At 67.6% G+C, this 57,671-nt stretch carries 47 protein-coding genes (2 of these 47 only partly in view); 35 read left to right on the forward strand and 12 right to left on the reverse strand.

Annotation, left to right across the window (positions count from 1 at the left end):
• On the forward strand, positions 1–2,150 hold the 3' portion of the coding sequence (smeE, locus tag C9412_RS12820; protein WP_107231969.1) for a multidrug efflux RND transporter permease subunit SmeE. It extends 973 nt beyond the left edge of the window; only the last 2,150 of its 3,123 coding nucleotides appear in the window; its start codon lies beyond the left edge, outside the window; its stop codon occupies positions 2,148–2,150.
• 91 nt (positions 2,151–2,241) lie between these two features.
• Entirely contained in the window at positions 2,242–3,642 is a 1,401-nt protein-coding gene (gene smeF, locus C9412_RS12825) for a multidrug efflux RND transporter outer membrane subunit SmeF (protein WP_146160161.1), read from the forward strand.
• Between the two features lie 216 nt (positions 3,643–3,858).
• Here the strand turns inward: smeF and C9412_RS12830 are convergent, their stop codons facing one another.
• The 4 genes from C9412_RS12830 to C9412_RS12845 all read right to left on the reverse strand — a co-directional run bounded on the left by C9412_RS12830 (position 3,859) and on the right by C9412_RS12845 (position 5,666).
• The gene (locus C9412_RS12830; RefSeq protein ID WP_107231971.1) at positions 3,859–4,281 is read right to left on the reverse strand and encodes a low affinity iron permease family protein; all 423 of its coding nucleotides are present in this window, start codon (positions 4,279–4,281) and stop codon (positions 3,859–3,861) included.
• 74 nt (positions 4,282–4,355) lie between these two features.
• The gene (locus tag C9412_RS12835) at positions 4,356–4,682 is read right to left on the reverse strand and encodes a hypothetical protein (protein WP_107231972.1); all 327 of its coding nucleotides are present in this window, start codon (positions 4,680–4,682) and stop codon (positions 4,356–4,358) included.
• Positions 4,683–4,756: 74 nt separating this feature from the next.
• On the reverse strand, positions 4,757–5,014 hold the full coding sequence (locus tag C9412_RS12840; protein ID WP_107231973.1) for a hypothetical protein: 258 nt from the start codon (positions 5,012–5,014) through the stop codon (positions 4,757–4,759).
• Positions 5,015–5,213: 199 nt separating this feature from the next.
• Positions 5,214–5,666: a nucleoside deaminase gene (locus tag C9412_RS12845; RefSeq protein ID WP_107231974.1), complete on the reverse strand. Its 453-nt coding sequence runs from the start codon at positions 5,664–5,666 to the stop codon at positions 5,214–5,216.
• 79 nt (positions 5,667–5,745) lie between these two features.
• Between C9412_RS12845 and ubiE the strand changes: the two genes are divergently transcribed.
• The 4 genes from ubiE to C9412_RS12865 all read left to right on the forward strand — a co-directional run bounded on the left by ubiE (position 5,746) and on the right by C9412_RS12865 (position 10,098).
• Entirely contained in the window at positions 5,746–6,507 is a 762-nt protein-coding gene (gene ubiE, locus C9412_RS12850; protein ID WP_107231975.1) for a bifunctional demethylmenaquinone methyltransferase/2-methoxy-6-polyprenyl-1,4-benzoquinol methylase UbiE, read from the forward strand.
• A 183-nt stretch (positions 6,508–6,690) separates the two neighbouring features.
• Positions 6,691–8,619, forward strand: coding sequence for a M1 family metallopeptidase (locus tag C9412_RS12855; protein WP_107231976.1), 1,929 nt, complete (start codon positions 6,691–6,693; stop codon positions 8,617–8,619).
• A 127-nt stretch (positions 8,620–8,746) separates the two neighbouring features.
• Complete coding sequence (locus tag C9412_RS12860) at positions 8,747–9,478, forward strand: hypothetical protein (RefSeq protein ID WP_107231977.1); 732 nt, start codon at positions 8,747–8,749, stop codon at positions 9,476–9,478.
• Positions 9,478–10,098: an HAD family hydrolase gene (locus C9412_RS12865; RefSeq protein WP_107231978.1), complete on the forward strand. Its 621-nt coding sequence runs from the start codon at positions 9,478–9,480 to the stop codon at positions 10,096–10,098. Before C9412_RS12860 ends, C9412_RS12865 begins: the two co-directional genes overlap by 1 nt.
• Positions 10,099–10,320: 222 nt before the next feature.
• Here C9412_RS12865 and C9412_RS12870 read toward each other — a convergent pair whose 3' ends face one another.
• Positions 10,321–11,259: a carbohydrate kinase family protein gene (locus C9412_RS12870; RefSeq protein ID WP_107231979.1), complete on the reverse strand. Its 939-nt coding sequence runs from the start codon at positions 11,257–11,259 to the stop codon at positions 10,321–10,323.
• 283 nt (positions 11,260–11,542) lie between these two features.
• On the opposite strand from C9412_RS12870, the gene C9412_RS12875 reads away from it, so the two are divergent.
• The 9 genes from C9412_RS12875 to C9412_RS12915 all read left to right on the forward strand — a co-directional run bounded on the left by C9412_RS12875 (position 11,543) and on the right by C9412_RS12915 (position 23,523).
• Complete coding sequence (locus C9412_RS12875; RefSeq protein WP_005411077.1) at positions 11,543–12,589, forward strand: rod shape-determining protein; 1,047 nt, start codon at positions 11,543–11,545, stop codon at positions 12,587–12,589.
• A 121-nt stretch (positions 12,590–12,710) separates the two neighbouring features.
• A complete protein-coding gene (gene mreC, locus C9412_RS12880; protein ID WP_107231980.1) occupies positions 12,711–13,832 on the forward strand; it encodes a rod shape-determining protein MreC in 1,122 nt (373 codons plus the stop codon).
• Positions 13,829–14,314 carry a rod shape-determining protein MreD gene (mreD, locus tag C9412_RS12885; protein WP_107231981.1) on the forward strand — a complete coding sequence of 162 codons (486 nt, stop codon included), beginning with the start codon at positions 13,829–13,831 and terminating at the stop codon, positions 14,312–14,314. Before mreC ends, mreD begins: the two co-directional genes overlap by 4 nt.
• 3 nt (positions 14,315–14,317) lie before the next feature.
• Positions 14,318–16,393: a penicillin-binding protein 2 gene (mrdA, locus tag C9412_RS12890; protein ID WP_107231982.1), complete on the forward strand. Its 2,076-nt coding sequence runs from the start codon at positions 14,318–14,320 to the stop codon at positions 16,391–16,393.
• Positions 16,390–17,502, forward strand: a complete 1,113-nt coding sequence (gene rodA, locus C9412_RS12895) for a rod shape-determining protein RodA (protein ID WP_107231983.1) — start codon at positions 16,390–16,392, stop codon at positions 17,500–17,502. The genes mrdA and rodA (C9412_RS12895) overlap by 4 nt, the downstream gene beginning before the upstream one ends.
• A 195-nt stretch (positions 17,503–17,697) precedes the next feature.
• Positions 17,698–18,792, forward strand: coding sequence for a rod shape-determining protein RodA (rodA, locus tag C9412_RS12900; RefSeq protein ID WP_107231984.1), 1,095 nt, complete (start codon positions 17,698–17,700; stop codon positions 18,790–18,792).
• Positions 18,793–19,791: 999 nt separating this feature from the next.
• Positions 19,792–20,937: a lytic murein transglycosylase B gene (gene mltB / locus C9412_RS12905; RefSeq protein ID WP_107231985.1), complete on the forward strand. Its 1,146-nt coding sequence runs from the start codon at positions 19,792–19,794 to the stop codon at positions 20,935–20,937.
• Positions 20,934–22,202 carry a septal ring lytic transglycosylase RlpA family protein gene (locus tag C9412_RS12910; protein ID WP_107231986.1) on the forward strand — a complete coding sequence of 423 codons (1,269 nt, stop codon included), beginning with the start codon at positions 20,934–20,936 and terminating at the stop codon, positions 22,200–22,202. Before mltB ends, C9412_RS12910 begins: the two co-directional genes overlap by 4 nt.
• Positions 22,203–22,302: 100 nt before the next feature.
• The gene (locus C9412_RS12915) at positions 22,303–23,523 is read left to right on the forward strand and encodes a D-alanyl-D-alanine carboxypeptidase family protein (protein ID WP_107231987.1); all 1,221 of its coding nucleotides are present in this window, start codon (positions 22,303–22,305) and stop codon (positions 23,521–23,523) included.
• Between the two features lie 332 nt (positions 23,524–23,855).
• Here the strand turns inward: C9412_RS12915 and C9412_RS12920 are convergent, their stop codons facing one another.
• A complete protein-coding gene (locus C9412_RS12920; RefSeq protein ID WP_181358706.1) occupies positions 23,856–24,914 on the reverse strand; it encodes a lipid A deacylase LpxR family protein in 1,059 nt (352 codons plus the stop codon).
• Positions 24,915–25,232: 318 nt separating this feature from the next.
• Between C9412_RS12920 and C9412_RS12925 the strand changes: the two genes are divergently transcribed.
• The 7 genes from C9412_RS12925 to gnd all read left to right on the forward strand — a co-directional run bounded on the left by C9412_RS12925 (position 25,233) and on the right by gnd (position 32,632).
• The gene (locus C9412_RS12925) at positions 25,233–25,511 is read left to right on the forward strand and encodes a YbeD family protein (RefSeq protein WP_005411067.1); all 279 of its coding nucleotides are present in this window, start codon (positions 25,233–25,235) and stop codon (positions 25,509–25,511) included.
• Positions 25,499–26,209, forward strand: a complete 711-nt coding sequence (lipB, locus tag C9412_RS12930) for a lipoyl(octanoyl) transferase LipB (protein ID WP_107231989.1) — start codon at positions 25,499–25,501, stop codon at positions 26,207–26,209. The genes C9412_RS12925 and lipB overlap by 13 nt, the downstream gene beginning before the upstream one ends.
• Positions 26,210–26,227: 18 nt before the next feature.
• Positions 26,228–27,238 carry a lipoyl synthase gene (lipA, locus tag C9412_RS12935; RefSeq protein WP_107231990.1) on the forward strand — a complete coding sequence of 337 codons (1,011 nt, stop codon included), beginning with the start codon at positions 26,228–26,230 and terminating at the stop codon, positions 27,236–27,238.
• Positions 27,239–27,501: 263 nt separating this feature from the next.
• Positions 27,502–29,679 carry a carboxy terminal-processing peptidase gene (locus tag C9412_RS12940; RefSeq protein WP_107231991.1) on the forward strand — a complete coding sequence of 726 codons (2,178 nt, stop codon included), beginning with the start codon at positions 27,502–27,504 and terminating at the stop codon, positions 29,677–29,679.
• Between the two features lie 184 nt (positions 29,680–29,863).
• The gene (locus C9412_RS12945) at positions 29,864–30,460 is read left to right on the forward strand and encodes a DUF2242 domain-containing protein (protein WP_107231992.1); all 597 of its coding nucleotides are present in this window, start codon (positions 29,864–29,866) and stop codon (positions 30,458–30,460) included.
• Between the two features lie 17 nt (positions 30,461–30,477).
• On the forward strand, positions 30,478–31,716 hold the full coding sequence (locus tag C9412_RS12950) for a hypothetical protein (RefSeq protein WP_107232083.1): 1,239 nt from the start codon (positions 30,478–30,480) through the stop codon (positions 31,714–31,716).
• 10 nt (positions 31,717–31,726) lie between these two features.
• Complete coding sequence (gene gnd, locus C9412_RS12955) at positions 31,727–32,632, forward strand: phosphogluconate dehydrogenase (NAD(+)-dependent, decarboxylating) (RefSeq protein ID WP_107231993.1); 906 nt, start codon at positions 31,727–31,729, stop codon at positions 32,630–32,632.
• A gap of 183 nt (positions 32,633–32,815) precedes the next feature.
• Here gnd and C9412_RS12960 read toward each other — a convergent pair whose 3' ends face one another.
• A complete protein-coding gene (locus C9412_RS12960) occupies positions 32,816–33,859 on the reverse strand; it encodes an oxidoreductase (RefSeq protein ID WP_107231994.1) in 1,044 nt (347 codons plus the stop codon).
• A 170-nt stretch (positions 33,860–34,029) separates the two neighbouring features.
• On the opposite strand from C9412_RS12960, the gene C9412_RS12965 reads away from it, so the two are divergent.
• The 4 genes from C9412_RS12965 to C9412_RS12980 all read left to right on the forward strand — a co-directional run bounded on the left by C9412_RS12965 (position 34,030) and on the right by C9412_RS12980 (position 38,414).
• Complete coding sequence (locus C9412_RS12965) at positions 34,030–34,413, forward strand: BON domain-containing protein (protein WP_005411059.1); 384 nt, start codon at positions 34,030–34,032, stop codon at positions 34,411–34,413.
• 230 nt (positions 34,414–34,643) lie between these two features.
• Positions 34,644–36,461, forward strand: a complete 1,818-nt coding sequence (locus tag C9412_RS12970) for an ATP-binding protein (protein WP_107231995.1) — start codon at positions 34,644–34,646, stop codon at positions 36,459–36,461.
• Positions 36,458–36,898, forward strand: coding sequence for a response regulator (locus C9412_RS12975; protein WP_107231996.1), 441 nt, complete (start codon positions 36,458–36,460; stop codon positions 36,896–36,898). Before C9412_RS12970 ends, C9412_RS12975 begins: the two co-directional genes overlap by 4 nt.
• Before the next feature lie 4 nt (positions 36,899–36,902).
• Positions 36,903–38,414, forward strand: a complete 1,512-nt coding sequence (locus C9412_RS12980) for an ATP-binding protein (protein WP_107231997.1) — start codon at positions 36,903–36,905, stop codon at positions 38,412–38,414.
• Between the two features lie 75 nt (positions 38,415–38,489).
• Here C9412_RS12980 and C9412_RS12985 read toward each other — a convergent pair whose 3' ends face one another.
• Positions 38,490–39,233 (reverse strand): 20S proteasome subunit A/B, encoded by a 744-nt coding sequence (locus tag C9412_RS12985; protein ID WP_107231998.1) that lies wholly within the window; start codon positions 39,231–39,233, stop codon positions 38,490–38,492.
• Between the two features lie 93 nt (positions 39,234–39,326).
• Between C9412_RS12985 and folK the strand changes: the two genes are divergently transcribed.
• Complete coding sequence (folK, locus tag C9412_RS12990) at positions 39,327–39,812, forward strand: 2-amino-4-hydroxy-6-hydroxymethyldihydropteridine diphosphokinase (RefSeq protein WP_107231999.1); 486 nt, start codon at positions 39,327–39,329, stop codon at positions 39,810–39,812.
• A gap of 60 nt (positions 39,813–39,872) precedes the next feature.
• Here folK and C9412_RS12995 read toward each other — a convergent pair whose 3' ends face one another.
• Positions 39,873–40,610 carry a pteridine reductase gene (locus C9412_RS12995; RefSeq protein ID WP_107232000.1) on the reverse strand — a complete coding sequence of 246 codons (738 nt, stop codon included), beginning with the start codon at positions 40,608–40,610 and terminating at the stop codon, positions 39,873–39,875.
• A gap of 59 nt (positions 40,611–40,669) precedes the next feature.
• Here C9412_RS12995 and C9412_RS13000 point away from each other — a divergent pair, with 59 nt between their 5' ends.
• Positions 40,670–41,854: an SAM-dependent methyltransferase gene (locus C9412_RS13000; RefSeq protein WP_107232001.1), complete on the forward strand. Its 1,185-nt coding sequence runs from the start codon at positions 40,670–40,672 to the stop codon at positions 41,852–41,854.
• The gene (locus C9412_RS13005; protein ID WP_181358708.1) at positions 41,842–42,243 is read left to right on the forward strand and encodes a VanZ family protein; all 402 of its coding nucleotides are present in this window, start codon (positions 41,842–41,844) and stop codon (positions 42,241–42,243) included. The genes C9412_RS13000 and C9412_RS13005 overlap by 13 nt, the downstream gene beginning before the upstream one ends.
• A 105-nt stretch (positions 42,244–42,348) precedes the next feature.
• Here the strand turns inward: C9412_RS13005 and C9412_RS13010 are convergent, their stop codons facing one another.
• The 3 genes from C9412_RS13010 to C9412_RS13020 form a co-directional block, all read right to left on the reverse strand.
• On the reverse strand, positions 42,349–44,706 hold the full coding sequence (locus tag C9412_RS13010; RefSeq protein ID WP_107232003.1) for a family 20 glycosylhydrolase: 2,358 nt from the start codon (positions 44,704–44,706) through the stop codon (positions 42,349–42,351).
• A 111-nt stretch (positions 44,707–44,817) separates the two neighbouring features.
• Positions 44,818–47,481, reverse strand: a complete 2,664-nt coding sequence (locus C9412_RS13015; RefSeq protein ID WP_107232004.1) for a TonB-dependent receptor — start codon at positions 47,479–47,481, stop codon at positions 44,818–44,820.
• A gap of 143 nt (positions 47,482–47,624) precedes the next feature.
• Positions 47,625–48,641 (reverse strand): glucokinase family protein, encoded by a 1,017-nt coding sequence (locus C9412_RS13020; RefSeq protein ID WP_107232005.1) that lies wholly within the window; start codon positions 48,639–48,641, stop codon positions 47,625–47,627.
• A 376-nt stretch (positions 48,642–49,017) separates the two neighbouring features.
• Between C9412_RS13020 and C9412_RS13025 the strand changes: the two genes are divergently transcribed.
• The 6 genes from C9412_RS13025 to C9412_RS13050 all read left to right on the forward strand — a co-directional run.
• Positions 49,018–50,307, forward strand: coding sequence for a sugar MFS transporter (locus tag C9412_RS13025; RefSeq protein WP_107232006.1), 1,290 nt, complete (start codon positions 49,018–49,020; stop codon positions 50,305–50,307).
• 39 nt (positions 50,308–50,346) lie between these two features.
• The gene (locus tag C9412_RS13030; protein WP_006391719.1) at positions 50,347–51,414 is read left to right on the forward strand and encodes a LacI family DNA-binding transcriptional regulator; all 1,068 of its coding nucleotides are present in this window, start codon (positions 50,347–50,349) and stop codon (positions 51,412–51,414) included.
• Between the two features lie 7 nt (positions 51,415–51,421).
• On the forward strand, positions 51,422–52,450 hold the full coding sequence (locus C9412_RS13035) for an SIS domain-containing protein (protein WP_107232007.1): 1,029 nt from the start codon (positions 51,422–51,424) through the stop codon (positions 52,448–52,450).
• Positions 52,450–53,598 carry an N-acetylglucosamine-6-phosphate deacetylase gene (gene nagA / locus C9412_RS13040; protein WP_107232008.1) on the forward strand — a complete coding sequence of 383 codons (1,149 nt, stop codon included), beginning with the start codon at positions 52,450–52,452 and terminating at the stop codon, positions 53,596–53,598. Before C9412_RS13035 ends, nagA begins: the two co-directional genes overlap by 1 nt.
• A complete protein-coding gene (locus C9412_RS13045) occupies positions 53,598–54,665 on the forward strand; it encodes a heparan-alpha-glucosaminide N-acetyltransferase domain-containing protein (RefSeq protein ID WP_107232009.1) in 1,068 nt (355 codons plus the stop codon). The genes nagA and C9412_RS13045 overlap by 1 nt, the downstream gene beginning before the upstream one ends.
• Before the next feature lie 307 nt (positions 54,666–54,972).
• Positions 54,973–57,671, forward strand: partial view of an autotransporter outer membrane beta-barrel domain-containing protein gene (locus C9412_RS13050; RefSeq protein WP_107232010.1) — the 5' portion only. Its footprint extends 325 nt past the window's final position; the window shows 2,699 of its 3,024 coding nt (coding positions 1–2,699); its start codon is at positions 54,973–54,975; its stop codon lies off the right edge, out of view.

Genomic DNA, 57,671 nt, shown 5'->3' on the forward strand with positions numbered 1-57,671 from the left:
TTCCGTACGACACCACGCCGTTCGTGCGCGTGTCGATCAAGGGCGTGGTGCAGACCTTGATCGAAGCGATCGTGCTGGTGTTCGTGGTGATGTACCTGTTCCTGCAGAACTTCCGCGCCACGCTGATCCCGACCATCGCCGTACCGGTGGTGCTGCTGGGTACCTTCGGCGTGCTGGCCATGCTCGGCTTCTCGGTGAACATGCTGACCATGTTCGCGATGGTGCTGGCCATCGGCCTGCTGGTGGACGATGCCATCGTGGTGGTGGAGAACGTCGAACGCATCATGTCCGAGGAAGGACTGTCGCCGCTGGAGGCCACCCGCAAGTCGATGGGCCAGATCACCGGCGCGCTGGTGGGCATCGGCCTGGTGCTGTCGGCGGTGTTCGTGCCGATGGCCTTCATGAGTGGCTCCACCGGCGTGATCTATCGCCAGTTCTCGGCCACGATCGTCTCGGCGATGGCGTTGTCGGTACTGGTGGCGATCGTGTTGACCCCGGCGCTGTGCGCGACCATGCTCAAGCCGCTGAAGAAGGGCGAGCACCATGTCGCCCACCGTGGCCTGGCCGGCCGCTTCTTCAATGGCTTCAACCGCGGCTTCGACCGCACCAGCGAAAGCTACCAGCGCGGCGTGCGCGGCATCATCCATCGCCCGTGGCGGTTCATGGGCATCGTGGCGGCACTGTTCGTGCTGATGGGTGTGTTGTTCGTGCGCCTGCCCAGCTCGTTCCTGCCCAACGAAGACCAGGGCGTGCTGATGGCGCTGGTGCAGGCGCCGGTCGGTGCCACCCAGGAACGTACGCTGGAGTCGATCCAGGCACTGGAAAACCACTTCCTGCAGAACGAAAAGGATGCGGTGGATTCGGTGTTCTCGGTGCAGGGCTTCAGCTTCGCCGGCATGGGCCAGAACGCGGGCATGGCCTTCGTCAAGCTGAAGGACTGGAGCGAGCGTGACGCCGACAACGGCGTGATGCCGATCACCGGTCGCGCGATGGCGGCACTTGGCCAGATCAAGGATGCCTTCATCTTCGCCTTCCCGCCGCCGGCCATTCCGGAGCTGGGTACCGCTTCGGGTTACACCTTCTTCCTGAAGGACAACAGCGGCCAGGGCCACGAGGCGCTGGTGGCTGCGCGCAACCAACTGCTCGGCCTCGCCGCCGGCAGCAAGAAGCTGGCCAACGTGCGCCCGAACGGCCAGGAAGACACGCCGCAGTTCCGTATCGATATCGATGCGGCCAAGGCGACCTCGCTGGGGCTGTCGATCGACCAGATCAACGGCACCCTGGCCGCCGCGTGGGGCAGCTCGTACATCGATGACTTCGTCGATCGCGGCCGCGTCAAGCGCGTGTTCGTGCAGGCCGACCAGCCGTTCCGCATGGTGCCGGAGGACTTCGATCTCTGGTCGGTGAAGAACGACAAGGGCGAGATGGTGCCTTTCAGTGCGTTCGCCAGCAAGCGCTGGGACTACGGTTCGCCGCGCCTGGAACGCTACAACGGTGTGTCGGCAATGGAAATCCAGGGCGAACCGGCCCCGGGTGTCGCCTCCGGTGATGCCATGGCCGAGATCGAACAGCTGGCCAAGCAGCTGCCGGCAGGCTTCGGCATCGAGTGGACGGCGATGTCCTACCAGGAACGCCAGGCCGGCTCGCAGACGCCGCTGCTGTACACGCTGTCGCTGATGATCGTGTTCCTGTGCCTGGCCGCGATGTATGAGAGCTGGAGCGTGCCGACCGCGGTGCTGCTGGCGGCCCCGCTGGGTATTCTCGGCGCGGTGCTGGCCAACACCTTCAAGGGCCTGGAACGCGACATCTACTTCCAGGTGGCGATGTTGACCACGGTGGGCCTGACCAGCAAGAACGCGATCCTGATCGTCGAGTTCGCCAAGGAAAACCTGGAGAAGGGCGCCGGCCTGATCGAGTCGATCATGCACGCCGTGCGCGACCGTTTGCGCCCGATCGTGATGACCTCGCTGGCGTTCGGCATGGGCGTGGTTCCGCTGGCGATCTCCACCGGTGCCGGCTCCGGCGCCAAGCAGGCGATCGGTACCGGCGTGCTTGGCGGCATGATCGTCGGCACCGTGCTCGGCGTGTTCTTTGTGCCGCTGTTCTTCGTGGTGGTGCAACGCGTGTTCAAGCGCAAATCCACGACGTAATCGAAACGGTTGCGCCGGCCCCAGGCTGGCGTTATCGAAACGGTAGTGCCGGCCGCTGGCCGGCATCACCTCCTGCCTTCCGGCAGTACCGATGGAAGTCATTCCCATGAAAAGTGCATCCCTGTTCCTTTCCATCACCGCCGCGCTTGCGCTGGCCGGCTGCTCCACACTGGTCCCGAAAGACACCGCCGTCGCCCCGGCGATTCCGGCGCAGTGGCCGGCTGAAGCGGCGCAGGGCCAGGTGGCCGATGTCGCCACCGTCGGCTGGCGCGACTTCTTCACCGATGCGCGACTGCAGCAGGTGATCGACCAGTCGCTGCAGAACAATCGCGATCTGCGCGTGGCCGTGCTCAATGTCGAGCGCGCGCGTGGCCAGTACCGCGTGCAGCGCGCCGACCGCGTGCCCGGCGTGGCCGTTACCGGCCAGATGGACCGCCGCGGCACCGACGCCGGTGTCACCGAGCAGTTCAGCGCCGGTGTCGGCGTGGCCGACTTCGAGCTGGACCTGTTCGGTCGCGTGCGCAATCTCAGTGAGGCCGCACTGCAGCAGTATTTCGCCGTGGCCGCCAACCGCCGCAACGCGCAGCTGAGCCTGGTGGCCGAGACCGCCACCGCGTGGCTGACCTACGGGGCCGACGCGCAGCAGCTGAAGATCGCCGAGGCCACGCTGAAGACCTACGAGGACTCGCTGCGCCTGGCCGAAGCCCGCCACGAACGCGGTGGTAGTTCAGCGCTGGAGCTGACCCAGACCCGCACGCTGGTGGAAACCGCGCGCACCGATGCCGCACGCCTGCGCGGCCAGCTGGCCCAGGACCGCAACGCGCTGGCCCTGCTGGCCGGTGGCCAGCTCGATCCGGCGCTGTTGCCGGACAGCATCGAGCCGCAGCTGCTGGCGTTGGCACCGCCGCCAGCCGGACTGCCCAGCGACGTGCTGCTGCAGCGCCCGGACATCATGGCCGCCGAACACCAGCTGCTGGCCGCCAACGCCAACATCGGTGCAGCACGCGCGGCGTTCTTCCCGAGCATCTCGCTGACCGGCAGCATCGGCAGCGGCTCGAACGAACTGTCCAACCTGTTCGACAGTGGCACGCGCGTGTGGAGTTTCCTGCCGAAGATCACGTTGCCGATCTTCCAGGGTGGCAAGCTGCGCGCCAACCTGGCTATCGCCAACGCCGATCGTGATATCGCGCTGGCACAGTATGAGAAGGCGATCCAGATCGGTTTCCGCGAGACCGCCGATGCACTCGCGTTGAACGTCAGCCTGGACGAGCAGGTGGGGGCACAGGCACGTCTGGTCGACGCGGCCGAGCAGGCCAACCGTCTGTCGCAGGCGCGTTACGACGCCGGCCTGGACAGCTTCGTGACCCTGCTCGACGCACGGCGTACCGCCTACAGCGCGCAGCAGACGCAGCTGCAGGCGAAGCTGGCGCAGCAGGCCAACCGCATCACCCTGTACAAGGTGCTGGGCGGCGGCTGGCACGAACGCGGGTAGTGCCGGCCGCTGGCCGGCAACGCGTTGGATCATCGGAGATCGTGCATCTGCCGGCCAGCGGCCGGCACTACCGGTGGGTAGGGTTACACCGCTGTAAAAGGTGCTGGGCGGCGGCTGGCACGAACGCGGGTAGTGCCGGCCGCCGGCCGGCAACGCATTGGATCATCGGAGATCGTGCATCTGCCGGCCAGCGGCCGGCACTACCGGCGGGTAGGTTTACACCGCTTCATCATCGCGCGGTGCGGCGCGGCAGGCGCGCACACGAACCAGTGCGTCGCCGGCTTCGCGCGCCATGCGCTCGTACTCGGCGCGGATCTCCTCCAGCCGCTCCTCGTCCATCTCTTCCAGGTCCAGCAGTTCGTTGTTGGCCTCGGCAGTGGCCCGGATCAACTCGTCCAGCTTGATCTGCATCGCCGCGGTATCGGCGTTCTGCGTGTGCTGGATCAGGAACACCATCAGGAAGGTGATGATGGTGGTGCCGGTATTGATCACCAGCTGCCAGGTGTCGTTGAAGTGGAACAGCGGGCCGGTCACGCCCCACACCACCACGATCGCCACCGCCGCCAGGAAGGTCCATGGCGAACCGGTGGCGCTTGCCGCCTTCTTGGCGATCGTGTTGAACAGGTTCCTTGCTTTCATCGTCGTCGTCCCACCCAAGTGACGAGGATGATCGGCAGTGCCTCGTGCAGAAGCCGTGCAGTCCCGGACGAGACTCAGGCGCGCAGGCGCGGGGCGTCCTGCAGGCGCACGCGGCTGGTCTGATACACATGCTGCCAGCAGCGGTCGACGAACTCGCGTGCCTGGGCTTCGCTCAGCCGCGGCATGATCTGCAGCGCGTACTGGGTCTGGAACATCTCATCGCGCTGGGCATTGCTGGCGCGTGGCTGGGTGATCAGCGAATCGCAGGCGAACTTGATCCACGGCACGTAGGAACCGAACGAGTTGTGCGGCAGCGCGCCGTCGGCATGCTGGCGGCGCCAGTGGTCAAGTTCGGCGTCGACATTGATGACCGGGGGGATGGCGGGGACTTCAGCGTGCATGACGATCCAATCGGTTGAGGTGGATGGGAGTGGGGGGTGATCGCAGTGTGGCGTAGGCACCGGTGCATGCCGCGTCAGCGCGGCGTGCAGCCGGTGTTGCCATCGATCAGCTGGGCCTGCGGCACCGCGCCGAGCTCCTGGGCGATGTCGGCCATCGCGTTGCACAGCCGCACGTGATCGCGCGGGTGATCGCGGGTGACTTCCTCCTGCATGCCCTGGAACGCGCTCCAGAAGGCGGCGCTGCTGCGATACAGGACGAACTGCTGCATCAATCGTTCGCGGATGCCGGCCAGGGCCGGCTCGGGCAGGGGACAGACGGCGTGCGCGCACATGGGCTGGCTCCGCCGGGACAGGGGGCCCCGGTCACCCCACCGTAGGCGTCCCTGGTAGGCGGCATGTTAGCGGTGCGTGTGCAACGCCTGCAGATGACTGTGCGCTGGCGCACATCACCGGGCGAAGACGCTGCCGGCACAAGGCTGTGCCGGCGCTGAAGGGTTCATTAAGCGGATTCAACGGCACACTGCGCGGTGCTCATTCGCCAATGTCTTCGTTCCAGATCTCCGGATGCTGCGCAATGAAACCACCGAGCAGATCGACGCATTCCTGGCTGTCCAGGTCGATCACGTTGACACCATTGCCGCGCAGCCAGTCGATGCCGCCCTGGAAGGTGCGCGATTCGCCCACCACCACGGTGCCGATGTTGAACTGGCGCACCAGGCCCGAGCAGTACCAGCACGGCGCCAGCGTGGTGACCATGATGGTGTCCTGGTAGCGGCGCTGGCGGCCAGCCTTGCGGAAGGCATCGGTCTCGCCGTGCACCGACGGGTCGCCTTCCTGCACGCGGCGGTTGTGGCCGCAGCCGAGCAGGCGGCCGTCGTTGTGGTACAGGGCCGCGCCGATCGGCACGCCGCCTTCGGCCAGGCCCTGGCGGGCTTCGGCGATGGCGGTCTGCAGCAGGGCCTGGTAGTCGGGCGTGGTGATCATGCGGGGCTCCGGTAAGTCGTGGCTGGCCATGATACGGGCAGGGGGTGCCGCTGGCTCCCGGCGGTGCGATAATCGGTCCATGAGCGAATCCCCCTACAAAGCCGGTACCACCCATTTCGGGTTCCGCGACGTCGCCGCCAAGGACAAGCAGAAGCTGGTCGGGCAGGTGTTCACCTCGGTCGCGCGCAACTACGACCTGATGAACGACCTGATGAGCCTGGGCGTGCACCGGGCGTGGAAGCGCTACTACGTGGCCACCGCGCAGGTGAAGCCGGGCGACCGCGTGCTTGATCTGGCCGGCGGCACCGGCGACATCGCCGCGCTGCTGAAGGAACGTGTCGGCGCCGAGGGCTCGGTGGTGCTGGGCGACATCAACGCCGGCATGCTGTCGGTCGGCCGCGACCGCCTGACCAACCGCGGCCTGGTGCTGGGCCTGGACTACGTGCAGTGCAATGCCGAAGCCCTGCCGTTCCCGGACAACAGCTTCGATCTGGTCACCATCGCCTTCGGCCTGCGCAACGTGACCGACAAGGACGCCGGCCTGCGCGAGATGTACCGCGTGCTGAAGGTGGGCGGCCAGGCCCGCGTGCTGGAGTTCTCCGAAGTCACCGCCGACTGGTTCAAGCCGATCTACGACTTCCACTCGTTCAGGATCCTGCCGAAGCTGGGCAAGCTGTTTGCCAACGATGCGGACAGCTACCAGTACCTGGCCGAGAGCATCCGCAAGCACCCGCCGCAGGACGAACTGAAGGCGATGATGGGGCAGGCCGGGTTCGAGCGCTGCCACTACAAGAACCTGACCGGCGGCATCGTCTCGATCCATTCCGGCTACAAGCTGTAATCCCGGTGTTCCGGTAGTGCCGGCCGCTGGCCGGCATCTGCGCGGCCAATTACCGGGTGACGGGGTTGCCGGCCAGCGGCCGGCACTACCGGCGCTGTGCCCGCCATTACCCCGCACCGCGCAACGCCTGCGGGGCCGGACGGAGGTACCATTGGGGTTTGATCCCCGTAACGGTCCCGATTCATGCGTAATCCGCTGATCCTCCTTCCGCTGGCCGTGGCCCTGGCCGCCGGCTGCTCCCAGGAGGCGGCCGCGCCCGCCGCCGCTCCGACTGCCGAAAAGGCCCCTGCCGCCCCCGTGAACGCCGAGAACCGCAGCCACGACGAAAGCTCGTACGCCGAGCCGGACAAGGTCGTCATCAAGGACATCGCGCTGGATCTGAAGCTGGACTTCGACCAGAAGCAGATTGGCGGCACCGCCACCTACACCCTGGAATGGAAGCAGAAGGACGCCCAGCAGCTGGTGCTCGACACCCGCGAGCTGACCGTGTCCAAGGTCGAGGCCGTCGCCGCCGATGGCGCGCGCAGCCCGCTGAAGTTCGAGCTGGCCCCGGTCGACAAGGTGTTCGGCAGCAAGCTGACCATCGAGGCCCCGGAACAGCCGGCCAAGGTGGAAGTGAGCTACCACACCGCACCGACCGCCTCGGGCCTGCAGTGGCTGGCGCCGTCGATGACCGAGGGCAAGAAGCTGCCCTTCATGTTCAGCCAGTCGCAGGCCATCCACGCCCGTTCGTGGGTGCCGCTGCAGGACACCCCGAGCGTGCGCTTCACCTACAGCGCGCACGTGGTCTCGCGCCCGGACGTGATGGTGCTGATGAGCGCCGACAACGATCCCAAGGCCGCGCGTGACGGTGACTACACCTTCAAGATGCCGCAGCCGATTCCGTCCTACCTGCTGGCCATCGCCGCCGGCGACCTGGTGTTCGAGCCGATCTCCGGCCGCTCCGGCGTCTGGGCCGAGCCGACCATGGTCAACAAGGCCGCCAAGGAATTCGAAGACACCGAGAAGATGATCGGTGCCGCCGAAAAGCTGTACGGCGAATACCGCTGGGGCCGCTACGACATGCTGGTGCTGCCGCCGTCGTTCCCGTTCGGCGGCATGGAAAACCCGCGCCTGACCTTCGCCACGCCCACCGTGATCGTCGGCGACAAGTCGCTGGTCTCGCTGGTCGCCCACGAACTGGCGCACAGCTGGTCGGGCAACCTGGTGACCAACGCCAGCTGGAAGGACATCTGGTTGAACGAAGGCTTCACCACCTACGTCCAGGGCCGCATCACCGAAGCCCTGTACGGCAAGGAAATGGCCGAGATGGAGAAGCAGATCGATCAGACCGATCTGCTGGCCGAAGTGAAGGACATGAGCCCGGCCGACCAGGCGCTGGCGCTGCCGCCGCTGAACGAGCGTGACCCCGACGAAGCCCTCAGCCAGGTGGCCTACGTCAAGGGTTCGTGGTTCCTGGAGTTCCTGGAACAGCGCTTCGGCCGCGAGACCTTCGATCCGTTCCTGCGTGGCTGGTTCGATGACCACGCCTTCCAGAGCGCGAACACCGACCAGTTCGTCGACTACATGAAGAAGAACCTGCTGCCGAAGAACCCGTCGGCAGTGACCGAGGCCGAACTGAAGGCGTGGCTGGACGAGCCGGGCATCCCGGCGTTTGCGGCCAAGGCGCAGTCGCGCAACTTCAGCAGCGTCGATACCGCGCGCATCGCCTTTGCCAGCGCCGGCACGGTGCCCAGCAGCCAGGTCATCGCCGACTGGAGCACCCAGGAATGGGTGCGCTTCATCGACGGCCTGGGCGCGACCCAGCCGCTGGACAAGCTGGCCACGCTGGACAAGGCCTTCCACTTCACCGGCACCCCGAATGGCGAGATCGCCATGCGCTGGTACCCGCTGGCGATCCGCAGCGGCTACGAGCAGGCCAATGAAGGCGCGGCTGCATTCATCGAGCGCGTCGGCCGTCGCAAGCTGATCATGCCGATCTACGCCGAACTGGTGAAGACCCCGAAGGGGCTGGAGCTGGCCAAGCAGGCCTTCGAGAAGGCCAAGCCGGGCTACCACCCGATCACGACTGCCTCGGTGCAGGACATGCTGGCCAAGGCTGAAGCCAAGTAAGCGGTAGTGCCGGCCGCTGGCCGGCAACCGGTCACTGCTTCACCACCAACGGCGGGGAAACCCGCCGTTGGTGTATCCGCTTTTCGCTGCCGATAGAATCGGGATGCACTCGCATAGGACCTCCGCCATGAAACGACTGATCCTGCTTACCGCCTGTACCCTGGCCCTGGCCGCCTGCAGCAACCCCGAGGAAGAGCGCAAGGCGCAGGAAGCCGCCGCGGCGGCCGTGCAGGCGCAGAAGGAGGCCAAGGCCGATGACGTGGCCAAGCAGTACGACATGGCCGTGGCCGCGCAGGACTGGGAGCGCGCGCGGCTGCATGGCGCCTCGTTGCTGGACCAGTACAAGGACACCGCCGCCGCCGAGCGCATCGCCGCCGGATTCGATGAAGTGAAGGCCAAGGGCGATGCTGCGCGGGATCTGCGCCGCATGCAGGGGCTGTGGCAGTACAACCAGATTCCGGTGGGCAACAAGGGCCACCAGATCTCGGCGCAGATTTTCAGCAAGGAGCGCGTGGACGTGGATGGCAGCGGTGCCAAACCGGTGCAGCTGGTGTTCCGCGACCATCCGGAGTGGAAGCGGCACGCCTACCTGGTGCTGCAGGCCGGCGATTTCCGCTGCCCGCAGTGCACGGTGAAAGTGACCGTGGACGATGGCAAGCCGGTGTCGATGGCGGCCTGGCGCCCGAAGACCGATGAAGCCATCGCGCTGTTCATCACCGACCAGAAGGCGCTGTGGAAGCTGGCGCGCAAGGGCAAGTCGATCAGCATCGAATTCCCGGTCAAGGCCGGTGGTACCCGCACGGCGGTGTTCGAGACCGGTGGCGTCGACGCCAGTCGCATGCCGCAGTGGTGGCAGTAATGGCGGCGGCGGGCAGTGCCGTGCAGGCGTTGTCCGCGATCCGCCACTGGGTGTTTGACATGGACGGCACGCTGACCGTGGCCGTGCATGATTTCGCCGCGATCCGCCGTGCGCTGCAGATCGCCGCCGAGGAAGACATCCTCGACCATATCGCGGCACTGCCGGACGCGCCGGCACAGGCCAAGCGCGCATGGCTGCTGGATCACGAACGCGCGCTGGCCGAGGGCGCGCTGCCGGCGCCGGGCGCGGTGAGGCTGCTGCGCGCGCTGGCTGGCGTAGGTTGCCGGCTGGGCATCCTGACCCGCAACGACCACGCGCTGGCGAAACTGACGCTGGAGGCGATCGGAGTCGGCGCGCTGTTCGACGATGCCGACATCATCGGCCGCGACGAAGCGATACCCAAGCCCTCGCCGGATGGACTACAGCAGCACCGGCGGCGCTGGGGCGTGGCGGCCGCGGACATGGTGATGGTCGGTGATCACGGCTATGACCTGGAGTGCGGCCGTGCTGCAGGCACCCGTACGGTGCTGGTCAATCTGCCGGAAAACCCGTGGCCGGGCAGCGCCGATTGGCATTTCGCCGATTGCCGCGCGCTGCTGGCGGCGTGGCAGGCCGCATGACCGTGTAGAGCCGAGCCCACGCTCGGCTGCTCTGCGGTCAGACCGCGCTGGCACGTGCCAGCCGAGCGCGGGCTCGGCTCTACAGAGAGCAGGCACCGTGTCGGTCGAAAGTTCCGGTAGTGCCGGCCGCTGGCCGGCAGTGTCGACCAAGGTCGACACCTGCCAGGGCACAGCGTGTCGACCCAGGTCGACACCCGCCGGGCAGATGCGCGGGCAGTTCGGTTACGCGTTCAACGCGTAACCGAACTGCTGCTTGAACTGCTCGTTGAACTCATCGAAGGTGAAGCGCTGGTTCTGGGTACCCGGGTGCTCGACCTTCAGCGCGCCCATCAGGTTGCCCATGCGGCCGATGGTCAGCCAGTCGTAGCCCTTCTGGATGCCGTAGATCAGGCCGGCGCGGAAGGCGTCGCCACAGCCGGTCGGGTCGACCACGCGGCGCTCGTGCGCCGGCGGGATGTCGTAGCTCTTTTCCGGGGTGTGGATGACCGCGCCCTTCGGGCCGCGGGTGGTGATGTAGGCCTTCACCCGGCTGACGATTTCCTGTTCGTCCCAGCCGGTGCGCTCCTGCAGCAGGTTCGACTCGTAGTCGTTGACCACCACGTAGTCGGCCTGTTCGATGAAGGCGCGCAGCTCCGGGCCGTTGAACAGCGGCATGGCCTGGCCCGGGTCGAAGATGAACGGAATGCCGTCCTCGTGGAATTCCACCGCGTTCTGGATCATGCCCTCGCGGCCGTCCGGGCCGACCAGGCCCAGGGTCACGCCGGGCACGCCGCGCACGTGGTTCTCGTAGGAACGCATCATCGCGCCCGGGTGGAAGGCGGTGATCTGGTTGTTGTCGTGGTCGGTGGTGATGAACGCCTGCGGGGTGAACAGCTCATCGATCACGCGCACGCGCGACAGGTCGATGCCCAGGCCTTCGAAGTACTCGCGGTACGGGCCGAAGTCCGAACCCACGGTGCCCATCGGGATCGGCTGGCCGCCCAGCAGGTGCAGGTTGTAGGCGATGTTGCCGGCGCAGCCGCCGAACTCGCGGCGCATGCGCGGGACCAGGAAGGACACGTTCAGGATGTGCACCTTGTCCGGCAGGATGTGATTCTTGAACTGGTCCGGGAACACCATGATGGTGTCGAAGGCAAGAGAACCACAGATCAGAGCGGACATCGATGTAAGCCTATGCGGTGAATTTTGGGGTGGGCCGGCCCGGTTCAGCAGGCAAGCAAACGGCGCCCTTGGGCGCCCGACGGCGCAAAGGTTACCCGCTGGTGCCGCTCAGGGCCAGAACCGGGTGATGCCCGATCCGGCCGAAAGCCTGTCAAGACGCGGGTTCAGCTAGTTTTTTCCTTGCTCGGCGGCAGGCGGGTTGCTAGGCTTGTCGGCCTCGAATTCTGCCCATTTTTTCGCCATCCCGCGGCGGGCACGACACCCCTCAGGACTCCTTCCTCAGATGTTCAAGAAACTCCGTGGCATGTTCTCCAACGACCTGTCCATCGACCTGGGCACGGCCAACACCCTCATCTACGTGCGCGGGCAGGGGATCGTGCTGAACGAGCCGTCGGTCGTGGCCGTGCGCCAGGACCGTGCCATCGGTGGCACCCGCTCGGTGGCAGCCGTAGGCGCCGAAGCCAAGCAGATGCTGGGCCGTACCCCGGGTCACATCACCACCATCCGCCCGATGAAGGACGGCGTCATCGCCGACTTCACCTACACCGAGGCGATGCTCAAGCACTTCATCAAGAAGGTGCACAAGTCGCGCGTGCTGCGCCCGAGCCCGCGCGTGCTGGTCTGCGTGCCGGCCGGTTCGACCCAGGTCGAGCGCCGCGCGATCAAGGAATCGGCCGAGGAAGCCGGTGCCCGTGACGTGTACCTGATCGAAGAGCCGATGGCTGCCGCGATCGGCGCCGGCATGCCGGTCACCGAAGCCCGTGGTTCGATGGTCATCGACATCGGCGGCGGCACCACCGAAGTGGCGGTGATCTCGCTCAACGGCATCGTCTATTCGGCCTCGGTCCGCATCGGCGGCGATCGCTTCGACGAGTCGATCACCAACTACGTCCGCCGCAACCACGGCATGCTGATCGGTGAAGCCACCGCCGAGCGCATCAAGGTCGAACTGGGCTGTGCCTACCCGCAGGCCGAAGTGCAGGAACTGGAAATCTCCGGCCGCAACCTCGCCGAGGGCGTGCCGAAGATGATCAAGATCAGCTCCAACGAGGTGCTCGAAGCCCTGCACGAGCCGCTGTCGGGCATCGTCAGCGCGGTCAAGCTGGCGCTGGAGCAGACCCCGCCGGAACTGTGCGCCGACGTCGCCGAGCGCGGCATCGTGCTGACCGGTGGTGGTGCCCTGCTGCGCGACCTGGACCGCCTGATCTCCGAGGAAACCGGCCTGCACGTGCAGGTGGCCGACGATCCGCTGACCTGCGTGGCCCGCGGTGGCGGTCGTGCGCTGGAGCTGGTGGACATGCACGGCAACGAGTTCTTTGCGCCGGAATAAGCCGTCCCGGCCGTTCCTGCCCGCCGCGCCCTTCCGGGGTGCGGCCCGCCGCGATGGCGGGCCGGCACCGGCGGGGCGTCCGCGTGTTTCCCTTCCGCCTTCTGCCAGTTGAATCGTTGCCGTGCCGCCCTACGCCGGTCCTCCCGTTGCCTCCCGATCCGGTGATGCCGCCAGCCCCCTGCGGTTGCTGGCCTACCTCGCGCTGGCCATCACCCTGATCGTCCTTGACGACCAGGCCGGCTGGCTGGCGCGCCTGCGCGAGCAGGCTAACAGCCTGGTGCAGCCTGTGTGGGCGCTGGCCGGCCTGCCCGGCAAGCTCGGCAACCAGGTCAAGGATTCCGCGGCCAGCCACACTCAGCTGGTCACCGAGAACCGTGAACTGCGCAACCAGCTGCTGCTGGCCAACGCGCGCCTGACCCGCCTGCAGACCGCTGCGCTGGACAACGCCCAGCTGCGCGAACTGCTGAACGTGGCCGAGCGCAGTGGCCTGGACGTACAGCTGGCGCCGATCCTGGACATCGACCTGGACCCGGTGAAGCAGCGCCTGGTGCTCGACGCCGGCAGCCGCGAAGGCGTGCACGTCGGCCAGGCGGTGATCGACGCCGGCGGTCTGATGGGCCAGGTGATCGGCGTCACCGGCGGCACCTCCACCGTGCTGCTGCTGACCGATCCCGACCATGCGGTGCCGGTGACCGTGGCCCGCAACGGCGTGCGCCTGATCGTCTATGGTCGCGGCGATACGCTGGAGCTGCGCGACATCCCGCTCAGCGCGGGGGTGGAAGTGGGCGATGAGATCGTCACCTCCGGCCTCGGCGGCCGCTTCCCGGCCGGCTTCCCGGTCGGCACCATCACCGGCCTGCGTCCGGACGATACCCATGCCTTCCTGGTCGGCGAACTGAAGCCGGCGGCCCAGCTCGACCGCGGCCGCGACGTGCTGCTGCTGCGCCCGGGTGCGGCGATCCGGATTCCGCCGGAGCTGCGCCTGCAGCTGGAAGCGCCTGCTCCAGGTGGGCCCGCCGATGGCGCGACGCTGCCGGCGCAGACCGCCACCGCGCCGGCGGCCTCGGCCCCGGCTGCATCCATCGCTCCTGCAACGGCCCCTGCAACCCCGGCAGCGGCTCCGCTCCGCCGACCGGCGGCGACGGCACCGGCGGCAACGCCAGCGGCGCCGGATCCGTCGGCGGAGCCGCACGCACCCCAACCGGTCGAACCGACCCCGGTCATTCCGGAGGCCCAGCGATGAGCCGCCTGCGCGACAATCCGTGGGTGCTGCCGGCCAGCCTGGTGATCGCGCTGCTGCTGGGCCTGCTGCCGCTGCCTGCGCTGCTGCAACCGCTGCGCCCGTACTGGCTGGCGTTGGTGCTGGCCTACTGGGTCATCGAGACGCCCGAACGCGTCGGCCTCGGCATCGCCTTCGCCAGCGGCGTGGTGGCCGATCTGCTGTACGGCGGCGTGCTCGGTGAACAGGCGCTGCGGCTGGTGATGCTGGCCTTCATCCTGCAGCGTTTCCGTGCCCGCATCCGCTTCTTCCCGATGTCGCAGCAGATGCTGGCCATCGGCGGCCTGCTGTTCAACGACCGCATCGTCAGCGCGCTGGTCCACATCGTGGTGGATGAGCCGACCCTGCCGTGGTCGTACTGGTGGGCGCCGCTGCTGGGCATGGGCCTGTGGCCGCTGGTGTTCGTGCTGCTGGACGCGGTGCGCTTCGGCAAGCGCGGGCGCTGAGCCATGATCCCGCGCCGCCAGGTCAAGAACCCGCACGCTGAAGCCGAACAGTTCCGCCGCCGCGCGGCGCTGGGTTTCCTGGGCGTGCTGGTGTGCCTGCTGGGCCTGGGCGGCTGGTACTTCAAGCTGCAGGTGCTGGACCACGACGTCTACGCCACGCGCTCGGAAGCCAACCGCATCAAACCGCGGCCGGTGGTGCCCGGGCGCGGCATGATCTACGACCGCAACGGCCGCCTGCTGGCCGAGAACGTGCCGGCGTTCCGTCTGGACGTGACCCCGGACAAGGTCAAGGACATGGAGGCCACCCTGGAAGGGCTGGCGAAGATCATCAGCATCAGCCCGGAAGAGCTGGAAGCGTTCAACAAGTCGCGCAAGGCGCGCCGCAAGTTCCTGCCGGTCACGCTGAAGCTGCGCATGAGCGACGAGGAGATGGCACGCTTCGCCGTCGACCGTTGGCGCTTCCCCGGCGTCGAGCTTGAGCCTTACCTGACCCGGCGCTACCCGTACGGCGATCTGTTCGCGCACATCATCGGCTACGTTGGCCGTGTCGACGACAAGGATCTGGAGATCCTCGGCGAGGGCAATGCTGCACTGACCCACATCGGCAAGTCCGGCCTGGAGCGCTATTACGAGCAGCAGCTGCGCGGCAAGGTCGGCTACGAGCAGGTCGAGACCAACGTGCAGGGCCGTGCGATCCGCACCATTGGCCGTGTCGCTGCGCAGTCCGGCGCCGACCTGCGGCTGTCGATCGATGCCGATCTGCAGCGCGCCATGGTGGCCGCCTTCGGCGACCAGGAAGGCTCAGCGGTGGCGATGGACCCACGCACCGGCGAGGTGCTGGCGATGGTCAGCCTGCCGTCCTACGACCCCAATCTGTTCGTCAACGGCATTTCCCATGCCGACTTCAAGGCGCTGAACGAAAATCCGTCGCGGCCGCAGTTCAACCGCCTGGTACTCGGCGGTGTCGCGCCCGGTTCCACGCTGAAGCCGCTGATCGGCCTGGCCGGCCTGGATTCGGGCGTGCGCCGCCCGGAAGACAAGGTGCTGTCCACCGGCATGTTCTACCTGCCCGGCACCAGCCGCGGCTGGGGTGATGCGCATCGCGGCGGCCACGGCTGGACCGACCTGCGCAAGTCCATCGCCGAATCGGTCAACACCTATTACTACAAGCTGGCGCTGGACCTGGGCATCGAGCGCTTCGACCATTACATGGAGTACTACGGCTTCGGCCAGCCGACCGGTATCGACCTGACCGGCGAGATCGGCGGCATCCTGCCGTCGCCGACCTACAAGCGGAAGAGCCGCAAGGAAGCCTGGTACCCCGGTGATACGGTCAACATCAGCATCGGCCAGGGCGACTGGAAGGTCACCCCGCTGCAGCTGGCGCGCGGCGTCAGCGGCCTGGCCGACGGCCAGCTGCGCACCCCGCACCTGGTGATCCAGCAGCGCGACGGCTTCGACAGCGACTGGACCGCGACGCCGCCGGGCGAAAGCAAGCCGGTCAGCCCCAACCCCAACAACGTGCAGGCGGTGCGCGAAGGCATGATGGCGACCATGCGACCCGGCGGCAGCGGCTGGCGCGTGGCGGTCGGTGCGCCGTACGTGATGGCCGGCAAGACCGGTACCGCGCAGGTCATCAGCCGCAAGGGCACCGCAGCCGTGAACCCGAAGAGCCTGCCGATGCATCTGCGCCACCGCGCGCTGTTCGTTGGCTTCGCGCCGGTCGAAAACCCGGTGATCGCCATCGCGGTGGCGGTGGAAGGCGGCGGTTACGGTGGTTCGGCCGCGGCGCCGATCGCGCGCAAGGTGTTCGATGCCTACCTGCTGGGCAAGATGCCCGAGGGCATGCAGCCGCTGGACAGCGAGCGCGGCACCACCGCCATCGGTGCCACCGCGTTCGACAACGAAGACGCCGGCGCACGCCAGGCCGGGGATCTGGGCGCCGCGCAGCTGGGCGAACACCCGGTGCAGGTGGGGGTGCCGACGCCCGCACCGGCACCCGCGCCGCCGCCGGCCACACCGGCTGCCGCCGCACTGCCGGCCACGCCGCGCCCGACCGCCACGGAGCCCGCACGATGAAGGTGTTCCTGCGCTGGGCCGGCGACATGCTGCGCCGCTTCTTCAGCACGCTGGACTGGGTGCTGTGCCTGGCGTTGGGCGCGCTGATGGTGATCGGCTTGGCCACCTTGAAGAGCGCGGGTGGCGACAGCCTGGTGATGGCCCAGGGTGCACGTTTCGCGGTGGGCATGGCGGCGCTGTGGGGCATCTCGCGCGTGCCGATCCTGCGCATCCGCTCAGCCACGCCGATGATCTATGCGATCTCGATGATCCCGCTGCTGGCGGTGTTCGTGCTCGGCACCGGCAAGTACGGCCGGCAATGGCTGGACCTGAAGTTCTTCTACCTGCAGCCGGCCGAACTGCTGAAGGTCAGCCTGCCGATGATGGTGGCCTGGTACCTGCACAAGATGCCGCTGCCACCGCGCTTGAGCACCGTGTTGACCGCGCTGGTCATCATCGGCGTGCCGACCGGCCTGGTGATGCTGCAACCGGACTTCGGCACCGGCGTGCTGATTGCCGCCAGCGGCGTGTTCGTGCTGCTGCTGGCCGGCCTGCCGTGGTGGTGGGTGGGGCTGGGCGTGGGCGGCGTGGCCGCAGTCGCGCCGTTGGCCTGGTTCTGGCTGCTGCGGCCGTACCAGAAGGACCGCATCATGATGTTCCTGGACCCGGAGATGGACGCGCTGGGTGCTGGCTGGAACATCATCCAGTCGAAGATCGCGATCGGTTCCGGCGGCTTCGATGGCAAGGGCTGGGGCGAGGGCTCGCAGTCACACCTGAACTTCATTCCCGAGCAGACCACCGACTTCGCGTTCTCGGTGCTGAGCGAGGAATTCGGCTGGATCGGCGTGGCCACCGTGCTGGCGCTGTACCTGGTGGTGATCGGGCGCTGCCTGTGGATCGCCAGCCAGTCGCGCGACTCGTACTCGCGCCTGCTGGCCGGTGCCACCGGGCTGGCGTTCTTCGTCTACGTGCTGGTGAACGGCGGCATGATTTCCGGCCTGCTGCCGGTGGTGGGCGTGCCGATGCCGCTGATCAGCTACGGCGGCACCTCGGCGGTATCGCTGCTGGCCGGCTTCGGCCTGGTGATGGCGGTGCGCAGCCACAACCCGGTGCACGGCGGCTACGGCTAGCCGCCGCTGCCCTCCGCGGACGTCGCGTTTGCGTAGAGTCGAGCTTGCTCGACTGCTCCTGATTTTTGTAGAGCCGAGCCATGCTCGGCTGCCCTTCGTAAAGCGCACACACGCCCCAAGTCGAGCAAGCTCGACTCTACAAATGCGGCACCGCCCTGACAGCTTCACGCAAGCACGCATTGCTACCGTGCCCATGTGGAATGGAAACGACTGCTTGGCCTCTGCCGTGAGGCGGTGCGCACGATAGACCTGCCGTTGCTGGCCGCGCTGTTGATCCTGATGGGCGCCGGCCTGGCAGTGCTGCACAGCGTGTCCGGGCCGGTGGTCGGGCAGGCGGCGCGCTTCGCCGCTGGCCTGGGCGCGATGTGGCTGTTGTCGCGCGTCCCGCTGCTGCGCCTGCGCGCGTGGACGCCGACGATCTACGCACTGTCGATGCTGCCGCTGATGGCGGTGTATGTGATCGGCACCGGCAAGTACGGGCAGCGCTGGCTCAATCTGGGCGTGTTCTACCTGCAACCGTCGGAGCTGCTCAAGCTCAGCCTACCGCTGATGATGGCCTGGTACCTGCACCGCCAGCCGCTGCCCCCGTCGCCGCGCACGGTGCTGACCGCCGCCGTGCTGATCGGCGTACCGGCCGTGTTGATCCTGCTGCAGCCCAACCTCGGCACCGCCACGCTGGTCACCGCCAGCGGCGTGTTCGCGCTGTTGCTGGCCGGGTTGCACTGGGGCTGGGTGGCCACTGGCGCGGCGGGATTGGCGGTAGCCGCGCCGCTGGCCTGGTTCGGCCTGCTGCGGCAATACCAGAAGGATCGCGTGCTGACCTTCCTCGACCCGGCGGCCGATCCGCTCGGCACCGGCTGGAACATCCTGCAGTCGCGCATCGCGATCGGTTCCGGTGGCTGGGACGGGCGCGGCTGGGGGCAGGGCACCCAGGCCACCCTGGATTTCCTGCCCGAGTACACCACGGACTTTGCGTTCTCGGTGCTGGCAGAGGAGTTCGGCTGGATCGGCGTGGCCAGCGTGTTCGCGCTGTACCTGTTCGTGGTCGGGCGCTGCCTGTGGATCGCGGTGCATGCGCGCGACACGCACGCGCGGTTGCTGGCCGGCAGCCTGGGCTTGGCGTTCTTCGTCTATGTGCTGGTCAATGGCGGGATGATTTCCGGCCTGCTGCCGGTGGTGGGCATTCCGATGCCGTTGATCAGCTACGGCGGGACCTCGGCGGTGTCGCTGCTGGCCGGTATCGGGTTGGTGATGGCGGTGCGGGGGCACCGGCCCGTGCACGGCGGATAGGTTTCCAGCCAACGGCGCAGCCCCTCGTGGGTGGAGGTGGTCGCGGATAGCAGAAGCCGCGGGTGGGCCGGTCGGGTTGAGTACGCGGGGGACGCCGTGAATCCGTCCGTGGAGGCTTGGCAGCCGCATCCATGCGGCTGACACCCCCGCGTACCCAACCCGACCGCCCTCTGACAGATTTTGGCGGTCTGCCACCCACGGAGAAGAAAGAGAAGATCAAAAGCAAAAGCAAAAAAAAACAGCTTGGCCGGTTGCATCATTGCTTCCTGTAGAGCCGAGCCATGCTCGGCTGACGAGCAAGCGCAGCGCGCGACCCGCTTTTGACCTTCTTTTTCTTCTCCGTGGGTGGACGCGCCCGAAAATTGTCAGCGGCCGGGTGGGTGGGTAGTGCGGGGTGTCCGCGGCATGGATGCCGCGGCCAAGCCCCCATGGATGGGTTTACGGCGTCCCCGCGCTGCCCACCCACCCGGCCAGCCCTCAGCAATCCGGCTTTCAGCGACCACCTCCACCCACGAGGGCTGCGCCGTTGGCCGGAACCTTCCTGACTCTGCGCAACGCCTATTGTGGAAGCGTTCTCACAACAACGCGTGGACGCCCGCCCACTGACCAAAGTCCAGAAAAATTGTTAAGGGGTTCACACTTTTACGCCGCGTTGATCCTGATCAATGGACTTGTCGTAATCGGCCTGCACAATGGCGGCCCGTTCGGCACGGCGCGCCGTCAATCGTTGCAGCGCGAGGGGGCGTCGGGCGGGAGCAGTACTGATCCAACAGGTACAGGGAACGCGGAGCACTGCCACTGGGGAGCGGCAGCCGCGCAGGTACCGACCGGATCCGGTCGCCGGTTGCGTCTGCGGGGATGGGGACGCAACCGGCCACCTCTCACTGAATGGGGCAGGGTGATCACGACGCCTTCACATTTCCCGCTGAACGCGGGCAAATCGTTGTGATTCATGGTGTTAGGGGTTTTAATTCATCCATGACCTGCTAACCTGCGACGATGATTCGACGCACTCTGGCCTGCATGCTCACCCTCGGCCTGGTCGCCTGCGCGACCCAGCCGAAGTCCCCACCGTCTTCGCCCCAGGCCAGCAGTACGCCGCGCCAGCCCGCCGCCAAGGCCCACGGTCCGGCCGAGGCCGCACCCGAAGCCACCGCCGCCAGCGCGCCGCCGGTCGATCTCACCCCGGTGCCGTTCGAGGTTGCGCGGGCCCGTTTCATTGCCGATACCGCCAAGCGCTATGGCCTGAAGCCGGAGCAGATCAGCAGCGTGCTCGACCAGGCACAGGTGCGCCAGCCGATCATCGCCGCGATGTCGCGCCCGGCCGAGCGGGTCAAGCCGTGGAACGAATACCGGCCGATGTTCATCAGCAAGGCACGTATCGACGGTGGCCGCGCGTTCCTGGCCGAACACCGCGCCGAACTGGATCGCGTGCAGCAGCGCACCGGCGTGCCGGCCGAAGTGATCGTGGCGATCATCGGCGTGGAAACCAGCTACGGCAAGAACGCCGGCAGCCATCGCGTGCTCGATGCGCTGTACACGCTGGCCTTCTATTACCCGCGCAGCGGCGATCCGGCCAAGCTGGAACGCGAAGTGCGCCGCGAGCTGTTCTTCCGCGATGAGCTGGCCAAGCTGTTCGAGCTGGGCCGCGAAGAGAAGCTCGACATCACCACGCTCAAGGGCAGCTATGCCGGCGCGATGGGCATGGGCCAGTTCATGCCGTCCAGCTACCTCGATTACGCGGTGGACGGCAACGGCGATGGCCGTCGCGACCTGTTCAACAGCTACGACGACGTGTTCTCGTCCATCGCCAACTACTTCGTGAAGAAGGGCGGCTGGGTGCGCGGCGGCCAGGTGGCCGTGCCGGCCACGCTGGCGCCGGGCCGCGACGAGTTCAACCCGACCGAATGGATGCCCACCTGGTCGCTGGCCGACCTGGCACAGCGCGGCTACCAGCCCAGCGCGCCGGTGCAGCCGGGCGCCACCGCCACGCCAATCACGCTTGAAGGCAGCACCGGCAAGCAGTACTGGCTGGGCTTCCAGAACTACTACGCGATCACCCGCTACAACCTCTCGAAGATGTACGCGATGGCCGTGTTCCAGTTGTCCCAGGCCATCGCCGGACAGGAGCTGCCCCCGGCATGAACATCAGATGGCTGGTCCCGAGCTTGATCGTCCTCGCGCTGGCGGCCTGCAGCAGCGCGCCGAAGAAGCCGGCCACCGCCGGCCACGGTGGCAAGTCCAGCGGCACGCTGGTGCAGGGCCGCGGTTCGCGCCCGGCGCACTGTCCGGAAGGCTCGCCCTATGCGGCGGCCAAGGAAGACCTGAGTACCCGCGGCAACTACACCGCCGGTGGCCTGTACAAGCCCGGGGTGAAGGACAGCACGCCCACCTACATTCCCAACGTGGCCTGCATTCCCGAGCCGGAAGTGACCGCTGAGGAGCGCTCGACGATCGGCAACAAGTCGCCGTACGTGGTGCTGGGCAAGTCGTACAAGGTGCTCGACGACACCCATGATTACGTCGAGCGCGGCACCGCCTCCTACTACGGCGCCAAGTTCCATGGCCGCCTGACCTCCAACCGCGAGGTCTACGACATGTACCAGTTCACCGCCGCGCACAAGACGCTGCCGCTGCCCAGCTTCGCCCGCGTGACCAACCTGGACAACGGCGAATCGGTGATCGTGCGCGTCAACGATCGCGGCCCGTTCCATGATGGCCGCGTGGTCGATCTCAGTTACGCCGCCGCGGTGCGTCTGGGCATCACCCAGCGCGGCACCGGCAATGTGGAAGTGCGTGCGCTGCAGCCGGGCGAGAGCAACCTGCTGGCGCAGAAACCCTCGCGCCGTGAGCGTCGTGCCGCCGAAGCAGCCGCGGCCACCGCCATGGCCAGCACGCGGTCGGCACCGGCCGCACGTGCGCCCGCCGACAGCGACATCGATCGCCTGGTCAACCGCCTGCCGACCGACGGTGCACCGTCGCGCGGCCAGCCGGCCACCACCCAGGGCGTGGCCAGTACCGCGCCGGACGTGGCGGTCAGCAGCCTGCCGCCGAGTGCACCGCCGGTGCGCAGCACGGCCCCTGCGCCGGCCGTGGTGGCCAGTGTCGCGCCGCGTGCGGTGGCACCGGCACCGGTGCGCAGCGCCCCGGCCACGCCCAGCCTGTCGCAACAGGTGGTGGGCGCGGTGATGGTGCAGGTCGCCAGCTTCTCCAGCCGCGACAACGCCAACCGCGCGATGGGCCAGCTCAACGCTGCCGGCATCGTCGGGGCGACCATCAGCGACATCGCCGCCGGTGGCCGTACCCTGTTCCGCCTGCGTGTTCCCGCCAACGACCATGCCAGTGCCGCGGAACTTGTCGGCCGCATCGCCGGTCTGGGGCTGGGTTCGCCGCAGATCGTCAAGGATTGATCCGCCCGGGCCGGTGCTGCCGGCCCACGCTCCCCCGGCCTTACAATGGCCGTTACGTTCCACCCTCCATTCCCGGCCGTCCCCTGGAGCCTGCTGTCCAATGAATTTCCGTTCCGCCGCCACCGCCCTGGCCGCCACCCTGGTGGTGGGCCTGGCTTCCGCCCAGACTCCGCTGCCGACTCCGGCCACGCCGGCGCCCGCCGCTGCCGCTGCCGCCCCGGCCACCGTGGCCACTCCGCCGGCCCCGGCGCCGAGCGTGTCCAAGGCCTGGGTGCTGATGGATTACGCCACCGGCCAGGTACTGGCCGGCGAAAACGTCCACGAGCAGCTGGCCCCGGCCAGCATCACCAAGGTGATGACGTCCTACGTGATCGCCGCCGAGGTCAAGAACGGCAAGGTCCGTGCGGATGACCAGGTGATGATGAGCGAACGCGCCTGGCGCGAAGGCGGCGCCGGTACCGACGGCAGCTACAGCGGCTTCCCGGTCAACCAGACCGCGCGCCTGGAAGACATGGAAAAGGGCATGGCGATCCAGTCCGGCAATGACGCCGCGATCGCCCTGGCCGAACACGTGGCCGGCAGCGAAGAGGCCTTCGCCTCGCTGATGAACAGCTACGCGGCCAAGATCGGCATGAAGGACTCGCACTTCGTCAACGCCCACGGTCTGACCGCCGAAGGCCATCACAGCACCGCCTACGATCTGGCGCTGCTGGGCCGGGCGATGGTGCGCGACTACCCGGAAACCTACGCGTACAACAAGATCAAGGAATTCCAGGTCGGCAACATCAAGCAGCCCAACCGCAACCTGCTGCTGTGGCGCGATGGCAGCGTGGACGGCATCAAGACCGGCCACACCTCCGAGGCGGGCTACTGCCTGATGAGCTCGGCCCAGCGTGGCGATCAGCGCCTGATCGCGGTGGTGCTGGGCGGTGCGTCGGAGAAGCAGCGTGCCGATGACAGCCTGGCCCTGCTGAACTGGGGCTTCCGCTTCTTCGAGACCCACCGCCTGTACGAGCCGGGCAAGGCCGTGGCCGAGCACAAGGTCTGGAAGGGCACCACCGACAAGGTGCAGCTGGGCGTGGCCCAGCCGATGCTGGTGAGCGTGCCGCGCGGCCGCTACAACGACCTGAAGCCGAGCATCGACGTGCCCAAGACGCTGGAAGCGCCGTTCACCGCCGGCCAGCAGATCGGCACCGTGAAGGTGACCCTGGATGGCAAGGTCGTTGCCGAAGCACCGCTGGTGGCGGTGGCTGCCGTCGAACAGGCCGGCTTCTTCAAGCGCCTGTGGGACAGCTTCTGGATGTGGTGGGAATCGGAATGATCCACGCCCCGGCGTGGTGAACGAAAAGGCCGGCGAATGCCGGCCTTTTCCGTTTCGGAATGGCGGTGGCGGATGCGGGTAGTGCCGGCCGCTGGCCGGCTCCTCATGAACCCATCCGGATGTGGGTAGTGCCGGCCGCTGGCCGGCTCCTCATGGACCCATCCGGATGTGGGTAGTGCCGGCCGCTGGCCGGCCCTCCATGAACCCATCCGGATGTGCCACAGCCGGCCAGCGGCCGGCACTACCCATCAGCCGCTCGCCTACAGCGAGCGATTCAAACCGGTGTGCCGACCAACGGTCGGCACCTACCCGCTTCACCATCAGCCGCTCGCCTACAGCGAGCGGCTGATGGTGAAGCTGCCGAACACCGGCGACTGGCGCTGGCCGTTGAACTCGCGGGTGCTGTGGTAGCGCGCCATCGCGAACTTCCAGCGTCCGCGCATCACGGCGATGCCGTAGCCGGCCTGGGCAACCACGTGGCGCTTGTCCACGCTGTGGCTGCTGCGGAAGGTGTTGCCGTCCAGGGTGATATCGCGGATCACCCACGCCGCATCGGTGGTGGCGAACAGGTGCCAGGACCAGCCGCTGGGACGGCCACCGCGCGTGGGCGCGGTGTTCTCACCGGCCGGGCGCAGCGGCGTGCTGCCGAAGTCGTCGGGCAGCTTCCAGCCGAAACGTACTTCGCCGCCGGCATTGGCCTTGGTTTCCAGGTTGCCGATCGAGCCGCCGTAATGGCTGATCGCATCCCAGCCCCAGCCGCCGGCGTTGATGCTGGCATCGGCCGGCCAGCGCCGCATGCGCTCGTGGGTCAGCATGAACACCGGTTCGTTGTGCAGTTGGTTGTCCCAGCCCTCGAACTTCTTGTCACCCAGCAGGCTGTGCACCGCATCCTGCACCTGCTTGCCCTGCGCCCACGGCCCAACCACGCCCAGCGCCAGCTGGGTGGTCTGCAGGCGGTCGCCGCTGCGCGCGTTGAAACCGAAGCTGGCCAGCAGCACGCCGGCATACGGGCGATCGTCCTCGATCAGATCGCGCCGGGCCGGGTCGGTCGGGGTGAAGATGCCCTGGCCGATGCTGAAGATCATGTTCTGCTGTTCGAACCTGCCCGGATGCAGCCCTTCCAGGTACTGGTTCACCCAGCGCGCCATGCGCGGCAGGCAGGGGTCATCGGTGTAGTCGACCAGATTGGGCGAAACCAGGGTCAGCTGCGCGCCGTTGGTGTAGCCCTGGTCCTGGTGGCGGCCACCGAACAGGTCGTTGTCGACGCGGAAGTTGACCTGCGGCGGGTGGTCGCGCATCGCGTCCGGGCCGCATTGTTCAGCGGCCTGGGCGGCAAGGGGGAGGGCGGCGGCCAACAGGCCGGACAGCCCGAGGGCTGCGACGCTACGCATGGATGGAATGCTCATGGGGAAGGGGGCACTGGTTTGTCGTTTTCTGCAACGACACGGTACTCGTGCGCCTGTGACGGAACGAGCGCTTTCCGCTCACTTGTCTGTTCCGAAAACAACATTGTCCGGCCGACACAATCCGTTACAGGTGCCCGGCCAAGCCACCGGCCGGGCCGCCCTGCGCCGTGCCGGTGCCAGTCAGCTGGCGTTGGGGTGGCCGGCGGGCTTCGCCGCTGCCTGCAACGCAGCAGCCCGCAGGTGCCGCCTTTGACTTTGATGAATACTCTTGGGTTTGTTGCCCTGCGGCCCGATAATGGGGCCATGGAAATCAAGTCCGACAACCCCGACCACGGCTTCCAGTTCCCCGGCCAGTTCGAGCTCAGCGCCATGGGCCCGGCCAACCGCGGCCTGGAACATGAGCTCCCCCGCCTGCTGCTGGCCGCCGGCATCGATGTCGTCAATGAACGCATCAGCTGGAAGCATTCGTCCAACGGCAAGTACGTGTCCGTCCGCATCGTGTTCAAGGCCGAAAGCCGCGAACAGTACGACCTGGCCCACCAGGCGCTGCGCGACCACCCGGAAGTGAAGTGGACGCTGTAGCCGACAGCTGCCCGGCCGCCGCCGCCCCGGAAGACCGCGCGCCGCGTCCGGCGGTGGTCCGCGACCTCGGCCGCCAGCCATACGAGCCGGTGTGGCGCGCGATGCAGCGCTTCACCGACCAGCGCAGCGACACCGATGCCGACGAACTGTGGGTGGTCGAGCACGACCCGGTGTTCACCCTGGGCCAGGCCGGCAAGGACGAACACGTGCTGGCGCCGGGCGATATCCCGGTGCTGCATGTGGACCGTGGCGGCCAGGTGACCTATCACGGCCCCGGCCAGCTCGTGGTCTACCCGCTGCTGCGCCTGCCGCGGCTGGGCATCGGTGTGCGCGACTACGTGTGCCGCATCGAACAGGCCCTCATCGATACCCTGGGCGAGTGGAACATCGGCGCCGAACGCCGCGAGGGCGCCCCGGGCGTCTATGTCGGTGGCGCCAAGATCGCTGCGCTCGGCATCCGCGTGCGCCGCGGCTGCACCTTCCATGGCCTGGCCTTCAATGTGTCGATGGACCTGGAACCCTTCCACCGCATCAATCCCTGTGGCTACCAGGGGTTGCAGGTGACCTCGGTGGTAGACTTGGGCGGCCCCTCCGGGATGGATGCCGTCAAGCCGGTGCTGCTGGACCACCTGGCCCGCCAGTTCGGCCTGCTGCTGCAGCACACGCCGGAACTGCCTGATCTTTCTGCGGCCGCCTGACCGCCCCCCGGAACTGCCATGACTGAAACCACCGCCCGTTCCATTCCCCTGCAGATCGTGCAGGGCGACTCTCCGTCCGCCGCGCCGTTGCAGGCCGGGGTCAAGCAGCTGGGCGGTGACAAGATCAACCGCTCGCCGGTGCAGTTCGCCGACGCGCCGGTGCTGCGCAAGCCGTCGTGGATCCGCGTACGCATTCCTTCGGGCAATGCCGTGCAGAACCTGAAGGCCAAGCTGCGCGAGAACCGCCTGGTGACCGTGTGCGAGGAAGCCAGCTGCCCGAACATCCACGAGTGCTTCGGCCACGGCACCGCCACTTTCATGATCCTGGGTGAAGTCTGCACCCGCCGCTGCTCGTTCTGCGATGTGGCCCACGGCCGCCCGAAGCCGCCCGATGCCAACGAGCCGGCCAGCCTCGGCCAGACCGTGGCCGACATGGGCCTGAAGTACGTGGTGGTGACCAGCGTCGACCGCGATGACCTGCGCGACGGCGGTGCCCAGCACTTTGTCGACTGCATCACCGCCATCCGCGAGAAGTCGCCGGGTACCCGCATCGAAGTGCTGACCCCGGACTTCCGCGGCAAGGGCCGCATGGAGCGCGCGCTGGAGATCCTGGCGCAGAACCCGCCGGATGTGTTCAACCACAACATCGAAACCGTACCGGACCTGTACCGCAACGTGCGCCCGGGCGCGGACTACCAGTGGTCGCTGAACCTGCTGAAGAACTTCAAGGCGCAGCACCCGGAGGTGCCGACCAAGAGCGGCATCATGCTGGGCCTGGGCGAAGACTTCGAACAGATCAAGGCCACCATGCGCGATCTGCGCGCGCACGACGTGGACATGATCACCATCGGCCAGTACCTGCAGCCGACCGCGCACCACCACCCGGTGCTGAAGTACTGGACCCCGGACGACTACAAGGCGCTGGAAGACTACGGCTACGAGCTGGGCTTCAGCCACGTGGCCTCCGGCCCGATGGTGCGCTCGTCGTACCACGCCGACGTGCAGGCCAAGGGCGCCGGCGTTTCCTGAGGGTAGGTGCAGAACCGGTGGGTGCGGACCGTTGGTCCGCACACCTCTGCCTGCCGTAGAGCCGAGCCCATGCTCGGCTGCTTGCTGCCGGACAGCCGAGCATGGGCTCGGCTCTACATGCATTCACAATTTGCTACACCGGCCCGGCTAGGCTGGTTTTCCACCGGCCGTGGCCGGATGACAAACCCGGCAACTTTCGGCACTGTCGTGGTGTCTGAACACCCCGCAGTCTCCCCCTTGGCAAGGCGCCTTCGAGCACGTCAATGAAATTCAAAGCCCCCGCATTCCTGTTGGCCCTGGCGCTGGTTGCGCCGTTGGCGCTGGCGGCCAAGGCCGACTCGCCCGCTTTGCCTGCGGCGGCGACCGCCGATCAGGTCACCACCTCCAAGCTGGTGTACGGCCTGTTGTCCGACAGCCGCTACGCCTACCGCCCGCGCGCGCTGGACGAGGCCACCTCCAAGGACGTGTTCAAGCGCTACCTGGAGACGCTGGACGGTGGCAAGCAGTACTTCACCCAGGCCGACGTGGCCCGTTTCGCACCGTTTGAAGCCAACATCGCCTCGGCCATCCGCGGCGGCGAGCTGGAGCCGTCGTTCCAGGTGTTCGCCGTCTACAAGCAGCGCGTCGGTGAGCGCGTGGCCTATGCGCGCAAGCTGCTCAAGCAGGAGCCGGACTTCACCACCGACGAGCGCTTCGAGTACGACCGCAAGAAGGTGCCGTGGGCGGCCAGCAGTGCCGAGCTGGATGAGCTGTGGCGCAAGTCGGTCAAGAACGATTGGCTGCGCCTGAAGCTGGCCGGCAAGAAGCCCGATGACATCCGCAAGACGCTGGACAAGCGCTACGCGACGCTGGAGAAGTCGGTCAACGAACTGAAGGGCGAGGACGTCTTCCAGTTCTTCATGAACGCCTATACCAGCGCGGTCGACCCGCACACCGATTACTTCACCCCGCGTACCGCCGAGAACTTCAACCAGGCGATGTCGCTGTCGCTGGAAGGCATCGGTGCGCAGCTGCAGCGCCAGGACGATGTGGTGGTGATCCGCGAGATCATTGCCGGCGGCCCGGCCGCGGTGGACGGCACGCTGAAGCCGGGTGACCGCATCGTCGGCGTCGGCCAGGGCAAGTCCGGCCAGGTCGAGGACGTGATCGGCTGGCGCATCGATGACGTCGTGGCCAAGATCCGCGGCGCCAAGGACACCCAGGTCAAGCTGGAATTCATTCCGGCCGCCGAAGGCGCCGACGGCAAGCACCACACGCTGGTGCTGACCCGGCAGAAGGTGCGCCTGGCCGAACAGGCCGCCAAGGGCGAGACCATGACCATTCCGGCCGCCAATGGCGAACCGGCGCGCAAGGTCGGCGTGATCAAGCTGCCGACCTTCTACCAGGACTTCGAAGGCCGTCGCCGCAATGCGGCCGACTATGCCTCGGCCACCCGCGACGTGGCCAAGCTGCTGGCCGGCTTCAAGAACGACAAGCTGGATGGCGTGGTGCTGGACCTGCGCAACAACGGCGGCGGTTCGCTGGATGAGGCGATCGAACTGACCGGCCTGTTCATCGAGCAGGGCCCGGTGGTGCAGGTGCGCGAGTCCGGTGGCCGCGTCACCGTCAACAGCGACCGCAACCAAGGCGTGGCGTGGGACGGCCCGCTGGCCGTTCTGATCAACCGTGGTTCGGCCTCGGCCTCGGAAATCTTCGCCGGCGCCATCCAGGACTACGGCCGTGGCCTGGTGATCGGTGAGACCAGCTTCGGCAAGGGCACCGTGCAGAACATCGTCGACCTCGACCGTTGGCCGAGTGGCGAGACCCAGCGCTTTGGCCAGGTGAAGCTGACCATCGCCCAGTTCTTCCGTATCAGCGGCAGCAGCACCCAGCACAAGGGCGTGGTGCCGGACCTGGCCTTCCCGGCCAGCGTCGATGCCACCGAGTTCGGCGAAAGCACCTACGACAACGCGTTGCCGTGGACCCGCATCGCGGCCGTGCCGCACACCCAGTACGGAAACTTCGCGCCGTTGCTGCCGAAGCTGGAGACCCGCCACGACGCGCGCATCGCCACCGACAAGGAATTCCAGTGGTGGAACGAGGATGTGGAGCAGTTCCGCACCGAAGCGGCGAAGAAGTACATCTCGTTGAACGAAGCTACCCGCCGCGCCGAGCGTGAGCGCCAGGACACCCAGCGCAAGGAGCGCCAGCTGCAGCGCAAGGAACTGGGCCTGGCCCTGGACCCGCTGGCCGATGACAGCAGCGATGACGGCCTGACCGGCAACGAGCGTGACATCGTCAAGGATGCCGCGCGCGAGAAGGCCGCCGAGAAGCGTCCGGACCCGCTGCTGCGTGAATCGGCCTCGATCCTGGCCGATGCGGTGAACCTGCTGGAGGCGGATCGCCCGCTGTCGGCGCAGGTGCTGCCGCAGTCCACTGGTGCCGGTCGCTGGGCCGACTGAGCGGCTCAGCGGATGAGAGACCCGAAGGGCCGGCATTGCCGGCCCTTCGTCGTCTGGAGGCTCCATCCCGGTAGCGCCGGGCCATGCCCGGCGGATGAACCGGGACCAACGTGGGCGCCGGTTTCGACCTGCCGCACACGGGGGCGGGACTACCCTTGGCGGTACCGTCCTCGCAGGAGTACCCATGCGGGCCTCCCGTCTTTCCAGCGTTGTCGTGGCGCTGTCCAGCGCCCTGATCCTGTCGGCCTGTGGTGGTCGCGCCGCCGACAGCACCGTACTGCGCGAGTCCTTTGATTCGGGCGATACCTTCTCGCGCACGGTCGAGGGTCGCCCCGGCGAGGCCTGCGAGGCGGCACGCCGCACCCTGCTCAGCCAGGGCTATGCCATCGCCCGCGCCGACGACACCCAGGTGGAAGGGAACAAGAATTTCCAGCCACGCGAAGATGATCACGAGCAGCTGGTGCTGCGCATCTCCTGTGCGCCGCGCGGCAGCCAGGCGCTGGTGTTCGTCAGTGCCGTGCAGGACCGCTACGCGCTGAAGAAGAGCCCGACCTCGGCCAGTGTCGGCGTCGGTGCGCTGGGTTCGGTATCGCTGCCGTTCGGCAGCAATGACGACTCGCTGGTGAAGGTGGCCAGCAGCACGGTCACCGATGCCGAGTTCTATCGGCGCTTCTTCCAGCGCCTGCAACAGTACCTGCCAGCAGACTCCGGCAAATCACCGCCACCGCCACCGCCACCGCCGGCCCCTGAACCCGCACCGGCGGCCACGGACCAGGGTTGAGCGTGCGTGGCAGGCTGATGGGCGTGGCGCTGCTGCTGGTGCCCGCGCTGGGCGCCGCGTCCACGCCCGCCGACTGTGTGCAGGGCCTGTTGCAGCGACTGGGCTGGCGCTTCGAAGACGCGGCGGTTGCCGCGCCCGAGATACAGGGCGGGCCGGTGTGCGCGCGTGCTTCGCTGGCGGCGGCGCAGGCAGCAGGTGACCTGCACGTGCGCTGGCCGGCGGATCTGCCGCCTGCATCGCGCCAGGCGCTGTTGCAGCAGCTGCTGGACGACCCGGCCACGGTCTGCGCCTATGCCTTCGAACTGGGCGCGGCCACCGGCCGTGCAACGGCCGCATTGCAGGGCAACACAGGCTTCCGCTTCTCCGGCCTGCAGATGGGGTGGATCGGTTTTGGCGTGCAGGGCGCGCCTTCGCAGGGCTGGCAGCGCACGCGCAGCTTCGGTCGTGGCTTTGTGCCCACTGCCAGCAACAGCCACGCGCTGCAGGCGTTCTACAGCGGTTCGGTGCGCGCCGAGTGCGGTGTCGGCCGCCAGGTCGCGCAGCTGGCGACCCAGCGCGAACTGTATGGCGATGCTGCGTTCGATGCGGAATTCATACCCGCTGAACTGTCGATCGGCACGTTCCTCGCACTGCATGACACCGACAGCATCCTGCTCGGCGCGCATGCGGGCGACTTCTTTGCCGATGGCAAGGCGGTGCGCACATCGGCGATGGGCCGGCAGGCGTTCGTTGGCGTGCCGGGTTTCATCGAGCATGTGTACGACGCGGGCACGCTGGATGACCTGAGCAACCAGGCCGAGAACTTCGTGGTGGTGTCGGTGGGCGAGGGCGCCGCGCAGGCACTGGCGCTGCACGGCGGCTTGGCCTGGTACGACCAGCGCAATGCCGAGCTGTGGCGGCTGGCGCAGGGCATGCCGCGCGTCGGCATGCGTTATTTCGAGCGTCTGCTGTTCGAGCGCGATGCGCAACTGCGCGCGGCTCTGGCGCCGCGCCATCGCGCCACGCTGGCGCGCATGGACCAGCTGCTGGACGATCCGTTCTACCAGCAGTTCGTGATCTATGTGCATCCACGCGGTATACGTCCCATCGGATACCACATCGCCCGCCTGCTCGATCGCAACCCGCGAACCCCGTTTTCGATCGACCTGGCGGTGCACAATCTGCATACCACGCTCTACCGGCGTTGGCGCGAGGCGCAGCTGCGCCACTGCGCGGCTACCGGCAGGCCAGGCAGCCTGACCCTAGACCCCAACTGAAGGTGAAACAATGGATATTGCAATGATCGGCCTCGGCCGCATGGGCGCCAACATGGCCCAGCGCCTGCATCGCGGCGGCCACCGCGTGGTCGGCTACGACCCGGGCGAAGGTGCCCGCCAGCGCGCCGCCGAGGCCGGCCTGGAGGTGGTTGATTCGCTGGCTGCGGCCGTGGCCGCGCTGCCGGTGCCGCGCGTGCTGTGGCTGATGGTGCCGGCCGGCGAAACGGTCGACCAGACCCTGGGCCAGCTGACCCCGCACCTGGCCGAGGGTGACATCGTCATCGACGGTGGCAACTCCAACTACCAGGACTCGATCCGGCGCGCCAAGGCGCTGGCCGAGGACGATCTGGGCTACGTCGACTGCGGCACCAGCGGTGGCGTGTGGGGCCTGCAGGAAGGCTACAGCCTGATGGTCGGTGGCGAAGCGTCGGTGGTGGAACAGATCGCGCCGCTGCTGCGCACGCTGGCACCGGCCGAAGATCGCGGCTGGGCGCGTGTCGGCCCGTCCGGCGCCGGTCACTTCACCAAGATGGTCCACAACGGCATCGAGTACGGAATGATGCAGGCCTATGCCGAAGGCTTCGCGCTGATGGAGCGTAAGCAGGAGATGGAGCTGGACCTGGCGCAGGTGGCCGAGGTGTGGCGCCATGGCAGCGTGGTGCGTTCGTGGCTGCTGGATCTGAGCACCGAAGCGCTCAAGCGCAACCCATCGCTGGACGGCATTGCGCCCTACGTGGAGGATTCCGGCGAAGGCCGCTGGACGGTGGCCGAAGCCATCGCGCTGGACGTACCGGCACCGGTGATCACGCTGTCGCTGCTGGAACGGCTGCGCTCGCGCGAATCCAATTCGTTCACCGACCGCCTGCTGTCGGCGATGCGCAACGAGTTCGGCGGCCACGCCATCAAGAAGTCGTAAGCCACGCAATCGGGGTCAGAGCCCTTTCCGCAGGAAAGGGATCTGACCCCATGAAGCCAGCCGCAGAAATCTGTCGAAGGCGGCCCCACCACGCCATTCACGGAATGCCCGCTTTTGACGTTGCCGTAGCTAGTGCCGGCCAGCGGCCGGCATTACCGCGGGTGCAGGGCGCAGCCCTGCCGGTCACCCCAGCCGTACCCGCCGTCCTTCGCGCGCGCTGTCCATGCCGGCCTGCAGCAGCCGCATCAGCTGCAGCGCCTGCACCGGACTTACCGTGGCTTCGCCATCACCGTGCATCGCCGCTGCGAACTGCGCGTACAGCCGCCGGTAGTCGCCGGGCAGGTTGTCCACGGTACTGCGCTGCACGTTGTCCTCGGCGTCGCAGCGCACCAGCTCGCCATGCCGCGGGTCGATGCCCCAGCCCGGCGCACCCGGTGCAACACCGCGGCGCAGCTGCGCTTCCTGCACGTCCAGGCCGTGCTTGATCCAGCTGGCCTGGCTGCCATGCACGCTGAAGTGCGGCGTGGGGGCCGCCACCAGTGAACCGGCATGCACGATCGCGCGATGCCGTGGGTAATGCAGCACGGCATGGAAGTAATCGATACCGCTGCCGCCCTCGCGCTGCACGGCCAGATCGGTGTCGATCGCCTGCGGCCAGCCGAACAGCACCAGCATCTGGTCCAGCAGATGCGGGCCCAGGTCGTACCACAGGCCGCTGCCGGGTCCTTCCTGCTCGCGCCAGCGGTCACGCACCTGCGGCCGGTAGCGATCGAAGTGCGCATGGCACTCGGCCACCTCACCCAACACGCCATCGGCCAGCAGCGCCTGCAGGGTGAGGAAGTCGGCATCGAAGCGACGGTTCTGGAACACGGTGGCGATGCGCCCGGCATCGCGCGCAGCGGCCAGCACTGCTTCGGCTTCGGCAACGCCGAGTGCAAACGGTTTGTCAACCAGCACGTGCTTGCCAGCGGCCAGCGCCGCTATTGCCAGTGGCGCGTGCTGGGCGTTGGGCGTGGCGATCACCACCGCATCCACGGCGGGATCGTCGAAGACCTCCTGTGGCGAGGCGCGCACGTGCACGTCGCTGAACGCGCGCAGCAGCGTGTCGCGTTGCGAACTGACGATGCTGTGCAGCACCAGCCCGGGCGTGTGCTGGATCAGCGGTGCATGGAAGACACGGCCGGCCAGGCCGTAGCCGATCAGGGCCAGGTGCAGGTCGGGGCGCATGACAGAGCTCCGGCAGTGGGAAGGGCAGGGTAAACGACGGGCGCTGGCAGGCCAAAACTGAACGGTTGCCGCTGCAGACGCTTCGATTCACGGCAACATGACCGTGGCGCCACGCCTGCCACACATGCATCTGTCCAGACTGGCAGCACATCCCGAAGGAGTACGACACGATGAGCAATACCACCCGTACGTTGATTGCTTCGGCCCTGACCCTGGGCCTGGCGCTGTCTTCCTCCGCTGCATTCGCCAAGGACCCGGCCGCCAAGAGCCCGCCGACCAGCGCGCATCCGGCGACCCATGCCGATCGCCACGACTCCAATGAACCGGTGACCGACACCTGGATCACCACCAAGGTGAAGGCCGACCTGCTGGCCAGCAGCAACGTGCCGGGCACCGAAATCAAGGTGGAAACGGTGAACGGCGTGGTCAGCCTCAGTGGCGCGGTGGCCAGCCAGGCCGAGAAGGACAAGGCGGTCACCACCGCCAAGGGCATCAAGGGCGTGACCCGTGTTGATGCCGCTGCACTGAAGGTCAGCGCTGCGGCCAAGCGCTGAACCCGGTGGGCGCCCCCTGGTGGGGCGCCCGCTGATCTGTAGAGCCGGGCCATGCCCGGCTGAACTCCAAGGCAGCCGAGCATGGGCTCGGCTCTACAGGTTCGATTGCCAACCCGTTCAGCCAGGCGGGCCGGAACGCCCGCCCGTGTGACCGCCTGCGCTATATTGCCGGTTCCGCCGCCGTCGGGTTCGTCCCGACCACCGATCCGCGGCTCGGTTGATGAGGAACCATGGCACTGGTTTTCAGTGACGACATCTGGGACCGCTGGCGGTTGCCGGCCCTGGCGCTGGCGGCCGCCGCGATCATCGTGGTGCCGTGGTTGACGCTGCGCAAACTGCAGCAGGACAACGAACAGGCGATGGCCTGGGTCAGCCATACCCAGGCTGTCGGCGTGGCCCTGCAACAGCTGCAGGCCGATGTCCGTGATGTCGAATCGGCGGCGTTGACCCTGTCCAAGGGCATCGATGCGCCCGGCCTGCGCGAACGCATGGCCAAGGCCAATGAGATTCCCGGGCGGCTGGCCGAGCTGGGCCGGATGACCCGCGACAACCCCGACCAGCTGATCCGCATCGGCCGCATCGAATCCATGCTGGAAGGCCGGCTGGCGGTGGCCCGTGAGCTGGCCCGGTCCAAGCCGGACAGCGACCAGCGCGCGCTGGTGCAGGACCTGAGCACGCGTTATCCGATCCGCGGTCTGGTCGAAGAACTGCAGGCCAGCGAGCAGGCGCTGCTGACCGCGCGCGCCGAGCAGGCCGCGCGCCAGCGCAAGCAGACCGAACTGGTGTCGTGGAGTTCGCTGGTGGTGCAGCTGGCGCTGCTGGGTCTGGTGCTGTGGCTGCTGCAGCGGCAGATCGGCCGCCGCCTGCATGCCGAACGGCAGTCGCTGCGCTCGGCCGCGCGCGCGGCCTCGGTGTTGCAGACCGTGCGTGAGCCGATCGTACTGCTCGACCGCGACCTGCGCGTGCAGCTGCACAATCCGGCCTTCGCCGAACTGTACGGGCTGCAGGACGAACGTGCCGACGGCCTGTTGCTGGAAAGCGTTGGCGACGGCGCCTGGCAGGATCCGGTGGTGCGCCAGCGGCTGGCCGACGTGCTGCTGCGCGGGCGCGAGCTGTGGGATTTCGAGCACGAGCAGCGCACCGCCGATGGCATCTCGCGCTACATGCTGCTCAATGCGCGCCGCATGCCGCTGCCTGACACCGATGACGAGGTCGTGCTGCTGACCATCAGCGATGTCACCGTGCAGCGTGCCGTGCAGCTGCGCGTGGAAGAGTTGAACCGCCAGCTGGAAGGCAAGGTGGCGCAGGTGTCGGAGGTCAACCGCGAACTGGAAGCGTTCAGTTACTCGGTATCGCACGACCTGCGTGCTCCGCTGCGCCATGTGGCCGGCTTCTCCGACAAGCTGTCGCGCCACCTCGGCGAGCAGGCCGACGACAAGAGCCGCCACTACCTGGAGGTGATCTCCAGTTCGGCACGACGCATGGCGGCGCTGATCGACGACCTGCTGGTCTATTCGCGGCTGGGCCGCGCGGCGATGCGCCAGCAGGCGGTGGACATGCAGTCGCTGGTGGCCGATACCCGCGCCATGCTCGATGCCAATCTGCTGGCCGAGGCCGAAAGCACGGGCCACGCCCATCAGGTGGAATGGAGCATCGCGCCGCTGCCGATCGTGGTGGCCGATGAGAACATGATCCGGCAGGTCTGGCTGAACCTGCTCGGCAATGCGGTGAAGTACTCGGGCAACCGCGAGCCGGCGCGGATCCGCGTGGACTACCGGCAGCAGCCCGACGGCGGTCATCAGTTCACGGTCAGCGACAATGGTGCAGGCTTTGACATGGCCTATGCCGGCAAACTGTTCGGCGTGTTCCAGCGCCTGCACAAGGCCAGCGACTACCCCGGCACCGGCATCGGCCTGGCCAGCGTGCGCCGCGTGCTGACCCGCCATGGCGGCCGCATCTGGGCCGAGGCCGAACCGGACGTCGGCGCCACCTTCCACTTCTACCTGCCTCCCGCGATCGACGCGGACAAACAAGGTCCCTCTGCATGACGACTCTGCGCACCATTCTTCTTGCCGAAGACAGCCCGGCCGATGCCGAGATGGCGATCGATGCCCTGGAAGAGGCGCGGCTGGCCAATCCCATCGTGCACGTCGAGGATGGCGTGGAAGTGATGGACTACCTGCTGCGCCGTGGCGCCTACGCCAGCCGCGAGGAAGGCCTGCCCGCCGTACTGCTGCTGGACATCAAGATGCCGCGCATGGATGGCCTGGAAGTGCTGCGGCAGATCCGCGAGCACGATGAACTCAAGCGCCTGCCGGTGGTGATCCTGTCGTCCTCGCGCGAAGAAAGCGATCTGGCCCGCAGCTGGGACATGGGCGTGAATGCCTACGTGGTCAAGCCGGTGGATGTGGACCAGTTCTTCGGCGCGGTGCAGACCCTGGGCAAGTTCTGGGCGTTGATCAACCAGGCACCGGAACTCGAGTGAGCCCATGCCCTTGACCGGTCCCGCCCTGGGGGCGCTGCGCATCCTGCTGGTGGAAGATTCCCCGGAAGATGCCGAGCTGATGTCCGAACAGATGCTCGATGCGGGCCTGGAAGCCCGTTTCGAGCGCGTGGAGAGCGAGGCGGAGCTGCGCCGGGCGCTGGTCGCGTTCCAGCCTGACATCGTGCTGTCCGACCTGAGCATGCCGGGCTTCTCTGGCGACGATGCGCTGCGCATCGTGCGTGAGACTTCGCCGGAAGTGCCCTTCATCTTCGTCTCCGGCACCATGGGTGAGGAGAACGCGGTGGCGGCGCTGCAGAAGGGCGCCAACGACTACATCATCAAGCACCAGCCGGCGCGCCTGCCGTCGGCGGTGGCGCGCGCGATCCGCGATGCGCGCAGTACCGTGGAGCGCGCGCGGGTGGAAACCGAACTGATGCGCGCACAACGGCTGGAAAGCTTGTCGCTGCTCGCCGCCGGGCTCAGCCATGACCTGCGCAACATCCTGCAGCCGTTGCTGATCATGCCGGACCTGCTGAAGGCACGCACCGACGATCCGCAGCTGCATCATCTGGCCGATGTCATCGCCGAGTGCGGGCGCCGTGGCCACGAGATGGCCGAGTCGATGCTGTCGTTCGTGCGCGGCTCGCGCAAGCCGAGCGAGCGCATCGAGATTGACGGCCTGTTCGATGCGGTGGCGCTGCTGTTGCGCAGCAACGTGCCCGACGCGGTGCGCCTGGAACTGCAGGTGCAGGATGAGGGCCTGGTGGTCGATGCCAACTACACCGAGCTGCAGCAGGTGATGTTGAACCTGGCGCTCAATGCCATCCAGGCCATGCCCGACGGCGGCCGCCTGAGCCTGACTGCCAACCACGCCGGCCATCGCGACGGGGTGGACTGGATGTGCATCCGCGTGGTCGATGAAGGCATCGGCATGGACGCGGACACGCTCTCGCACCTGTTCAATCCGTTCTTCACTACCAAGGCTGATGGCACCGGCCTGGGCCTGATTTCCTGCAAGCGCATCGTCGAAGGTGCGGGCGGCAGCATCCATGTCAGCAGCGCGCTGGGGCAGGGCACACGTTTCGAGCTGCGCCTGCCGATGCATGAAAGCATCGATGCCGGTGAGCCGGTCGAGCAGCTGGTGGCGCTGGGCAGTGGCCAGTCGATCCTGGTGGTCGATGGCGAAGCCACGCGCCTGTCGCTGCTGGGCAATGCGCTGTCCAGCCAGGGCTACCAGCTGCAGCTGGCGTCCGACGGCCCGGCTGCGCTGCGCTGGATGCAGCAGGAAGCGCTGCCGGCGCTGGTGATCGCCGATGCCGGTTCCAAGCTGTTGCCGGCCAGCCAGTTGCTGGGCGAGATGGCTGCGCTGGGCTATGGCGGCCCCGCGCTGGTACTGGAAGACGCCGCAGTGGCAGTGCCGGCCGATGCCTTCCCGCCCGGCGTGGAGGTGCACGTGCTGCGCAAGCCGCTGCAGATGCAGCAGGTGTTCCGCGCAGTGGCCGAAGCGCTGGGCTGACGTTCCGGTAGTGCCGGCCGCTGGCTGGCAACCGCATTGATCCCACCGCACGCGGATGCCGGCCAGCGGCCGGCACTACCGTTCGGCTGTTTCCCACGGGAACCGCGGCAGCGCGTCCACCGCCTGTTCCAGCCGCCGGGACCAGTTCTGGTGGATGTCGGCATACAGCGCCGAATCCGCGCCCAGCCGCAGCTGCTGCCCGATGCGTAGTTCACCGTCGCGCAGCAGTGCCAGATCGATCGGCAAACCCACCGACAGGTTGGAGCGGATGGTTGAATCCAGCGATACGATCGCGGTGCGCGCGGCATCTTCAAGGCGCGTGGAGGGGCTGAGGATGCGATCCAGGATCGGCTTTCCGTACTTGGATTCGCCGATCTGCAGGTAAGGCGTTTCCGGCGACGCGGCGATGGCATTGCCCAGCGGATAGATCATGTAAAGCCCCGGCCGCTCGCCGGCGATCTGGCCGCCGAAGATCAGCGTGGCCTGGGTGTTGACCCCGTCATGGCCATGCTCGCTGTGGCGGCTGTGCACCTGGCTGTCCACCAGCAGTTGGCCGACGTACTCGGCGGCCTCGAACAGGTGGGCCATGTCGTGCAGGTTGGGCGTGCGCCGTTCATCGGCATCGCGCCCCAGGCGCGACACCAGCAGCTGGGTGGTGGCCAGGTTGCCAGCCGCCATCAGCACGTAGGCTGCCTGGCCGGGGTACTCGAACGCGTGCAGCTTGCGATGCACGCGCACATCGTCCAGCGAGGCATTGGTCCGGGTGTCGGCGGCGAAGACCAGGCCCTGGTCCACCTCGATTCCAACGCAATAGGTCATGTCGGTGCCCTATCATGTGCGTCCCGGAGTGTAGGCAGGCCGCCGTGATGACGGCATGCCCACGTCCCCCCAGAACGCCGCCACCGGAACCGCATGACCACCGTGCTCCTGAGCCTGGGCAGCAACGTCCAGCCCCGCCGCTACCTCCACGCCGCGGTGACGGCCCTGCGCGAGCGCTTCGGCGCGCTGCAGGTCTCGCCGGCCTACCGCACCGCCGCAGTCGGTTTCGAGGGCCCGGCCTTCCTCAACAATGCCGTGGCGATCGACACCGATCTGCCACTGCAGGAACTGGACGACTGGCTGCATGCGCTGGAAGACGCCCATGGCCGTGACCGCAGCGGGCCGCGCTTCTCCGACCGGACGCTGGACATCGACGTGGTGTTCTACGGCGATCTGGTGGTGGAAGGCCCCGGCCACCTGCGCATCCCGCGCCCGGAGCTGAAGCACGCCTTCGTGCTGAAGCCGCTGGCCGACATCGCCCCGGCGTTCATTGACCCGGTCAGCGGGCAGGACCTGGCCACGCTGTGGCGGGCGCATGCGCAGTACGGCGCCGCGTTCGAGGTGGTGGACCTGGAATGAGGGAGGTTGCCGGCCAGCGGCCGGCACTACCGGTAGTGCCGGCCGCTGGCCGGCAACACCTCAGCTCACCGTACGCCCACCATCCACGCGCAACGTGTGGCCGGTGACGAAGCTGGCCTCGGCCACCAGCCAATACACCGCTTCGGCAATCTCCTCGACCGTACCGGTCCGCGCCAGCGGCGTGCGTGCCAGCAGCGCCTCGCGGGCGAAATCGTCCTTGCCCTGTTCCGGCCACAGGATCGCGCCCGGCGCCACTGCATTCACCCGCACCTTGGGCGCCAGTTCCAGCGCCAGCGAGCGCGTGGCCATTTCCAGCGCGGCCTTGGCCATGGTGTAGGCGATGTGGTCGCGCATCGGGTCGGTGCCGTGCAGGTCGGTCAGGTTGACGATGCAGCCGTGCTGGCGGCGCAGGTAGGGCGCAGCCGCCTGGGACAGCAGCAGCGGTGCGCGCGCGTTGACCGCGTACAGCTCGTCCATCGCCTCGGCGGTCACCTGGCCGAGCGGGGTCGGGAAGAAATTGGAGGCGTTGTTGACCAGCGCGTCCAGGCGGCCGAAGTGGCTGACGGCCTGTTCGACCAGGTCGGGCAGGGCGCTGGCGTCACGCAGGTCGGCCTGCAGGGCCAGCACGCTGCCCGGGCGCTCGTTGTCGAAGTCGAACGCGGCCTGCTGCAACTCGGCGCTGGAGGTGTTGGCGTGCAGCACCACCGACCAGCCGCAGGCGTGGAACTGGCGGGCAATGGCCGCGCCGATCCGGCGTGCGCTGCCGGTGATCAGGACCACGGGGTGGGTATCGCTCATCGAGGGTCCTCCAAGGCTCGGCTATCCTGTGCACCATTGTCACCGCATTCGAAGACGCCATGCAGCCCACCTTCCCCCTGCCCGAAGCCGATGCCCTGGCCCACAGCGACCAGCTGGCCGCCGCCCTGCGTGCCGAAATCCTTGCCCAGGGCGGGGCGATGCCGTTCTCGCGCTTCATGGAGCTGTGCCTTTACACCCCCGGCTGGGGCTACTACAGCGCCGGTGCCAGCAAGTTCGGTGGCAGCGGCGACTTCACCACCGCGCCCGAGCTCGGCAGCCTGTTCGCCGGCAGCGTGGCCAATGCGCTGGCGCCGGTGTTCGCGCAGCTGGGCGCGCAGGCGCGGATGCTGGAGCTGGGCGGCGGTACCGGCGCTTTCGCCGAGGCGGTGCTGTTGCGCCTGGCCGAGCTGGATGCGCTGCCCTCGCGCTACGCCATCCTTGAGCCCAGTGCCGACCTGCGCGAGCGCCAGCAGCAGCGCCTGCAGCAGAACCTGCCGGCCGAGCTGGCCGCGCGTGTGGAGTGGATCGACCGCCCGTTCGAAGAGGATTGGGAAGGCGTGGTGTTTGCCAACGAAGTGATCGACGCGCTGCCGACACCGCGCTTCCTGATCCGCGATGGCGAGGTGTATGAGGAAACCGTCGAGCTGGATGGCGACGGCAATTTCATCCGCGGCGCGCAGCCGGCCGACATTCTGCTCAACGGCGCGGTGCGCCACATCGAGCGTTATCTGGAAAAGCCCTTTGCCGAGGGCTACCGCTCCGAAGTGCTGCCGCAGCTGCCGTACTGGCTGCAGGCGGTGGCCGGCGGCCTGCAGCGTGGTGCGCTGCTGTTCGTCGACTACGGTTACAACCGGGGTGAGTTCTACCAGCCCGACCGCGATGATGGCACCGTGCGCGCGTTCTACCGCCACCACGTGCACAACGACGTGCACCGCTGGCCGGGCCTGCAGGACATCACCGCCTCGGTGGATTTCACCGCGATGGCCGAGGCCGGCCAGCATGGCGGTTTCGAGCTGGCCGGCTACTGCAGCCAGGCCAGTTTCCTGCTCGGCAATGGCCTGGACCAGGTGCTGCTGCTGGCCGAGGAGCGTACCGACGAGGTTGGCCGCATCCAGCTGCGCGACCAGGTGAAGAAACTGACCCTGCCGACCGAGATGGGCGAGCGCTTCCAGGCCATCGGCCTGCAGCGCGGTGTGGATTTTGAGCCGGCCTTTGCACTGGGCGACCTGAGCTGGCGCCTGTGAGCAGTGCGTTGCCGGTGATCAAGCCGCTGCGCCGGCCGCGGCTGTGGTGCGCGCTGTGGGCGCTGGCGGTGCTGGTGGTGATCGTGGTCTGCCTGATCCCGCCGCCGCCGATCCCGCTGCCGGAAAACAGTGACAAGGGCGAGCACTTCCTCGCCTATTTCATCCTGGCCGGCAGCGCGGTGCAGCTGTTCCGGCGCGGGCGCCCGCTGCTGTGGGTGGGCGTGGGCCTGGTGCTGATGGGCATCGGCATCGAATTCGCGCAGGGCGCATTGACCGATGACCGCATGGCCGACCCGATGGATGCCATTGCCAACACGGTGGGCGTGCTGGCGGGCCTGGCCACCGCGTTGACCCCGTTGCGCGATCTGCTGCTGCGCTGGCGCGGGTAACAGCGTGCCAACCAAGGTTGGCACCTGCCGGTAGATCCACGCCATGCGTGGATGAATTGCCCGAGGTGCCGACCAGGGTCGGCACCCACCAGGACAGATCGGCCGCTATTTCCCCAGCGTCACCTCATCCAGCACCCACATCGCCGGGCGCGTGTCGCCGGTGAAGTTGATGCACAGATCACCATTACCCTTCGTGCCCTTCGGCAGTGCCGCACGCAGGGTCACGAAGCCATCGGCATCCGGCTTGGCCGGCAGGGCCACTTCGGCCAGCACCTTCCCGCTGCAATCGCCACGGCGCACCTGCATCTCGCCATGCGCGCGCTTGGCCTTCTCGAAGCGGCGCTTGGGCTCGTCGTGGGCCAGCTGGAAGTAGTACGGAATACGCCCCGCACGCACTTCCACGCTGCCGATGCCGTCCAGTTGCGCCTGCGGCCAGCGCCAGCACGGCTGGAAGATGTCCACGTTGAACACGGCGCGCTCGCCCTCGCGCGGGCCATCGTCTTCCAGGCGCAGCACCAGGCCCTTCTTGCCCACGCAGCTGAGCAGCTCATCGCTGCGGCGGCTGAGCAGCGACTGCGCGGTGAACGCCGCCACCGTCGGCTTCGCCGCCAGCATCTGCCCCTGGTAGAACGCGGCCGCCTGCACGGTGGCGGGCAGCGTGGCGGTCAGCGGCTGCTGGTACAGCGGCGACTGCGCGCTCACCGCCTGGCCATCGGTGCTGTAGCGCACCTCATAGCCCAGCGGATTGGCCAGCGACACGGTCACGGTGTTGGCGGCGCGGTTGTCGGTGTAGTCCACGCCCACTTCAAACGGCGTCTGCGCGTAGGCCAGGCCCCAGGCGCGGTAGCGCTGCAGCTGGGACGGCAGGCGCGCGAGGAAATCGCGGAAGTCGCGATGTTCCGGCGTGCTCCAGCCGGTCTCGGCCACCGCGGCCAGGCGCGGGAACAGGTTGTGTTGCAGGCGGGCGTAGCTGCGCGTGTGCTCGGTGAACATGTTGGCCTGCAGGCCGAGGATGTGCCCGCGCTTGTCGGCCGCCAGTTCGGCCGGCACCGGTTCGAAGTTGTACAGCTTGCCGAGGTTGACCTGGGTCGGGCGGCCCGGCGGTTCATTCGGCGAGGCGGTCTGCAGGTAGTCCAGGTACAGGTAGCCGACCGGCGACATGATTACGTCATGGCCGGCGCTGGCCGCCGCCAGTCCGCCTTCGGTGCCCTGCCACGACATCACCGTGGCCTGCGGTGGCAGGCCGCCTTCGAGGATTTCATCCCAGCCGATCAGGCGCCGGTCGTGCTCCTCCAGGAACGTCTCCAGGCGCTTGATGATGTGGCTCTGCATGGCCATCTCATTGTTGATGCCCAGCGCACGCATGCGCTGCTGCACCTGCTTCGACGCTTCCCACTGGTCCTTCACCGCCTCGTCGCCACCGACGTGCACGTACTTGGCCGGGAACAGGTCGATCACTTCTTCCAGCACGTTCTCCAGGAAGGTGACAGTGCTGTCTTCGGTGTTGAACAGGTTGGGGAACACGCCCCATTCGCTGATCGGCTTCAGCGGTGTATCGATCGTGCCCAGCTCCGGATACGCGGCAATCGCAGCGGTCGCGTGGCCGGGCACATCGATTTCCGGAATCACCTGGATATGCAGCCTGGCCGCATAGGCGATCACCTCGCGGATCTGCTCCTGCGTATAGAAGCCGCAGTAGGGATGTTCCTGGCCGCTGACCGGATCGATGCCGCCATCACCGGCCGGCAGGCGGCAGCTGCCCACCCCGGTCAGCTTCGGGTAGCGCTTGATCTCCATGCGCCAGCCCTGGTCATCGGTCAGGTGCCAGTGGAAGGTGTTGAGCTTGTGCGCGGCCATCGCGTCGAGCACGCGCTTGATCTCGTCCAGGCTCTGGAAGTGACGGGCGGAATCGAGCATGAAACCGCGCCAGCTGAAACGCGGTGCATCCTGGATCTGCACAGCCGGCAGCACGCCGTTGCTGCCGCCGGTGGCGAGCTGGGCCAGGGTGGTGGCGCCATAGAACAGGCCGGTCTCGTTGCCGGCCTGGATCAGCACGCCCTGCGCGCTGCTTTCCAGTGTGTAGCTCTCACCGCTGTCGCGGAAGGTGGGCACGATCTGGAAGTGGATGCTGCCGCTGTTGGCCGCGGTTCTGCCCTTGGCCAGTGCCAGGCGCGGGCCGCCACTGCGGGCCAGCAGGTCGGCGAACTGCGCGGCGACGCGCTGCGCGGCTTCGCCTTCGGCCTGCAGCACGGTGTCGGCGCGAACAGTGATGCCTCGGCCCTGGCCGCGCTGCACGGTGGCGGGGGCCGGAATCAGCATCAGGCTGCCGGCGCGCAGCTGCGGGCCGGGGGCTTCAGCGGCGGGCGTGGGATCGCCGGCCAGGGCCGGCAGCGCCGGCAACAGCGCCAGCAGGCTGCCCAGCAGCACTGCGCTGCGCATCCGGGCGCGGGAAGGCTTGAGCATCGGTACGACTCCTTGGAACGGTGCGATGAACGCTATACATGAAAAACGCCGGGCCCGGAATGACCCAGGCCCGGCGTGCGTGCACGACTCGGCGATGTTGCCGCCGCTGGATCAGTACTTGAAGCGGAAGTTGAGGTAGTACTGGCGGCCGTTGCTGTAGAACGAGGTCGGGATGGCCGCGGTCTGGTAGTACTTGTAGGTCGGGTTGTTGAGGTTCAGACCGTCCAGGGTGATGCTCAGCCAGTCGGTGGCCTTGTAGCTCAGCGAGGCCGACAGCGTGCCGAAGTCATCCTGATAGTACGGGTTGGTACCGGACAGGCTGATCAGGAACGAGGAACGGCGGGTGTAGCTGACGCGGGCACCGAAGCGCTCGTTCTCGAAGTAGGCACCCACGTTGTAGGTGTTCTTCGAGGTACCCAGCAGGTTGTGCGAGCCATCCGACCAGGTGTGCGCGGTGGTGCCGTTGGCGTAGGTGTAGTTGGCGTTGACGCCGAAGTACTCGCCGATCGGCTGCTCGTAGGCCACTTCCACGCCGGTCACCTTGCCGTCGGCATTGATCGGGGTGGAGATCTGGTAGGTCTCAAGCTGGTTGGTCAGTTCGCTGTACAGCTGGCGCGAGACCACGTCGAAGGCGATGTAGTCCTTCAGTTTCATGTGGTAGGCGCCCACCGACAGCAGGCCGCGCGGCATGAAGTACCACTCCAGGTTGGCATCCAGGTTGCTGGACAGGGTCGGCTTCAGGTTCGGGTTGCCGCCGCCACCGGTCTTGTTCAGATCCGAGCCGTAGGAGGAGGCGCCCAGTGCCGAGTAGTCCGGCAGGGTCTGGGTCTGCGAAGCGGCCACGCGCAGGACGAGGTTGTCGTCCAGGTCGAACTTGATGTTGGCGCTGGGCAGCACGCGGTTGCGCTTGTTCTGGAAGGCCATGCGTTCCCACATGCCGAACAGGCTGCTGACATCGGCATCGGCGGCCTTGCTGACGGCGTTGTAGGTGTCGATGTCCTGCTTGATGTTGACGTAGCGCAGGCCGACGTTGCCGCTCCACCAGTCACCACGGAAGTTGGCCTGCACGTAGCCGGCGAAGTTCTTCTCCTGCACCTTCCACTCGGCACCGTAGTTGTGGCGACCGGTCGGGCCATCGTTGCCGGCCAGCCAGGTGGAGTTGTTGGTCACCGCGTCCTTCAGCGCGCCCGGGGTGAAGTACCAGATGTTGCGCGGGAAGGTGCCGCCGATGTCACCGGCAAAGCCGCTGGGGTAGTTGGAGGTGGCACCGTTCTTCAATGCGCTCCAGATATCGCCCGGCGTTGCGCCTTCCGGCGACAGCGCTTCGCGCTTGTGGTCAGCGAAACGCAGGCCGAAATCGATCGAGTTCAGCACGCCGCCGTCGTTGAAGTACTGGTTGAAGTCCAGCGTTGCCCACTTCTCCTTGTCCTCGGCGGTCACCTGCTGGTTGCCCCAGGTGCCGAAGCTGGTGACGCCGTTGGGCGAGAGGTCGCCGCCCAGGTTCCAGTCGATCGGCGAGCCGTTGCCGTGGGTGGCCCAGCTGGCGCCACCGCCATTGGCCAGGGTGACTTCGGCGATGTACTGGCGCGGCGTCTCGCCGGTGCCCTTGGTGCTGCCGGCCTGGAACTTGGCGGTCAGGCTGTCGCTGATCTGCCAGTCGGCATCGAAGGTGACGTAGCTCGACTTGGCCGTCGACTCGCGGTAGATCATGTCGTACACCGCGTAGTTGGTGCCCGGCACGCCCGCGTAGGTGGCGTTGGTCAGCACGCCGTCCTTGACCACATAGCCCGGATTCGGCGCCTGCGACTTGGCGAAGCTGTTGCCGAACATCATGAAGTTGCGGTTGTAGTTGTTGGCTTCCAGCTTGGAACTGAAACCGTTCAGGCCCAGGGTAAGAGTGTCGGTCGGCTTGAACTGCAGCGAGACCAGGCCGCCCTTGCGCTCACGGGTCTGTTCGAACAGGGTCGAACCCAGCAGGCCCGGCACGTTGACGCCGATCAGGTCCGGGTTGGTCTGGGCCACCGGATCGGTCGCGGCGATCTTGAAGAAGCCGCCCGGGATTTCCTGTGCTTCACGGCGCAGCTCGCGCTTCTGGCTGAAGCCCTGCACCATCACGCCGAAGGTGCCTTCGTCGTTCTTGTAGTTGAACAGCGCCGAGTACTGCGGGTCGTTCGACTTGGCCTGGTCCGAGCGCACCATGCCGATCGAGCCTTCGGCGGTGATCTGCTTGGAGAACTCCAGCGGCTTGCGGGTGATGATGTTGACGGTACCGGTGGTGCCGCCGTCCTGCAGCTTGGCCTGCGAGGACTTGTTCACTTCCACCGAGCTGACCAGTTCGGAGGGCAGCAGCGAATAGCTGACGCTGCGGCCGACGTTGTTGCCCTGGCTGAGCACGAACCAGTCGGCCGAGCCGACGGTGTGGCCGTTGATCAGGGTCTGGGTCAGGCTCGGGCTGGTGCCGCGCAGGCTGACACGGTCGGCTTCATCGAAGCCGCCTTCGTCGGCGCTGGACGAGCTGATGTTCACGCCCGGCAGGCGCTGCAGGGTGTCGGCGACGTTGTGCGCCGGCAGCTTGCCGACGTCTTCGGCGGTGACCACTTCCACGCGCGCATTGGCTTCGCGCTTGGTATCGAGCGACTTTTCCATCGAACCACGGATGCCCGTGACCGTCACGGTGTCCAGATCGGTGGCGGTCGGGGCGGCCTGCTGCGCGTGCGCACTGAAGGCGATGCAGCTGACGATGGCGGCCGAAAGCAGGGTCTTGCGGGTGTTCATGATGTCTCTCCTCATCACTCGATTGGATGCCGGCGGCGGTGTTCGGTTACGGTTGCAAAGACATGCGCGGGGTGGCGGCGAAGTCCCGTGCGTTGGCGTGCCACGTACTGCGTGCTGCGATTGCGTTGAAGCCGGTTGCGGTGTCAGGCGGCCGACTGCTGCAGGTACCAGCTGGCAGCGCCGACCACGCCCAGCTGGCCGTGCTCGACCACCTTCACCGGGATGCGTGCCAGCGCCTCGCCCATCGGCCCCTTCTGCAGGTAGCGTTCGACGAAGGTGCTGGCATGCAGGTATTCGCGGATCTGCGGCAGGATGCCGCCGGCCAGGTAGACGCCCCCATGGGCGCCGTAGAACAGGGCCATGTCGCCGATGGTGCTGCCCAGCAGGCCGCAGAACACATCCAGCGCCTGGCGCGCGTGCGCATCGCTGCCGGCCATCGCCGCAGCGGTGACCGCATCCGGGCTGGCCAGCGTCGGCGCCTGCCCCTGCAGCGCGCACACCGCGCGGTACAGGTTCATCAGGCCCGGGCCGGACAGTGCGTGCTCGATCGACACGTGCGCGCGGTCGCGCTGCATGTGGCGCACGATGGCCATTTCCAGTTCGGTGCTGGCCGCCAGGGTCGGCTGGCCAGCTTCGGTGGCCAGCACCACCGGGCCGTGCGCGGTGGGAATCCACAGCGCGGCGCCGAGGCCGGTGCCGGGGCCGACCACCAGGGTCGGGCCGCGTGCAGCGGTCTCCGGCCCGCACAGGTGCAGCACGCCACTGGCGTCCACCTGCGCGGCGGCGTAGGCCACCGCTTCGAAGTCGTTGACGATGTAGACCCGCTGCAGGCCGACGTCGGCCTCCACCTGGCGCGCCGACAGCGGCCACGGCAGGTTGGCGGTGATCACCGTGCCGTCCTCGCGGGCATAGCCGGCGCTGGCCACCACGCAGTGCGTGGGCCGCGGGCCGTTGCCGAGGAAGTCGGACAGGATCGCGCTCAGCCCAGCGTGGTCGGCATTGCGGTACTTGCGGTACTCCAGCACCTGCACCGGATGGGCATCATCACCGCTGGCCTGGACCCGGGCTACGCGCACATGGGTGCCACCAACGTCGGCAGCCAGGAACGAGGGCGCGACGCGGGACAGGACATGGGCCGGGGCGGGGTGGCTGGCGGTCACGCGGGCTCCTGCTGCAGGTGGGGCCGGACCCAGGATCGGGGCCGGCGATTGGGGCGGAGTCTGTAACCGCGCTGACAACGATGTCAACGAGTTCGTGACACTTTCGTTGCTGCGCCGCAACGAATGCGACGGGCGGTAAACGTTTACATGGCGTGAGCATGGGTTTCACGCGGGAACCGTTGCCGCATGGGCCTCAAGGCCCACTGCGCATTCAGCACACCGCCCCGTGAGCCGGTTGCGCAGTGCAGCATGGGCAGCGCCGCGCTGCATTTGGAAGTTGACAAAGCGCGGTTGTCCATCGAAAGAATGTGACAACGTTGTTCCCAGCCACTCTCCGACGCCGCGTTCTGCGGCCGTCGCCGCAGGAGCCCTCCTGATGTCCGCCGTCCCCGCTGCAAGCGCGCGCCCGAACGTGGCCACCTCCATCGCCATCGTCGGCGTGCTGTTCTTCCTGATCGGCTTCTTCACCTGGCTCAATGGCCCGTTGATCACCTTCGTCAAGCTGGCCTTCGAGCTCAGCGAGGTCGGCGCCTTCCTGGTGCTGATGGTGTTCTACCTGTCCTACTTCTTCCTGGCGCTGCCGTCGTCGTGGATCCTGCGCCGCACCGGCATGAAGAAGGGCCTGAGCCTGAGCCTGCTGGTGATGGCCGGCGGCGCCGCACTGTTCGGTGAGTTCGCCACCCAGCGCTGGTACCCCGGCGCGCTCGGCGGCCTGTTCGTGATCGGCAGCGGCCTGGCCCTGCTGCAGACCGCGATCAACCCCTACATCTCCATCCTCGGCCCGATCGAGACCGCGGCGCGCCGCATCGCGCTGATGGGCATCTGCAACAAGATCGCCGGCATGCTGGCGCCGGTGCTGATCGGCACCGTGGTGCTGCATGGTATCGGCGACCTGTCGGCCAGCGTGGCCGTTGCCGATGAAGCGACCAAGGCGCAGCTGCTCAACGAGTTCGCCGCCAAGATCCACGCACCGTACCTGGCCATGGCCGGCCTGCTGGTGCTGCTGGCGGTGGCGGTGCTGTTCTCGCCGCTGCCGGAAATCAAGTCCGCCGAAGCCAACGCCACCCCCACCAGCGCCGGTGCGGCCGAGCGCCGCAGCATCTTCCAGTTCCCGCACCTGTGGCTGGGCGTGCTGTGCCTGTTCGTCTACGTGGGCGTGGAGGTGATGGCCGGCGATGCGATCGGTACCTACGGCCACGGCTTCGACCTGCCGCTGGACCAGACCAAGATGTTCACCTCGCTGACCCTGTTTGCCATGCTCATCGGCTACGTGGTCGGCCTGCTGCTGATCCCCAAGGTGGTCTCGCAGTCGCGCTATCTCACCATCTCGGCGGTGCTGGGTGTGGTGTTCTGCCTCGGCGCCTGGGTCACCCACGGCTATGTTTCGGTGGGCTTCGTGGCCGCACTGGGCTTTGCCAACGCGATGATGTGGCCGGCCATCTTCCCGCTGGCGATCCGTGGCCTGGGCCGCTTCACCGAAACCGGTTCGGCGCTGCTGGTGATGGGCATCGCCGGCGGCGCGATCATTCCGCAGCTGTTTGCCGTGCTCAAGCAGCACATCGACTTCCAGCTGGTGTTCGTGCTGCTGATGGTGCCGTGCTACCTGTACATCCTGTTCTACTCGGTGATCGGCCATCGCGCCGGCCTGCCGCAGGACAAGGCCTGATCGGCGATGATGGACGGCAGCCAACCCCAGGGAAAACCCATGCGCAGAGCGACCATCAAGGACGTTGCGGAGAAGGCCAAGGTCTCGCTGAAGACGGTCTCGCGGGTGATCAACAACGAGCCGTCGGTGATGCAGGCCACCCGTGCGCGGGTGCTGCGTGCCATTGCCGAGCTCGACTACGAGCCCGATCCGTCCGCGCGCAACCTGCGCAGTGGCACCACCTTCGTGATCGGGCTGGTCTACGACAACCCCAACCCGTACCACATCATCGGCGTGCAGAACGGCGTACTCGCTGCCTGCCGCGAGACCGGGTTCGGCCTGCAGATCCATCCCTGCGATTCCAGCTCGCCGCTGTTGGCCGATGAACTGGCCGACTGGGTGCAGCGCTCGCGCCTGGCCGGGCTGGTACTGACCGCGCCGATGTCCGAGCGCCGTGACCTGATCCAGGCGTTGACCGCGCGCGGCATCAAGCTGGTGCGCATCATCGCCGCCACCGAAGACCCGGCCGACGGTGCCTGCGTGTTCGTCGACGACCGCGAGGCCGCCTACGAGATCACCGAGCATCTGATCCAGCTCGGCCACCAGCGCATCGGCTTCCTCTGGGGCGGCATCTCGCACCGTTCCTCGGGCGAACGCTACGCCGGTTACGAGGCCGCGCTGAAGGACTACGGCATGACCGTGGACAAGCATCTGGTGGTGCAGGGCGACTACACCTTCGATGATGGTTTCCGTGGTGCGCGCCGCCTGCTGGCGCTGCGCGAACCGCCCACCGCCATCTTCGGCTCCAACGACGAAATCGCCGCCGGCGTGTTGGCGGCGGCCAAGTCGGCCGGCATGAACGTGCCCTACGACCTGTCCATCGCAGGCTTCGAGGACAGCCCGTTCTCGCGCCAGTCGTGGCCGCCGCTGACCACCGCCAAGCAGGCCACCGAGGACATCGCCCGCCATGCCGCGCGCCTGCTGATCGCGCAGCTGCGCAGCGACGCCTATGACGACGCGCCGGCGCCGCTGCACAACCAGGGCTTCGTGCCGCAGCTGGTGGTGCGCGGTTCGACCGCGCCGATGCGCCCGGCCGGCGCACGCCCCCTTCCTTCCGATCCTGCCTGAGCCTGCCATGTCGCTGTCAGACCCCACCGCCACCTTGATGTTCGCCGAGGCCGCTGAAGCGGCCGACGTGGTTGCCCGCCAGTTCTCGCGCAACCACGCCACCATGGAAACCCTGGCTGCCAGCCTGCGCGCGGCGCCGCCGCCGTTCGTGGTCACCTGCGCGCGCGGCAGTTCCGATCACGCCGCCACCTACGGCAAGTACCTGCTGGAAACCCAGCTGGGCCTGGTGGTCGCCTCGGCCTCGCCGTCGGTGGGCTCGGTGTATGCCGCACCGCTGCAGCTGCGCGGTGCGCTGTTCATCGTCATCTCGCAGTCGGGCAAGAGCCCGGACCTGCTGCGCAACGCGGAGGCCGCCAAGGCCGCCGGCGCGCGCGTGGTTGCGCTGGTCAATGTCGAGGATTCGCCGCTGGCGCAGCTGGCCGACACGGTCATCCCGCTGCATGCCGGTGCCGAAAAGAGCGTGGCCGCCACCAAGAGCTACCTGGCCTCGCTGGCCGCGCTGCTGCAGCTGGCCGCGTACTGGAAGCAGGACAGCAGCCTGCGCAATGCGCTGGACCTGCTGCCCGATGCCATGCGCGAGGCATGGCAGTGCGACTGGAGCGCAGTGACCGAGGGCCTGGTCGAGGCCACCAATCTGTTCGTGCTGGGCCGTGGCCTGGGCCTGGGCGCGGCGCAGGAAGCGGCGCTGAAGTTCAAGGAAACCTGCAGCCTGCATGCCGAAGCCTACAGCTCGGCCGAAGTGAAGCATGGCCCGATGGCGCTGGTTGACCGCGGCTTCCCGGTGCTGGCCTTCGCCCAGCCGGATGAAACCGGCGCCGGCACCCGTGCAGTGGTCGATGAGTTCACCGCGCGTGGCGCGCGGGTGTGGCTGGCCGGTGCCGGTGGCAACCTGCCGGTCGCGGCCGCACCGCATCCGCTGTGCGCGCCGCTGCTGACCGTGCAGAGCTTCTATCGCGCGATCAACGCGCTGGCCCTGCGCCGTGGTTTCAACCCGGATCTGCCGCCGCACCTGAACAAGGTGACGGAGACTGTGTGATGGCAACTGTGCTGCGCAATGCCCGCATCCTGGTCGGCGATGATTTCCGCGACGACCTGGCCGTGCTGATCGAGGACGGGAAGATCAGCGCGCTGTTGCCCGACGCCGCGCCGCAGCTCGGCCAGGCCGATGAGCAGGTCGACCTGGGCGGTGGCTGGCTGCTGCCCGGCTTCATCGACGTGCAGGTTAACGGCGGGGGCGGCGCGCTGTTCAACAACACGCCGGACGTGGCGGCACTGCGCACCATCGCGCAGGCCCATCGCCGCTTTGGCACCACCGCGATGCTGCCGACCCTGATCAGCGACGACGTAGCGGTGATGCGCGAGGCCATCGCAGCGCTGCGCGAGGCCATCGCACAGGGTGTGCCCGGCGTGATCGGCATCCACCTGGAAGGCCCGTACATCGCACCGGCGCGCAAGGGCACCCACGATGCCAGCAAGTTCCGCGTGCCGGATGAGGCGGAGATCGCGCTGGCGGCCTCGCTCGACAACGGCGTGACCCTGCTGACGCTGGCGCCGGAACGGGTGCCGCTGGAGACCATCCGTGCGCTGGTCGAGCGCGGCGTGATCGTCGCTGCCGGTCACACTGCCGGCACCTACGAAGAGATCCGCGCCGGGCTGGATGCCGGCGTGCGCGGTTTCACCCACCTGTACAACGCGATGTCGCCGCTGCAGGGCCGCGAGCCTGGCGCGGTGGGCGCTGCGCTGGAAGACCGCGACAGCTGGATCGGCATCATCGTCGATGGCGTGCATGTGCATCCGGCCAGCCTGCGCGTGGCGCTGGCGGCCAAGCCGCGCGGCCGCCTGCTGCTGGTCACTGATGCGATGCCGCCGGTCGGTGCCGACGATCCCAGCTACGTGCTGTACGGCGAAACCATCACCGCCATCGACGGCGTGGTGCGCAACGCTGCCGGTTCGCTGGCCGGTTCGGCGCTGGACATGGCCACCGCGGTGCGCAACACCGTGCAGCTGCTCGGTCAGCCGCTGGCCGAAGCCGCACGCATGGCCTCGACCTATCCGGCGCAGTTCCTCAATGTCGATGACCGCCTGGGCCACATCGCCGAAGGCTACCAGGCCGACCTGGTGCTGCTGGATGATGCGTTGCAGGTACGTGGCACCTGGATTGCCGGACAGTACGAGGCCGCCTGATGAACGCGACGCCGCCACGCCGGCTGGGCTCGATCGATGCCCTGCGCGGCATCACCGTGGCGGCGATGCTGCTGGTCAACAATCCGGGCGACTGGAGTGCGGTGTTCGCACCGCTGCGTCATTCGGAATGGCACGGCTGCACACCCACCGATCTGGTGTTCCCGTTCTTCCTGTTCCTGGTCGGCGTGTCGATGGCCTTCAGCGTGGCACCGCGCGCACTGGATGCCGCGGCACGTCCTGCATTGGCGCGCGGCGTGCTGGAGCGCGCGCTGCGCATCCTGGTGGCCGGTGCGCTGCTGCATCTGCTGATCTGGTGGGCGCTGGATACGCACCACTTCCGCATCTGGGGCGTGCTGCAGCGCATTGCCGTGTGCGCGGCGCTGGTGGGTGTGCTGGCGGTGTATGCACGACCGCGCGTGCAGGCCGGCGTGCTGGTCGCACTGCTGGTGGGCTATACCGTGCTGCTGCTCGGCATCGGTGACCTGGCACCGTGGACCAATCCGGCCAGCCGCCTGGATACCGCGCTGTTCGCGCCGTGGGTCTATCAATGGCACGCCGATACCGGCCTCGGCCATGACCCGGAAGGATTGCTGAGTACTTTGGGCGCGCTGGCCAGTACCGTGCTCGGCCTGCTGGCCGGTGGCCTGCTGCGCAACGGGCGTGCTGCTGCCTTGGCCGGGCTGGGCGCAGCGACCGCCGTGCTCGGCCTGCTGCTGGCCATCGTGCTGCCGTTGAACAAGCAGCTGTGGACGCCCAGCTACGTGCTGTGGACGGGCGGTCTTGCGGCGCTGGCATTGTGGCTGGGTCATCTGTTGATCGACCAGAAGGGTTGGCCGGCGTTGGGCCGGCGTTTCGGCGTCAACGCGATCACTGCGTACCTGGGTGCCTCGGTGATGTCGGTGGTGCTGCTGGCGACCGGCGCCTGGGGCTGGATCTGGCAGCAGCTGGCCACCGCAATGCCGCAGGCGCTCGAGCTGGCGTCCATGCTGCAGGCGCTGGCGTTCGTTGCATTGTGGTGGGGCGTGGCGCGGTGGCTGGATAAGCGCAGGATCTACCTGAAGATCTGAGCGCCCCGGGGTCGGATCCCTTTCCGCAGGAAAGGGCTCTGACCCCTCCCGCGAACCGCATCCACGCATGGGTGGATCTACCGATCCTGCACCATCGACCACGAACGGCATCCGCGCGCGGATGCTTTCCGCTGCAATCCTGAACGATTTCAGCCACATAACACCCAGGTGATGATCGCCAGACTTCACATTAAAAATGTGATTGTCAGCGCATAAATTCACCTGTCGAAACCATTCACCGCACGGCAGACTGCCTGCGCAACGCCGCATATCCGCAGTTCCTGTTTCCCCTGTCCAGGAGTGCTGTATGTCCCGTGCCGTCCCGCGTGCGCTTCGCCCGCGCCGCCTCTCCGTGTCCGTGTTGCAGGCCCTGGCCGTGCCCTCCCTGCTGTTGTCCGCCGGCGTCGCGTGGGCAGGCTGCGATACCGCCGCCCCGGTCGCCGGCCAGACCGTCACCTGCAACGCCAACGCGCCGAACCCACAGACGGTGCCGATCACCGCCACGGGTGCGGCCGGCATCACCGTCAATGTCGCCAGCGGCGCGCAGCTGCAGCAGAGCGGCGGGGCAAGCGCCATCGCGCTGGTCGGCGCCGGCGGGCACCTGCTGTCCAACCTGGGCACGATCAGCTCGGTTGGCGGCGTGGCCGTGCAGCTCGGTGGCGGCAGCCGTGTCGACAACACTGGCAGCATCAGTACCGGCAACACCACGGCACTGCAGTTCGTCGGTGCCGGTGACAGCGTGCTGGTCAACCGCGGCACGATCAGCGGGCGCACCGGCGTGCAGTTTGATGCCGGCAATGATCGCCTGGAGATGCAGGCCGGCAGCATCAGCGGCGGCGTTCTGCAGGGCGATGGCAACGATGTGCTGCTGCTTGGCAATGGCACGATCGACAGCATCGACCAGGGCGCAGGCGATGACCAGATGACGGTCAGCGGCGGCACCGTCACCGGCGTGGTGGCGCAGGGCAGCGGCCGCGATGATTTCGTCATGACCGGCGGCACCGTGGGCGCGCTGCAGCAGGGCGACAACATCGATACGTTCCGCATGAGCGGTGGCCGCATCATCGGCGCGTTCGAGGACGGCGACCAAGCCTGGATGACCGCTGGCCGCATCGGCCGCGTCAACATGAAGCTGGACAAGAATCTCTGGGACCAGTCAGGCGGCACGGTGGATGGCAACGTGGTCACCGGTTTCGACACCGATACCCTCATCATTTCCGGCACCGCGTACATCGGCGGCAACATCAGCGTCAGCGGCGGCGCCGACAGCGTGACCATCACCGATGGCACCGTGCGCGGGCAGGTGCTGCTCAGCACCGGCAACGACACCTTCACCTGGAATGGCGGCGGCATTGTCTACGGCGCGATCGACATGGGTCCGGACAACGACGTTGCCAACCTCAGCAATCTCAACCAGGGCAATCTCGGCGCGGTACCGCTGTTCGAGGGTGGCATCGGCGTGGACCAGCTCAACCTCAGCAACGTCAAGACCGCAGGCGTCAGCCGCTTCCAGAACTGGGAAGCGATCGGCCTGGCCAACAGCACCGAACTGACCTTCGATGGCGATCTGGTGCTGGGTGACAGCGCAACCGGCACCGGCACGCTCACCGTGGATGACACCAGTACCGTCTACGCCGGCAGCGGGGGCCACGCCATCCGTCCGTTCAACAGCGCCGCGCTGGTGGACATGGTCAACGCCGGGCGCATCGACCTGACCGGCAGCGGTGCCGGCGATGTGTTCACCGTGCGCGGCAACTACCGCGGTGACGGCGGTGGCCTGTACCTGCGCACGGTGCTGGGCGCGGACAACTCCACCAGCGACCGGTTGGTGATCGATGGCGGCGCCGCGACCGGCAGTACCGGCATCGGCATCCTCAATGCCGGCGGCGGCGGTGCGGCCACGCTGGCCGACGGCATCCTGGTGGTACAGGCGTTGAACGGCGCGAGTACCGCGCCTGGCGCGTTCTCGTTGTTCGCACCGGTAGCGGCCGGTGCCTACGAGTACTTCCTGTTCAAGGGCGGAGTGAGTGCCGGCACCAGCCAGAACTGGTACCTGCGTTCGACGCTGGTGAGCGGGCCGACGCCAGCACCGAATGGCAACGGCACCGCCACGCCGCCGCCGCTGACACCGCCGGTGGCACCGCCGCCACCGATCACCCCTGCGCCGCCACCGCCGCCCGAAGGCGCCACCGATCCGGACCTGACCGCGGGCGAGACCGCACCGCCACCGCCGCCGCCGGAACCTGCACCGGTGGCACCGCCCAGTGACCCGGCGGTACCGGATGTACCGGTGGCCGGCGGTGCGCTGCCTGGCACCGGCACGCCGCCGACACCCGGTGCGCGTCCGGCCGAAGGTGCGGTGGTGCCGCTGTACCGCGTGGAAACCGCGGCCTACGCGGTGGTGCCACCGCTGCTGCGCGAGGCCTCGCTGGCCAGCCTCGGCACCTTCCACGAACGCCAGGGCGAGCAGCGCCTGCTGTACAACCAGGGCGCATTCCGCACCGCCTGGGGCCGGTTGGTGGGGCAGAGCAGCGAGATCCACTGGAAGGGCGATGCGCAGCCCGGCTTCGACGGCGATGTGATGGGCGTGCAGGCCGGCCTGGATGTATGGGCCGCTGCTTCCGACAACCATCGCAACCAGATCGGCGTGTTCGTCGGCCGCACCCGCGCGCAGGGCAAGACCACCGGCCTGGCACTGGGCTGGGAGAACGTGCAGGTGGGCCAGAGCCGGCTGGATGACAAGCACGTGGGTCTGTACTGGACGTTCACCGACAGCCGCGGTGGCTACATCGATGCCGTAGCGATGCAGAGCCGCTACGACGGACGCGTCAGTTCGTCGCGTGGGCTCGGCTTCGGCGTGAGCGGCGACGGCACCAGCGTGTCGGTGGAGACGGGTAAGCCGCTGCTGCACTTCGGTCAGTCCGCATGGTGGCTGGAGCCGCAGTTGCAGGTGATCTGGCAACGCACAGCGCTGGATGACCGGCGCGATGCGGTGTCGAGCGTAGG

Origin of the sequence: Stenotrophomonas sp. Nf1, from assembly GCF_003028475.1 — a bacterium.
Taxonomy (GTDB): domain Bacteria; phylum Pseudomonadota; class Gammaproteobacteria; order Xanthomonadales; family Xanthomonadaceae; genus Stenotrophomonas.

Coding starts and splice junctions, on each gene's coding strand:
- C9412_RS12910 (WP_107231986.1), top strand. CDS start 20,934: ATGAACATCAGATGGCTGGTCCCGAGCTTGATCGTCCTCGCGCTGGCG.
- C9412_RS12860 (WP_107231977.1), top strand. CDS start 8,747: ATGAAACGACTGATCCTGCTTACCGCCTGTACCCTGGCCCTGGCCGCC.
- nagA (WP_107232008.1), top strand. CDS start 52,450: ATGGCAACTGTGCTGCGCAATGCCCGCATCCTGGTCGGCGATGATTTC.
- C9412_RS13010 (WP_107232003.1), bottom strand. CDS start 44,706: ATGCTCAAGCCTTCCCGCGCCCGGATGCGCAGCGCAGTGCTGCTGGGC.
- lipA (WP_107231990.1), top strand. CDS start 26,228: ATGACTGAAACCACCGCCCGTTCCATTCCCCTGCAGATCGTGCAGGGC.
- C9412_RS12865 (WP_107231978.1), top strand. CDS start 9,478: ATGGCGGCGGCGGGCAGTGCCGTGCAGGCGTTGTCCGCGATCCGCCAC.
- C9412_RS12995 (WP_107232000.1), bottom strand. CDS start 40,610: ATGAGCGATACCCACCCCGTGGTCCTGATCACCGGCAGCGCACGCCGG.
- C9412_RS12915 (WP_107231987.1), top strand. CDS start 22,303: ATGAATTTCCGTTCCGCCGCCACCGCCCTGGCCGCCACCCTGGTGGTG.
- C9412_RS12855 (WP_107231976.1), top strand. CDS start 6,691: ATGCGTAATCCGCTGATCCTCCTTCCGCTGGCCGTGGCCCTGGCCGCC.
- C9412_RS12835 (WP_107231972.1), bottom strand. CDS start 4,682: ATGCACGCTGAAGTCCCCGCCATCCCCCCGGTCATCAATGTCGACGCC.
- C9412_RS12830 (WP_107231971.1), bottom strand. CDS start 4,281: ATGAAAGCAAGGAACCTGTTCAACACGATCGCCAAGAAGGCGGCAAGC.
- C9412_RS12845 (WP_107231974.1), bottom strand. CDS start 5,666: ATGATCACCACGCCCGACTACCAGGCCCTGCTGCAGACCGCCATCGCC.
- mltB (WP_107231985.1), top strand. CDS start 19,792: ATGATTCGACGCACTCTGGCCTGCATGCTCACCCTCGGCCTGGTCGCC.
- C9412_RS12980 (WP_107231997.1), top strand. CDS start 36,903: ATGCCCTTGACCGGTCCCGCCCTGGGGGCGCTGCGCATCCTGCTGGTG.
- C9412_RS12840 (WP_107231973.1), bottom strand. CDS start 5,014: ATGTGCGCGCACGCCGTCTGTCCCCTGCCCGAGCCGGCCCTGGCCGGC.
- C9412_RS13030 (WP_006391719.1), top strand. CDS start 50,347: ATGCGCAGAGCGACCATCAAGGACGTTGCGGAGAAGGCCAAGGTCTCG.
- C9412_RS13015 (WP_107232004.1), bottom strand. CDS start 47,481: ATGAACACCCGCAAGACCCTGCTTTCGGCCGCCATCGTCAGCTGCATC.
- C9412_RS12945 (WP_107231992.1), top strand. CDS start 29,864: ATGCGGGCCTCCCGTCTTTCCAGCGTTGTCGTGGCGCTGTCCAGCGCC.
- C9412_RS13025 (WP_107232006.1), top strand. CDS start 49,018: ATGTCCGCCGTCCCCGCTGCAAGCGCGCGCCCGAACGTGGCCACCTCC.
- rodA (WP_107231983.1), top strand. CDS start 16,390: ATGAAGGTGTTCCTGCGCTGGGCCGGCGACATGCTGCGCCGCTTCTTC.
- C9412_RS12950 (WP_107232083.1), top strand. CDS start 30,478: ATGGGCGTGGCGCTGCTGCTGGTGCCCGCGCTGGGCGCCGCGTCCACG.
- C9412_RS12940 (WP_107231991.1), top strand. CDS start 27,502: ATGAAATTCAAAGCCCCCGCATTCCTGTTGGCCCTGGCGCTGGTTGCG.
- C9412_RS13045 (WP_107232009.1), top strand. CDS start 53,598: ATGAACGCGACGCCGCCACGCCGGCTGGGCTCGATCGATGCCCTGCGC.
- smeF (WP_146160161.1), top strand. CDS start 2,242: ATGGAAGTCATTCCCATGAAAAGTGCATCCCTGTTCCTTTCCATCACC.
- folK (WP_107231999.1), top strand. CDS start 39,327: ATGACCACCGTGCTCCTGAGCCTGGGCAGCAACGTCCAGCCCCGCCGC.
- C9412_RS12925 (WP_005411067.1), top strand. CDS start 25,233: ATGGAAATCAAGTCCGACAACCCCGACCACGGCTTCCAGTTCCCCGGC.
- ubiE (WP_107231975.1), top strand. CDS start 5,746: ATGAGCGAATCCCCCTACAAAGCCGGTACCACCCATTTCGGGTTCCGC.
- C9412_RS12985 (WP_107231998.1), bottom strand. CDS start 39,233: ATGACCTATTGCGTTGGAATCGAGGTGGACCAGGGCCTGGTCTTCGCC.
- C9412_RS12975 (WP_107231996.1), top strand. CDS start 36,458: ATGACGACTCTGCGCACCATTCTTCTTGCCGAAGACAGCCCGGCCGAT.
- mreD (WP_107231981.1), top strand. CDS start 13,829: ATGAGCCGCCTGCGCGACAATCCGTGGGTGCTGCCGGCCAGCCTGGTG.
- C9412_RS13035 (WP_107232007.1), top strand. CDS start 51,422: ATGTCGCTGTCAGACCCCACCGCCACCTTGATGTTCGCCGAGGCCGCT.
- C9412_RS13000 (WP_107232001.1), top strand. CDS start 40,670: ATGCAGCCCACCTTCCCCCTGCCCGAAGCCGATGCCCTGGCCCACAGC.
- C9412_RS12920 (WP_181358706.1), bottom strand. CDS start 24,914: ATGCGTAGCGTCGCAGCCCTCGGGCTGTCCGGCCTGTTGGCCGCCGCC.
- C9412_RS12960 (WP_107231994.1), bottom strand. CDS start 33,859: ATGCGCCCCGACCTGCACCTGGCCCTGATCGGCTACGGCCTGGCCGGC.
- C9412_RS12970 (WP_107231995.1), top strand. CDS start 34,644: ATGGCACTGGTTTTCAGTGACGACATCTGGGACCGCTGGCGGTTGCCG.
- C9412_RS12870 (WP_107231979.1), bottom strand. CDS start 11,259: ATGTCCGCTCTGATCTGTGGTTCTCTTGCCTTCGACACCATCATGGTG.
- gnd (WP_107231993.1), top strand. CDS start 31,727: ATGGATATTGCAATGATCGGCCTCGGCCGCATGGGCGCCAACATGGCC.
- C9412_RS12875 (WP_005411077.1), top strand. CDS start 11,543: ATGTTCAAGAAACTCCGTGGCATGTTCTCCAACGACCTGTCCATCGAC.
- C9412_RS12965 (WP_005411059.1), top strand. CDS start 34,030: ATGAGCAATACCACCCGTACGTTGATTGCTTCGGCCCTGACCCTGGGC.
- mrdA (WP_107231982.1), top strand. CDS start 14,318: ATGATCCCGCGCCGCCAGGTCAAGAACCCGCACGCTGAAGCCGAACAG.